This is a genomic window from Actinacidiphila sp. bgisy144, from assembly GCF_057708105.1.
This window is the reverse complement of record NZ_JBYIRM010000007.1, coordinates 226465-281403: the sequence shown is the minus strand read 5'-3', so window position 1 is coordinate 281403 and position 54939 is coordinate 226465. Positions and strand designations below refer to the sequence as shown.

The following is a 54939-nucleotide window of genomic DNA, read 5'->3' as shown; positions in this document are numbered from 1 at the left end:
GGCCGCGCCGAGCGGCAGCGCGACCCCGGCGGGCGGCGCGACGGATGTGAGCGATGACACACCGGGCGCGGGGCGGCCCGCCCCGACCGTCCAGGGCTCCCCGACCGCGGCCCCGACCGCCACGGACCCGGGCCGGCCGACCGGGACCGCCCCGCCCAGCACCTCCGCGGCCCCCACCGGCCCGGCCGACCCGACGGCCGGCGGCGGCGACTCCACCGGCACCGGCGGAGGCGGCGGCGCGGCGGGCGGGACCGGCTCCACCGCGGGCGCCGGGGGCACGGGTACGGGCGGTGCGGACGCCGGCTCCGGGACCGTCCAGCGCCGGTCCGCACGTACGCTGCGCAGGTGATTCGCGAAAGCGGCGCCGGATGCGTATGCTGGTAGATCGTTTGATCCCACCTGCCTGGCGCCTGATTGATACGCGCCCCGTGGCGCGTTCCTAATCTCCTGTGGCTGACCGCATTGAGGCGGTTGTAAGCAACCTGCGGAGCTGGCGCGTGCCGTAAGTCTCCGAGAGGGTTTGCTTCAGCATGTCCAATGACAGTGCCGACCGTTCCGCCATGCCTGAGAACGACGTCCTCGACGCCGTGACCTCGGCCGACAGCGCGGACACCACCGACACCACCGACCCCCGCCCCGATGACCTGACCGACGCGGCCGCGTCCGCCGCCGAATCCGGCGAGCCGACCGAGGCGGCTGAGCCGTCTGAGCCGTCCGAGCCGACGGTGACCTTCGCCGACCTGGGCCTGCCCGAGGCGATCGTCCGCAAGCTCACCAACAACCAGGTCGTGACCCCCTTCCCGATCCAGGCCGCCACCATCCCGGACGCGCTGGCCGGCCGGGACATCCTCGGGCGCGGCCGCACCGGCTCCGGCAAGACCCTCTCCTTCGGGCTGCCGCTGCTCACCCTGCTCTCCGGCGGCCACACCGAGCGCAAGCGCCCCCGCGGTGTGATCCTCACCCCGACCCGCGAGCTGGCGATGCAGGTCGCCGACGCCCTCCAGCCGTACGGCGACGTCCTCGGCCTGAAGATGAAGGTCGTCTGCGGCGGCACCTCCATGCAGAACCAGATCTACGCCCTGGAGCGCGGCGTGGACGTGCTGGTCGCCACCCCGGGCCGGCTGCGCGACCTGATCAACCGCGGCGCCGCCTCGCTCGACCAGGTGCAGATCGCGGTCCTGGACGAGGCCGACCAGATGGCCGACATGGGCTTCCTGCCCGAGGTCACCGAGATCCTCGACCTGGTCCCGGTCGGCGGCCAGCGGCTGCTGTTCTCCGCCACGCTGGAGAACGAGATCGACACCCTCGTGCGCCGCTACCTGGTCGACCCGGTCACCCACGAAGTGGACGCCGCCCAGGGCGCGGTGACCACCATGAGCCACCACGTGCTCGTGGTGAAGCCGAAGGACAAGGCGCCGGTCACCGCCGCCATCGCCGCCCGCAAGGGCCGCACCATCATCTTCGTCCGCACCCAGATGGGCGCCGACCGCGTCGCCGAGCAGCTGATCGAGGCCGGGGTGCGCGCCGACGCGCTGCACGGCGGCATGACGCAGGGCGCGCGCACCCGCACCCTGGAGGACTTCAAGGGCGGGCACGTCAACGTGCTGGTCGCCACCGACGTCGCCGCCCGCGGCATCCACGTCGACGGCATCGACCTGGTGCTCAACGTCGACCCGGCCGGCGACCACAAGGACTACCTGCACCGCTCGGGCCGCACCGCGCGCGCCGGCCAGTCCGGCACGGTCGTCTCGCTGGCCCTGCCGCACCAGCGCAAGCAGATCTTCCGGCTGATGGAGGACGCCGGGGTCGACGCCTCGCGCCATGTCATCGGCGGTGCGGGCGTGTTCGACGAGGACGTGGCCCGGATCACCGGCGCCCGCTCCCTCACCGACGTGCAGGCCGACGCGGTGCAGAACGCGGCCGCCCAGGCCGAGCGCGAAGTCGCCGAGCTGACCAAGCAGTTGGAGCGGGTGCAGCGGCGGGCGAACGAACTGCGCGAGGAGGCCGACCGGTTGACCGCGCGGTCCGCCCGCGAGCGCGGCGAGGACCCGGAGGAGGCGGTGGCGGCGAAGGCCGCGGAACTGGCGGCGGAGGCCGCGGCGGCCGCAGCCGCGGCTGCGGCCGTGCCCGAGCAGCGCGAGGAGCGCTCCTCGTACCAGCGGCGCGACGACCGCGGGAACTTCGAGCGGCGCGACAGCCGTCCGTCGTCGTACCGGGGCGAGCGCGGTGACCGCCGTGACGACCGCCGTGAGTCCCGTCCCTCGTACAGCCGCGACGACCGCCGTCCGTCGTACGAGCGGCGCGACGACCGGCCGTTCAACCGCAATGACCGCGACCGCCGCGACTCCCGCCCGTCCTACGGTGACCGGGACCGCCGCGACACGCGCCCCTCGTACAGCCGTGACGAGCGCCGCGACTCGCGTCCCTCCTACGGTGACCGGGACCGCCGTGACTCCCGTCCCTCGTACAGCCGCGACGACCGCCGTCCGTCGTACGAGCGGCGCGACGACCGGCCGTTCAACCGCAACGACCGCGACCGCCGCGACTCCCGTCCCTCCTACGGTGACCGGGACCGCCGCGACTCCCGCCCCTCCTACAGCCGCGACAACGCGCCGTCCTCCTCCTACGGCGACCGCAAGCCCCGCTGGAAGCGCAACGGCTGACCCCGGCTTCCGCTAGGGCGTTTCCCCCGGGCCCGGGCCCTGCGTACCACCGCAGGCGCCCGGGCCCGTCGCTGTCCGCGTCCCACCGCCGATACGTGCGCGCCCGCCGGGCCCGGCCCCGTTATGCTGTCGGTGCGGGCCGCTAGCTCAATTGGCAGAGCAGTGGACTTTTAATCCATTGGTTGTGGGTTCGAGTCCCACGCGGCCTACCGCTCAGGTCAGCGGCCACAGTGCCGCTGACCTGGGGCAAGACCTTCTTTTCGATCTTGAAAACCTTCGCGCCGGAGTACTTCCCGGTTGCCGGTGAGCCCGCAGTGAGCCCGGCGGTTCCGTCAGCCGCGTTCTTCCGCGCCCTCGGAACGAGGATGGCAGCCTTCTCCGCGATCTCTCGGTCCAGGTCAGGCAAGAGACTTGTGTACGTGTCAGAGGTCAGTGCGATGGTGGAATGGCGCAGAACCTCCTTGATCGTGTGGAGATCTCCTCCAGCCGCGTGAACCAGAGTCGCCGCGACGTGGCGCAAGTCACGAAGGTTGATCGGGGGGAGGGCGGCGCTTTCCGCGATGCCTCGGAACGCGTCGGAGACGGTCTGCGGGTGCAGCCAAGAGCCGTCTTCCTGGGTGAACACCTTGCCGGTGTCCGTCCAGGCGTCGCCCCACTCCAACCGCTCCTTGTTCTGTCGGGCGCGATGTGCTCGCAGAACGGAGACGGTCACGCTGTCCAGGTGTATGGCTGCTGCGCTGTCGTCCGTCTTCGGCTCGGACTCGTACGGTGCCCAGCCGTCCTGCACAATCTCCTTGGCCGGCGTCAGCTCTGCGGTGTCCAGGTTGACGTATGCCCAGTCCTGGCCGACCCCTTCGCCGCGGCGCAGCCCGCGGAATGCGATCAGATGGAAGAGCGCGTACAGGCGGTGCCCCTCGGCTTGGTCCAGGAACCGCCCCAACTGCGGGGGCGTCCACACCATGACTGCGGAGGGCTTTTCCCCGGTCTTCTGCCAGCGGTCTACGTGCTCATCAGTCCACAGCACCGCCTTCGGACGTTTCCCGGAGTCCAACTCGACGTACTCGGCGGCGTTGAAGGTGATGAGCTGCTGCGCGATGGCCGCATTCAGGGCTGCTCGGAGCGTGGAGCGTATGCGCTGGCGGCTCGCTGCGGCCGTGATTTTCCGGTAGGGCTTCATCTTGGCGAGCTTCGCGCGTTCGGCGGCGAGGCGGGTGCGTTCGGCGACCGGTGGCCGGCCCGGATGGGACCACCGGCAACGCGCTTCCTGTTCACGGCGGGCCGCGTTCTCCGCCGTGATCACTTCGTTGTCGTCCTTGATGCCGTCGAACGCGGCTTGGACGTGGCCGACAGTGAGGCGGTCCACGCGGATGTGCCCGAGGCGGGGTTTCAGGTGCACCTTGATGTGGGACCGGTAGCCGTTCGTCGTTGTGGTGCGCGTCTTCTTCGAGTCCACCCACGAGTCCAGGAAATCGCCCAGCGTGACGTCCGAACGCAGGTCGATCCCACCGTTCAGCTTCCGGCGGATCTCCTCGGCCGATGGTATGGGTAGTTTCTCGGCGGCTACTTGCTCCAGCAGATCAGCCACGGCCCGGCGCCGCTCGGCGTCCTCCTTCTCCGGGATCGCCAGCAGTCCGCGGACCTTGTCCAAGTCCGCCTGGGCATCGGTGGCGGACTCGTATCCGCCACGCCGGAAGATGCGCCTGGTGCCGTCCCCACGAGGCGGTAGCTCCTGGCGCAGGTTCCACACGCCGTGTCGCTTCTGCTTGAACTTCGGGCAGGACTGCCCGTACTGCTTTCCCGTCTCCGGGTTCCGGCAGGCACACCGCCGGAACGTGGAGCCCTTCATCTGTCCCCCCATTTCTTGATGGCGCCGCCATGCGGTCGTCCTGGTGCGACGAAGGTCCTGGCCTCCTCACGCCATGGCAGAACCTCGGTCAGGTCCTTCGGATTCGTCGACGAAGGCCAACTCGCCAGGAAGGGCAGGCGGCACGAGGCCACTCCCACGCATTCGGTCGCGGAAGGCGCGTAGGTCCGCGCAGTCCTCGAAGGCGTTCTCCTCGTAGCCAGCCGCCCGTTCCAGGAGGGCGGCCCGGCGAGCGCGATCCAGGGTGGTGCTTGCCGCACGTCTCCGTTGCTTCGCCAGCGTGGTCGAGGCCGTTGCGGCAGCCACCAGCTCGCCGTGGGTGCGGAAGGTGTCGAGGAGGTTCTGGGCGGTGCCCTCGGGAGCCGGTTGGCTGGTGGGTGCCTCGCCGGTGAACCAGGCGAGCGCGTCCCAGGTGGAGACCTGCCGTCCAGGCAGGACCTCCACGGCGGCGGACGTACCGAGGGGGAACAACAGGGTGACGGGAGGGACAGCGAGGACATCGGCGAGCACGAGGAAGTCGGCGATGGCGAGGCTCGACTTCCTGCCGGTCTCAAGGTTCTTCAGGGAGTGCTCGGTGATCTCCGCCAGCCCCCGCTCGGCGCAGCCCCGCGCGACGTCTCCCATGGTGAGGCCGGCCGCCTTGCGGGCTTCGCGCAGTCCATGTGCGATCCGAGCGGTGAGCGCCGCAGGCCATTGAGTTGGTGTCATGGCAACACTTTATTGTCCGATAATGCGCATCCGCAACTCCGTGATACACATATTCCCGCACTGGGACGCCTTCAGACGCAAGGAGTGCACCATGATGACACCAGAAGCCTCCCGCCAGGTGCGGGGACTGAAGAGCGATGAACTGCTTGCCCTTCCGGCGGTCATAGACCTGGAGACAGCGAACCGGGCGCTGCTGATCGGCCGCTCGACGGGTTACGGACTTGCGAAGCAGGGCGCGTACCCGGTCAAGGTGCTGCGCTTCGGCAACGCCTACAGGGTCGTGACCTCCGACCTCCTGAAGCTGCTTGGTTTGGCGCACCGACCGCTCGTGGAAGTGGATTCTGCTCGGTGAGCGCCTACCGGTTGTTTCGTGCGGTTCGGGCAAGTTCGGTATGTGCCTGGTCGAGCGCATGGAGGAGTCCGGTCAACTGGGCCGGGGGGATGGCACGGCGGTCGAGGGCGGAAGACTCGGCCTTGACCTTCGGCCAGTTGCTGCGCCGCCGAGTGGCAGCGGGGCGCCTCGCGACCGAGAGGCGGCTGAAGCCGTCAGTCGTCAGCGTTGAACCCGCGCTTGCGCTCCAGCACCACGACCGGGCAGTTCAGCGCCTCGGCGATCTTGATCAGATTGGCAGGTGTGGTGTTGCGCCGGCCTGACTCGATGTCTCCCATGAGCTGCTCGGAGATGCCGACCCGGGTGGCCAGGGCCCGCTTGGTCAGTCCCTCCCTTTCGCGGGCCCACGTGACGGCCTTTGGTTCCTGGCAGAGCCTTCTGGGCCGAGCCCGGGCTCGTGACGGCATCTCTGCTCCCAAGCTGTTCGATCGCGGAACACACATCGGCGGTTTGGCGTACGGCACTGCATCAGGGGGTGGGCTGGCTGGCGATGGCCAGGCCGAGGACGAGTCCGATGCTCAGGGCAAGGGCGGCGATCAGTGCGATGCCGGTCCAGCCGGCGATGAGGGCGAGCTTCCAGTGGCGGATCACGGCAGCTCGGCCTTGTTCTCGTTGTCGGCGGGGGACGTGGGGAGGTGGGCGGTCCAGTCCTCGCGGGCGGTGGTCAGGGCGGGGAGGACGGTGGTTTCGAAGTAGTCGGCCTGGGTGCGGATCTGGGTGGCGAAGCGGGCGAGGTCGGTAGGGGCGAGGCCCTCGAAGTCCCACTCCTCGACGATGGTGAGACTGGCGGTGGGGACCCGCTGGTGGGGGTTCTCGGCGTAGGGGTGGCAGGCGATCTGGGAGGCGAACATCAGGTTGGTGGACTCGCGGTAGCGGGTGCCGTTGATCTCGATGTCGAGGGTGGCGGGCGGCAGGACCGGGTCGACGGGCAGCATGGCGTAGTGAGCGTGTTCGCGTAGGTGGCCCACGGCCTGGTCCAGCGTGATGCCGGTCCGGCTGGGGTTGTCCATGGACCAGTCGGGCTGGTGGCCGGTGAGGGTGATGCCCTCGGTGGTGCTGATCGTCCAGGTGCGCGGTGCGTGCTGCGGCGGTTGCGGCGTCATGGTCGATTCGCGTTCGGGGGGTGGCGTGGTGGGTTTGGGGAGCAGGGTCGTGGGGCTCATGGGCGACAGCTCCTTGGAGCGGGGTGTTGGTTGGTCAGCGAGTGGTGGTGCGGAGGGTGCGGAGGTGTTCGATGGTCTGGGCGGGGGTGAGGGCGAGGTCGCGGAGGTGGTCGTACTGGCGGTGGAGTTCGTCGATGTCGTCGGGGTCGTCGGTGATGTGGTCGATGAGGGTTCCGTGCGTGTAGGCGAGAGGGCCGCGGGCACGGAAGGACAGCAGCTGCACCGGACCGCGCAGGTCATGGGGGCCGGCGTGCAGCGGGAGGAGTTGGAGGGTGACGTTGGGGTCGTGGGCGGTGGTGATCAGGTGGTCGAGTTGGCCGTCCCAGGTCGCCTGGCTGTGGGCGCCGCGGCGGAGGACGAGCTCGTCGAGGACGGCGCGGTAGCGGACCGGATGAGGTGTGCTCTCGGTGAGACGAGCCTGCCGTTCGCGGAGCGCGTCGAGCTGCGCAGCCAGGACCTCCGGTGATTGCGGGCTGGTGGTGGCGAGTTGCTCTTCGGCATAGGCGGGGGTCTGGAGGAGAGCGGGGATGGTGGTGAGGGCGTATTCCTGGATGCTGGTGGCGGCGGCTTCCAGGGCGGTGATGCTTGCGTCTGCCCGGCGTTTGGCTTCGCGTTTGGCCAGGCGCCACAGTCCGGCGAGGAGGTTTCCGGTGTCGTAGAAGCGGTCGAGGGCTTCGGCGACGGCGAGGGTGCCGATACGGCCGCCGGTCTCCAGGCGGTGGAGGTAGGACTGTTCGTAGTGGCACTGGTCAGCCAAGCCCTGGAGGGACAGGCCGGACTTCTCGCGGAGGAACGCCAAGTGGAGGGCGTACAGGACCCGTGCGCTCACCTCGTCGGCAGCGAACGAAGCGCTCACGCAGGCGAGTTGAGGGGCACCGGTGTTCTCGGAGTCCGCAGCCGGCGTGGTGTCGTCTCTGCTCACGGGCGGGCCCCCGTGCCGGAAGTGTGGTGGGCGGTCCACTCGGCTCGGATGTCGTTGAGCTGGGGGATGACGACGTCGTCGAGTCGGTCGGCCACCGCGCGTAGCCCTGCGATCAGCTCGGCCAGGCCCGTCGGGTCGAGGTCGGTGATCCAGTACCCGTCGGCGACGCACACCGTGGCCACCGGGATGGCCAACTCGGGGGTCGGGGCGTAGGGCGCGCAGGTGATGCTGCTGCCCAGGATCTCCACCTCCTCCGGCGCGTCCGTCACGTTGCCGGGCGAGTACGCGCGCAGGACCTGCCCCGGGAACTCGGTGGAGTGGCAGACGTCGGCCAGCCGCGCCGCCAACTCCTCCGGGAGCACGCCCTGTTCGCTGGGGTCCTCGGTGGCCCAGGGCGGCAGGTAGCCGGTGGTCTGCTCGCCGGTGGTCGTGGTGATCGTCCACTGCCGCACCGGGCGGCCGGTGCCGTCCGTCTCGGTGGCGAGTAACGGGGGCGGCGGGGTCGAGGGGACCGCGGGATTCATCGTGCGGGGTTCCTGTTCGTGGTGGGGCGGTGGAATCGGGTGGCGGCGTCGAGCAGGCGTCCGTCGGGCGGCCGGGCACTGTCGGCGAGGAGCGGACCGAAGGCCGCGATGAGAGCGGACGGCAGGACCGGGTCGGCCAGGTCCCAGCTGTGGGCGCCAGGGTGCCCGGCGAACTCGCTGCACGCCTCGTCGCCGTCGGCGGTGGTGACGGGGCAGTCGGGGAGCAGGATGGCCAGGTAGGGGGCCGTGTGGTCGCGCCAGGCGGCCCAGATGGTGCCGGCGTCCGGGCCGCGCAGGTTCAGCACCACGCCGTGGTGGACTGGCCCGCGGTGGGCCTGGAGCGTGCAGGTCAGCAGCTTGCCGGCGTCGTCGGAGCTGTACACCAGGCCGTCCCAGGCCGGGGGCACGCTGTTGGCCAAGCCCAGCGCCGCGGTGACGAGGCGGGGCGGTACGAAGGTGCGCCGGCCGCAGGTGAAGCCGCGAGGGTGACGGCTGGACATCCGGATCGACTCCTTCGTCGGAACGCTGCGTACAGGGGTGGTGTGCGGCCCGCTCCGGCCACGGGCGGGGTGCCATGAGTCCGTCACGCCCCGCGGGGAGTTGGGGGCGTGGATGCCTGCTTGACTCGGCGTGGCCGGAGCGGGGAAGAGCCCGCTCCGGCGGCAGGGGCGCCCGCTGCCGCACGCACGGGGACGGGGGTGCGTTCGGCGGCGTGGGTGACGCCTGCGGGCATACCGCTGGAGCGGAGATCGAGGTGGCTACGGCGGCTTGGGCGCCCGTGTGAGACCGGCATGTGGCGGATACGACGGCACCAAGGCGTGCTGGTGGCGCAGAGCTTTGTGTTCTGCCAGGCTGGCCGACGCCGCGACTGCCCTCACCGGACTCACTGGACTCGTCGGAATGCGAGGCTGGTACGTCGTCCGGTCGGCTCCGAGACGAGCGGCAACCGCCCTCTCGCACTGATCGGAAAGCCCTTGGACATGGACACGCGAGGGTTCCCCAGAACCCGGTAGAGCAAGCGGTTTCCGGCGAAGGCGGTGCGACCGTGCAGCCAACGGTGGTTGTCGATCAGGTAGGCATTCCCGCGGGCGAGGTCGAAGCCCTGGCTGTTTCGCGCGATGGAGTCGACGAGCGCGGGCACGAAGCGCTGGGCGAGAGGGTGCCACCGCACCAGGTCGTCGAGCCGCAGGCGCAGAGCGACCCGATCCGGCTGGTGATGCTGGAAGACGGGACCGAGAACGCCGCTCTGACCGCCGAAGAGCCCGGCTCGCTCATCCGAGAGCGCCTCGACAGCCGTTGGCTCGCGTTCCAGGAGGTCGTCGTAGATGGCTTGCCCGTCGACGAGCATGCACTCGCCCCCGGCCGCTGCCGGCGTGGCACACACCAGCATCATCAAGCGCGGCGGCATTGAGATCCCGGACCCCTCGGTGTGTGCGGCCAAGGCGACGTTGGACAGTCCGGCGAATCCGGATAGTCCGGAGTGGCGGCCGGTGTCTCGGACGACAGTGAGTCCGTCGGGCTCGCTGTCGCGGTGCGGAACGATGTGCAAGAGCGCGGACGCAGCATCGACGACCGCTTCGCGGGACTGCAACCCGTTCATGGTCACGAGACCGGTGCCTCGAAGCTGCGCCGTGATCTCCGTCGGCGCGTCAGCGCCTCGTATGTCGACGTAGTGCGCGGCGAACAGGCTAGGTAGAAGAGCTTCGTTGGCCATTTCCGAACTCCTTTGCCGTGACAGCTCGATGAGTTCACTGTCGGCACGTGTTCCGGATGCGGTAAAGCGACAGATTGTCGACGCCGGCTCACCGGTTGGCGCGGTTCTTTTGAGTGAGCCGCGTGCTACGGTCCGAAGCTCCGCGGCTACGGGAGGAGAATGGTGTCGTCGTACAAGCCGCCGGTGTGGCCGGTGTCGGTGAAGGCAGTGGTCCTCGACGACCACGGACGTGTCCTGCTGCTGCACAACGAGCGTGACGAGTGGGAACTGCCTGGCGGACGGTTGGAGATCGTCGACCAGAAGACCGGGGAGGCGGCCGATCCGACGCCCGAGGCGGCGGTCGCACGCGAGGTCGTGGAGGAGACCGGCTGGCAGGTCGAGGTGGGGCCGTTGATCGAGGGCGGCGTGTGGATCTACGAGCCGCTGCCGGGGCGTCGGGTGCTGATCGTCACGTACGGCGCGGTGGCGCTTGATACGAAGGTTGCACCTGTCGCCAGCCACGAACACAAGCAAGTCGGACTGTTCACGAGGGATGAGGTGGACGGCCTCGACATGCCCGCGGGCTACAAGGCGTCCATCCGGGCCTGGTACGACCGGCGGTAAGCCGTGACAGCCCACGACTCCGGACTTCGTCCGGCGGCTCGCCAGTGGCACTGGGCCACCACGGCCGCGCAAGTCATCCTCGAAAAAAGAGATTTGGGAGCGATCCTTCGCTTCTACCGAGCTGCGAACAACCTCAACCAGACTCAGCTCGGCGCGCTGCTCGGGTACGACAAGACGTATGTCAGCTTGTTGGAGACCGGTCGGCGCCACCTGACCGATATCGGCTCGATCGAGCGAGTGTGTCAGCGGTTGGGACTGCCACCCCACGTGCTGGGCATCACCACTTCCGCGGACACCGATCACCGGCTTGTACTTCAGCTCGGCGAGTCGACCGTGCGGCTGGCGGAGATCGCGCGCCAGTCCGGGCAGGCCACCGCTGCGGTGGCCGAACTGTGGCCGTTCGTGGCCCGACTGGAAGCCCGCGTTGCCGACGGACACGCGGAGCGCGCGCTTCTGCACCTGCTGGCGCGGGCCCGAGTCGGTCTCGGAGTCGCACTGGGCAACGTGCTTCCGGAAGAACGGCTGAGCACCGCGGCGCACTGGACAGCGAAATCGCTGGAGATCACCCGGTTCATCGACGACCCGCGCACAGCGTCCTTCGCACTGCGCATGCACGGAAACGAGCTGCGCAAGACGGGACTTCACGGCGCAGCGGTTGAACGCCTGCTGCAAGCGGCGGCGTTGGCGCCGGATGCGGACACACGAGCTGCCGTTCTCCCACTGCTTGCTCGCGCCGCGGGAGCTCTGGGCAACACTGCCCTGTTCGACCGCGTGATGAAGGAGGCCGACTTCACGCTGGGACAGGTGGCCCCTACCAGCCTCTTCAACCCGTACTCCCTGCACGAGGTACGGCTCCGGGGTCTGGTGGCGACCGGCCGAAGCGCGGATGCGATACGGCTCGCGGACGACGTTCCGAGGCCGGCGACCGCTGTGGCGCCGCAGTGGAAGGTGATCGAGATGATCACGACGGCCCATGTCCGCTTGACCGCGGCGGATATCCGAGGCGCCTCGACGACACTGGCCGCGGCAGTCAATGAGGCCATAGTTCAGCGACTGCCGCACCAGCTCCAGCGCGTTGCGAGGATGGCCGAGCGGCGGCTGCCGGACATTCACGCCACGACTCAACAGGCGCTCGACCAGATGAAGCGCGAGATGGCCGCGTAGCGCCGCGGGCGAACGGGATGCATTCCGTCCCGGACAGATCACGATGTCGCACCTGCCTTGGGGGCGAGCGTGCACCACACCGAGTCGCCCGACTCGCCCACGCCCCAACTGTCCGAAAGCGAGGAGACGATCAGCAGCCCACGGCCGGACTCGTCTTCGGCGCTGGTCGGCAGTACCTGGGGAAGGCAGCGGGCCTTCTGACGGACCTCAAGGTGGATGGTGCCGGCGGCGCCATGGGCGAGGCAGACGCTGGTGCAGCCGCCACCGTGGCGCAGCGCATTCGTGACCAGCTCACTGATCACCAGGGCGAGGTCTTCAGCAACGGCCTGAAGGCCCCACTGGTCGAGTGCGGCGCACGCGAGGCGGCGCATCAAACCGACCTGTCGCGCTCCGAGCTCGCCGGCGGCGGTCACGTTGCGAGGCGCGGTCCAGCCGAGCGTCACCGTGAGCACATCAGACGTGCTCGCAGGACTGCTCGCTGCGTCGCGAAGAGCGGCGCGGCAAGTGCCTTTGCGCTGGGCGGTTCTGGACATGGCGGTGCCCTTCGCGGTGCGGACAGGGGAAGCCGGGGCGGAAGCGTTGAGCGGCTGAGCCGTTCGTCGGAAGCTCCGGCCCAAACAGCGTGATGCATGCGAGAGTTGTTGTGCAACTTGCCGTGCAATTCAGATGCGGATTGGTATATGCAGTTGCGCGAGCTCGTGAAATCCGGAAAGAGCTCGGGGAATACCACCCGCCGCCCGGGTACGGTGAGACCGGACTCGGTGGCGACCGGACCGGACTCGGGTGCGTTGGCACCCGACTCGAAGGAGGACGACACAACGTGGCAGCGCCGAAGGGACCCACGAGTCGCCGAGTGCATCTCGGCAAGGTGCTGGAGAAGATGAGGGAGGACCGCGGCCTCAGCACGGCCGAGGTCGCCTCTGCGCTCGGGTTCTCGAAGGAGAAGCTGTGGCGCGTCGAGAGTGGTCGGACCAGCCTGCCGAACCCGAAGGATCTGACGTCCCTGCTGGAGTACTACCAGCAGGACGACGAGACGATCGACAGCCTGCTGACGATCCATCGCGAGTCGCTGCAAGCGGGTTGGTGGGTGCCCTACAACCCCCATTTCCAGAAGGGGATGCGCGACTACGTCGGCATGGAGACCGACGCGGTCAGCATCAACGCGTGGCAGCCCAACCTCGTTTTCGGGCTGCTCCAGACGGAGGAGTACGCCCGCGCCCTGCTTGAGAGCGCTAAGGCGGCGGACGAGATCACGACGGAGTTCATCGACTCCAACGTCGACCTACGCATGTTCCGGAAGAGGATCATTACCGAGACAGAGCCCAGGCCCCTGTGGGTCATCATGGCTGAGGACGCGTTGCGGGCCACCATCGGTGGGCCGGAGGTGATGTGGCGCCAGTACGAGGAGATCGCGCGGCTCAGCCGCCTTGACCACGTCACCGTTCAGGTTTTGCCCGCGACATCTGCTGGGTACCGCGCGAGCCAGAACTTCATCATCCTTGACTTGGACGAGCCGTTGGGCCGCATGGTCCAGGCCGACCATGTCAACGGCCAAGCCTGGGTGACCGACAAGAAGCCCGACGTGGGACGGTTCTCCCGAAGGTTCGAAGCATTGCGGGCATCGGCGCTCGCACCCCACGAGACGCCGCAGTTCCTGGAAGCACTACAGCGAAGGACAGGACCATCAACACTCCAGTGAAGTCCACTGACATAGCTCCCGAGACCGCCTGGTACAAGTCCTCCTACAGTGGTGCGGAGGGCAACGCGTGTGTGGAGATCGCTGCTCTTGCGCAAGCCGTCGGAGTCCGCGACTCCAAGGACAAGCAGGGGCCGGCGCTGCTCGTGACGCCGGATGCCTGGTCGTCGTTCATCGACCTGGTCCGGTCCGGCGCCGCCGACTTCGACATCGCGTAGAAACAACACAGGCGGGCCGCGGGACTCCTGCGGCCCGCCGACAGTACGCAAGGCTGCCCGGTGCGGCCTTGATGCAGGCTGGTGTGTCGGTGCGGAATGGGCTGTCCAAGGCTTGAATCTCTCTACGGTGGTCGGTGACAGCACGTCGGCGTGTGGCGCGGGGGGGGATGAAGGCCGAGGCGGTCGCGCTCGAGTCCCGCCGCGACACCGGGCAATGGAGTCGCACCGGTTGGCTGGTCAGTGCCTGCCCGGTCCGGCTGGGACACTGACTCTGACGTGCTCGTTGTGCCGCGTGTAAGCGTGGAGACGCGTACGAGCCAGGGCCGTGCGGCTTGGCGGTGCTCAGTTCTCGTCGAGCAGGTCGGAGCCGGCGGGGTCGTCGGGGATTCCCTCCAGCCGACGGGCCTGGTCGATCACTGCGGCCACCATCTGCAGACTGCCGACGCTCAGGCCGTTGGCGCGCAGGGCGACTCTGCGGACGTCCGCGTCCCGCATCGCCGTGACCACGTCGATCTCGGCCAGCGTCCGTGCCGCCACCTCTTCCTCGAAGAAGTAGCTGGGAGGCACGCCGAAGAAGGCGGCCAGCGCGCGGATCGTGGCCATCTTCGGGTTCTCGTTCTTCCCGGTCCGAAGCTGTTGGATGGCGCTCGCGGTGAGGGAGAACCCCGTCGACTCCCGTACGCCCTCGGCGACCTCCGCGTACGTGTACGGGCCGCGCCCCGCGGGATGCACCTCCCGGAACAGGCGGTCGAGCAGGTCCGCCACGCTGCGGGGCTGCTGCTGCTCGGTCATCGTTGCTCCTCCGGTGGCGGCCCCGAAAGCCATCCACTCTGCTTGCGCTCGCGCCGCATTCTGTCTCCGCTGGCGACATCGTACTTGACGAGCAGACGCAAATGCGATGTACGGTTCTCTCGACATCCGACCAATCCAGTGTTGCATGCCTGGTGGGATGGTGTGTGGAGACGCTGGACGTGTGGCGAAGGCTCGCCCTATGGTTCTGGTCCCCGCGCAAGCGGATCAAGGACCGGCGGCACGCCGGACGGGAGGGGGAGATGCGTACGGGAGAACCGTGACCGGGGTGCAAACGCGACCGGCGCCCGGGAGCTACCAACTCCCAGACGCCGGGCCGGCATCCCGAAGGACACCGATTCACATCGCGCGAGCAGCAGCGCAATCTCTTCGCACGAGAACCGCTGCCCGCGCTCCTACGAACAACGGAGTATCGCATGCACACCGCCGACGGCGGAAGTTCGGCCTGCCCGGATGTAGCCCGGCAGCAGCGTCTCGCAGCCCAGCTCATCGACATGATTCCCGGCGCGGCCACCCTGCGCGTCAGCCTCAGTGATCCGACGCAGACCTGGCCCCACCCGCATGCCGTCGCCAAGGACGCGGACGGGGCACGGGTCGAGCTGAGCCGGACGGCTGCGAAGAGCGCGGCGCGCTGGGTCCTGCGGGTCTGGCCGGAAGCCGACTGGACCCGCCCCCACACCCTGGACCTCGCCACCGCCACCCTCACCCGTAGCGACCTGGTCGCCGCAGGCCGGGGTCGCTGACGTGCCGCGCATCCGATCGATCAAGCCCGAGACCTGGACGTCCGAGACGCTTGCCGAGGTCAGCATCCCCGCCATGATGACCTTCCTGGCGATGACCAACATGGCCGACGACTGGGGGCGGCACCGCGACAACGCGGCCATCATCTTCGGCATCATCTGGCCGCTGCGCGCCGAGCACGGCGCGGTCCAGGTCGAGGACGACCTCACCCAGCTCGAGAAGGCCGGGGCGATCTGCCGGTACACCGGCTGCGACGGGCGGCGCTACTTCCACTACCCGACCTGGTTCAAGCACCAGAAGATCGACACCCCGTCCCAGTCCCGCCTCCCGGCATGCCCGAAGTGCGAACCGCAGCGGTGCGGGGTCTGCAAGGGACCCTGCACCGAGCGCCCCGAGGACTCCCCGAAGGCTCCCGGAGACCTCCCGGAAGGCTCCCCGAATCTTCCGGGAACCCCCCAACCGCCCACGCAGCCCACGCCGACCCCTCCCGCACCCGCCCAGGACGCCCCCACGCCCGCACAGGAACCCGCCGGCACCGCCGACAGCACCCGCCACGAGACCGCTGATGAAACCGCAGGTCAGAAGGGATTCGCCGAACGCTCCCGGAAGGCTCCCGGAAAGGTCGGGGAACCCTCGGGGTCTGGATCTAGGATCTTGGATCCTGGATCTTTCTTCCCTACGGGGCGCGATGCGCCCGACGCGGGCAGCGTCTCGGCGAAGGAACTGGTCGGCGAGTACGTCGCCTCGTGCGACCAGCGCCCGCCCGGCGACGTGATCGGCCACCTCGGCGGCATCGCCAAGAAGCTCCTCGCCGAGGGCATCGCGGTGGAGCACGTACGAGCCGGGCTGCGGCGCTTCGGCGAAATCCAGGGCCACCCCTCCCGGCTGCCGAGCCTGGTCAACGACGCGATGAACGCCCCCGGCGGGACGGGGGCCGGTTTGGCCCGTCCGGGATTCCGGCCTAACGTGCCCGCTCACAGCGCGTGGACCAACCCGGTCGATGCCGCCACCGCCTACTCCGAGGAGCTGTGATGGGCACCCGAACCCGCGAACCGCAGACCCTCGCCGGTGCCGGAACCCTGGACCGGATGGCCAGGATCCTGGCAGCCCGGAACATCGACCCCGCACTCGCCGTCGCCGACGCTGCGGCGGACGAGCCGGAGCCGTACTCGCCGCTGGACGCCCTGCGCGCGGGGATGCTGCCGCGCTACCGGGACGCGGTGGCCGACCACCCGCAGGTCCTGGCCTGGTGCCGGGAGGTTGCCGCGCAGGCGGTCGCGCCGGGCATCGGGGCGCGGCGGCAGGTGGCCACGGGTCCGTCGCTGCTGATGGCCGGGGTGGTCGGCGCGGGCAAGACCCACCAGGCGTATGGCGCGGTCCGGGCTCTGGTCGGGGCGGGGGTGGGGGTGCGGTGGCGGGCGACGACGGCGGCCGACCTGTACGCCGAACTGCGCCCGAGGGCGGGGGTGGACAGCGAGCGGGAGCTGGCGGCCGTGGCCCGGGTGCCGCTGCTGATCCTGGACGACCTCGGCGCGGCGAAGGCCAGCGAGTGGACCGAGGAGATCACGTACCGGCTGGTCAACCGCCGGTACAACCACATGCTGCCGACGCTGATCACCACCAACCTCCGCATCGGCGACCTGCGCGCGCACGTCGGCGACCGCGTCGCCAGCAGGCTCACCCAGATGACCACCCGGGTCGAGTTCGACCTGGTCGACCGCAGACGCGCCCGCGCCTCCTGACCCCGCATCAGGCGGCTGCCGCCGGGCCCGCCCCCAGCGCGCTGCCCACAACCTTCCCGACCAGGCACCTCCGCCGACGCCCACCGTGCGCGGAGAGCGATCGGAGCACACCGCGCATGCCCAGCACGACGACGACCCCTGCCCACCACCGCTCGCTGGGGGACCAGACCTGGCAGGACCAGGCGGTCTGCCAGCCCACCGAGTACCACTCGGTCGACCCCGAACTCTTCTTCCCCGACCCCGAGGAGATGGACAAGATCCGCGCCGCCAAGGCACTGTGCAACCAGTGCCCCGTCCGCCAGACCTGCCTGGACGCCGCCCTGGAGAACGCCGACACCCACGGCATCCGGGGCGGCCTCACCGAACACGAGCGCGCACCGATGCACACCCGGCTCCCGCACCGGCTGGACTACTCCCGCGTGAACGCCGCCGTCGCCGGACGCGACATCCACCTCACCGCCGCCGAACGGCAGGCCGTCATCCACGCCGCCTACCGCCACGGCCTGCCCGCCCACCGCCTCGCCTGGATCCTGAAGATCGACGAGGAAACCGCGCAGAAGCGCTACCGCGAGACTCGCCACGCCCTTCGCCACCGCGACCTCGACGCCGCCACGCCCACCAGCCCACCACCCGAGCACGGCAGCCAGACCCCGGACCAGGGCGACTTCGGGACGGCCGCGTGAACCCCGCCAGCGCGCCGACGACGGCGCTCGTCACCGGCTGGGACCGCCTCGCCGTGATCGTCCTCGGCGGCGCCGGGTGCGCCCTGTCCGCCAGCGCCCTCATGCAGATGGCCATCGCCATCCACATCCGCCCCAACCTCTGCTGGCTCTTCCCCCTGGTCGTCGACGGCTTCATCGCCTACGGCATCCGCGCCCTGCTGGTCCTGCGCACCGCCCCGCTGCGCGCCCGCCTGTACGTCTGGACGCTGGTCGGCACCGCGACCGGGGTCAGCGTGTGGGCCAACGCCCTGCACGCCGTCCGCCTCAACGACCAGGCGCCTTCTGCCGGCGGGTTGCAGCTCGGCGACACCGTGGTCGCTTACCTGTCCACCGTCGCACCGCTGGCCCTGGCCGGAGCGGTCCACCTGTACATCCTCATCGCCCGAGGCCCGGGCAACCGCAGCGAACGCATCGGCCGGGCTGACCGAGCCGGTCACGATCAGGCCGGTCAGCGGTCACCGCACCCCGCTCAGGTCAGTGCCGGTCAGCCGGTCAGCGCGCCGACCGACCCGTCCCGGGTGACCGCCAACCCGCCCACCGCGACCGCCCGGTCACTGACCCGAGCGGGTGACCGAGCGGACGACGGCCGCCCGGTCACCGGTCACCAGGACACCGGCGTTCGGGGGAAGCAGGGCACTGACCTGGGCGGTCAGCCGGACAGCGGCCCGGCGGTCAGTGGCCGACCGGACGCCACCGCGCCGGTCACCGCCCGCCCGGTCAGCCACCCGCCGGTCACTGACTGGCCGGTCACTCGTGCGCCGGTCAGTGACCGCGAGCCCCGCAGAGCCGGTGACCGGCGGCCTGACCCGGACACCGAGGAACTGCTGGAGATCGCCCGGTCAGCGGTCAAAGCGCAGGACAAGCTCACCCGGCAAGTCGTCGCGCAGGCCATCCGGGGCCAGCGGATACCGCTGTCCAGCAACACCCTGACCGCACTGATGGCCCAGCTCCGCGAACAGCGCGACGAGCCGGTCACCACCTCCCGCGACTGACCGGCCATCCGAGGTCGGGTGGCCAGGCCGGACAACCCGGCCGGTCACCCGCCCCCGGAGCGCCACCTTCCGACTCCCTCCGACCGACTGGAGAGCACCATCATGCGCACCAACCCCGCCACCCCGGCCGAGGTGGACACCTGGCTGGCCGTCCTGGTCAGCCAAGGCCACCTCCACTGCGCCGAAGCAGGCCCGGACACCACCTGGATCGTGCAGAAGGGCCGTCACAGTCGCCCGTGGACGCTGCACCACCCGGTCCTGGCGATGGACTTCATCGAGGACATCCTGCGCGAGGTCCACCAGCAGGAAGCGGAGCCGGGCCGGTGACCGCCAACGACACGTCGCCCACCACCCCGCAACAGGAGCGTGAGGTCACCACGGCCCTCGGGGCAGCAAGTTGTGGGGTAAGGAGTCCTTACCCCGCTCCCGCCCCCGAGGGGGCGGGAGCTTCCCGTTCGGCAGCAGGCCCGGGGGTGCCTGCTGCCGAACGGGAAGACGGCCCAGGGGTGCCGTCGGGGGAGGAACAACCGCCGCCGCCAGCGCCGCCGAGCGCTGCCGTCCGCGTAGCACCACGCCGCCGACTGCGCCAGAGCAGCCTTCGCCCGCACCGCATCTGCCCCCGATTCAGCGATGACGAGTGGATTGCCGTGCAACAGGCGGCCAGCGCCGCGGACCTCGCCCCCGGCGGCTACGCCGCAGCCGCCACCCTCGCCGCCGCATCCAGCCTCAACCCCACCGCAGCGGTCGCGGACTACCGGCGCGGGGTGCAGGAGCTGATGGAGTCCAACCGGCAACTCGCCGCCGTCGGCAACAACTTGAACCAGGTCGCCCACTTCCTCAACGCCGGTGGGCAGCCCGCCACCGATCTGCGACGGCTCCTGCACCGCATCGACACCGCACTGGCCGGACTCGACGACGCCGTCGCGTGGCTGGTCCGCCGGTGATCCCCAAGATCCGGTACGGCACCCGCAGCACGTACGGGCTGGTCCGCTACCTGTTCGGCGCTGGCAAACGTGACGAGCACACCGATCAGCACCTGGTCGCGTCCTGGAACGACTACGCCCCCGACCCGGGTCGCAACCCGCAGCACACCATCGCCCAGCTCGCCGGCCAGCTCGACCAGCCCGTCAAAGCGCTCGGGGACCGGGCGCCGGAGAAGACGTTCTGGCACTGCTCGGTGCGCGCCGACCCCGGCGACCGGCACCTCGACGATAACGACTGGGCGGACATCGCCCGCCGCATCGTGCGCGCCGTCGGCATCGCCCCCGAAGGCGACACCGCCGCGTGCCGCTGGGTCGCGGTCCGCCACGCGCAGGACCACATCCACATCGCAGCCACCCTCGTACGGCAGGACGGCCGCCGAGCCGACCTGAAGTTCGACAAGCGCAAGGCCCAGGCCGAAGCCCGGCAGATAGAAAAGGACTACGGCCTGCGCCAGCTCAACCCTGGCGACGGCACCGCCGCCAAAGCCCCCACCAGCCAAGAACGCTTCAAAGCCGAACGCACCGGCCGTGCCGAGACCCCGCGCGAGACGCTCCGCGAAGCCGTCCGCCAAGCCCTGGCCGGAGCCGCCGACGAATCCGAATTCTTCACCCGCCTGAAGGACAAGGGCCTACGGGTCAAACCCACCCTGGGCTCATCGGGCGACGTCCTCGGCTACGCCGTGGCCCTGCCCGGCGACCGCAACGCCAAGGGCGAACCCATCTGGTTCGCAGGCTCCACCCTGGCCGCCGACCTCTCCCTGCCCCGCATCCGACTCCGCCTGACCGGCGCTGCCCCCGACCAGGACGCCCCGCCGCGAACCGGCGCTGCGCGGACCAACCGGTCGGCGCCCGCCCGGGGACGCCGAGCCGCGTCCGGAGCCGCCGAGCGCGCCGCCCTCCTTCTGGACAGCGACGACGACGGCGAGGCCGCAGCCCAGCTCGTCGGGATCGGCGAACTCCTCGACGCCGTCGCCCAGACCTCCCCGGCCGCCAGCCGCGCCGAGCTGGCCGCCGCCGCCCGCTCCTTCGAACGCGCCACCCGCAGCCACATCCGCGCCGAACAAGCCGACACCCGCGCGATGCGCTCCGCCGCCCGCGGCATCATCCAAGCCGGCGGCGCACTGGGCCGGGGCGAGGACGGCGGCGCCACCGCGATGCTCCTGTCCACCCTGGCCCTGGCCGCCATCGCCGCCGCCCGCTGGCACTCCGCCCGCGGACACGCCCAGCAAGCAGCAGCCTCCCGCCAGACCGCCCAGCACCTGCGCGCCGCCTACCAACAGGCCGCCGCTTCACCCATGCAGGCCCTGCATGCCCACGGCCGAGCCCTGCCCGAAGGCCAGCGCCGCGGCTATGAGATCACCATCCGCGCGGCACTGCCCCACGATCTCCCCCGCACCGATAGCGAGGCCCAGCACGACGCGCTGGCCGCCACCCTTGCCCAGGCAGAACAGGCCGGCCACGACCCCGAGGCCCTACTCCAACAGGCCGTCGACATGCGTGAACTCGACTCCGCCGAGAACGTGAACGACGTCCTGGTCTGGCGCCTGCGCCGTCTCGCCGACCTCCCCGCCCACCCTGGCCCCATCTCCCCACTCCCGAAGGCCGGCACCGGTCGCACTGCGCCTCCGGCTCGCCGACCTGGTGTCCACCGTGCGCCGCCCTCGGAGCCCCGCCCGGATACTCCGGACCCCCGCAACCGTCCGCCACGCCGCTGACACTCCGGTCCGAAAGGCCCGCATCCGGCCCTGCCGGACCGGCTGAAACCCCCTGGACAACCGGCCCCCACCTGCTGTTACGGATGAACAGACAGGCCCAGAAACGGAGATGACGCTCGCGCTCAGAACGAACAACCACCCCTCAGACGCACGCACTGCTCCTGCCGCCACCCCGGCCGGCGGTGACCCGCTGCTTCAACTGCAGTACGAGCCTGAGCCTCACAGCGGCCCTCGCGCCATCCACTACATCCGCCACCCCCAGGAACTGACCCTGCGTGGCATCCCCGTGATGTGCGCATTCTGCCGGGACCGCCGGGACTGGCTGGTGATGAACGAGGGCCGCAACGTCTTCATCCAGTGCCGCTGCAACAACCGGTGTCACGAACCGGAGATCACCCGCGCTGACTTCCTGGCCCTGACCCGCCTCCCGGACACCACCACCTACGCCAGCATGAAGGAGAGCGTGGCCGCCATGGGTTGGGAGCTTCGTGGGCTGTGAACGCTCCGCGAATCTGCCCTGGGCCTGGCGGGTGTGGGGCGACCCACCGCACGTTGTTGCTACCCCTCGCAAGGGCGATGAGGACCGGCGTTCGACGCGTTCGGGAAGGCCGCGCTGAAGAAGTTGCTACCCCTTGCAGGGGCGATGAGGACGGCCGAGCAGTACGCGCAGGTGCAGGCCGAGTACCGGTTGTTACCCCTCGCAGGGGTGATGAGGACGTCCGTCCCCGAGCGCACGTTCCTCGCGTTCGCGCTGTTGCTACCCTTCGCAGGGGCGATGAGGACCTTGAGCTGGAGCTCATCCCCACCCGCCCCGCCCCGTAGTTGCTACCCCTCGCAGGGGCGATGAGGACACGCAGCACCGAGAACCACCCGCCCGGCAGCCGAGCTGTTGCTACCCCTCGCAGGGGCGATGAGGACCCGTTGCGAATCAGCAGTCTGACCCGCTCGGCTACGCGTTGTTACCCCTCGCAGGGGCGATGAGGACCGCGGTGATCTCCGTAGTGCCGATCGGCAAGGTCGGGTTGCTACCCCTCGCAGGGGCGATGAGGACCCGCGTCCCGCACCAGCCGGTAGCCGGTGGACGTGGGCGTTGCTACCCCTCGCAGGGGCGATGAGGACCGTGCTCGGCCAGCGGGCGAGCAGTACCCGGGGCGTGTTGCTACCCCTCGCAGGGGCGATGAGGACGCCTGATGGTGCCGGTGGCGTCGGTCGTGTACGGGTGTTGCTACCCCTCGCAGGGGCGATGAGGACCGCCGAAGCTGCCCGCCTCATCGCGGAGGGCTACAGGTTGCTACCCCTCGCAGGGGCGATGAGGACTCCAGGGCGGTGCCGTGCTCCCCGCGAAAGCGGGGGTGTTGCTACCCCTCGCAGGGGCGATGAGGACTCTCGGCGAACCGGCGCGGCCGCCGTTGGACGCCGCGTTGCTACCCCTCGCAGGGGCGATGAGGACTCGCGGCGGTGTCGTGGACGGTGTGGTTTTTGGTGGGTCGTTGCTACCCCTCGCAGGGGCGATGAGGACTCCCCACGGTAAAGCTGCAGGTCGGGTGGTGGTGAGGGTGCCGTTGTGGGTGGGGTTTTGCAGCGGACCTCCGGTTGTGCGGGTGGACCCGGTGTGGCGCTGAAATCGTATGGGCGGGTCATGCGGGCTTGCTGTCAGATGACTTCTCCGGGTTGGTAGGTCTGGTGGTGGTCGTGGTGGATGGAGCGTAGTCCGAGTTGAGGGTCGTATTCGGCGTCGATGGTGTGGATGCGGAGGCGTTTGTTGTAGCGGGTTGAGTGGGTGGCCCAGTGGGGGAGGGGGATGAGGTATTGGTCGGCGTGGAGGCGGCCCTCTTTGCGGTTGTTGGCGGTGGTGAGGGCGGTTTCGTAGTGGGGGACGTCGGTGAGGCGGATTGCCTCTGTTCCTTCGAATTGGGTGTCGAACTCTTCGGCGAGGCGGGAGCGGTCGGCGAAGGGAGCGTTGAAGGTGAGGAAGGCGTTGGTGAATCGGGTGCGGTGGTCTTCGACTTCGGTGCGCCAGCGGGTGCCCCAGGGGCTTTGGTAGATCTCGTTGAGCCAGTGGGTGACGGTTTGCTCGTCGATGGGTTGGCCGTTGTGTCGGGTGAGGATGTTCCAGGCGAGTTGGGTGGGTTCGGCGTCGTAGACGCCGTCGGCCCAGAGTTTGTCGCCGGTGCCTCGGCGGGTGGTGTAGGCGGCTTGGTGGACGATGACGGGGGCGGGGGCTTTGGTGGCGAGGCGGTTGACGCGGCCGAAGCGTTGGAAGAGGGCTTCGAGGTTGGCTGCGGAGGTGTGGCAGATGTCGAGGTCGAGGTCGAGGGAGACTTCCAGGGCTTGGGTGCCGACGAGGAGTCCGGGGCGTCGTGGCCGGTCTGCTCCGAAGCGGGCGGTCAGGGCGGCTTCGATGGTGTCGCGGTCCATGCGGCGGTAGCGGGAGTGCAGCAGGAGCGCGGAGCCTTCTCCGTGGAGTGCGGTGCAGTGGGGTTGGAGTTCTTCGAAGAGGGCGATGGCGTCGCGGATGTTGTTGGCGACGGCGAGGACGGAGTGCCCGGCGGTGAGTTCGCTGCGGATCTCGTCCACGGTGGCGTCGTCGGTGAGGTGGGCTTCGCGGAGGTGGAGGCGGTGGCGTACGGGGGCGGGGGCGTCGGGCGGCGGTTCGATGAGGGTGGTGTGGTCGTCGAGGGTGTCGTGGACGAGGTCGGCGAGGACTTGGGGGAGGGTGGCGGACATGACGGCGATGCGTCCGCCGGTGTCGTGCCAGAACCGCATCGTGGCGAGGATCATGCCGAGGCGCTGGGTGTCGTAGGCGTGGAGTTCGTCGAGGACGAAGACGGAGTTGGCGCTGTCGGTGAGGATTCCTGCGTGGGTGGGGCCGGCGAGGAATCCGCGGAGAAGTTGGTAGGGGGTGCCGATGCGGAGGAGTTCGCGGAAGTTCTTGGTTGCTTGGGCGCGTGAGTGGGCTTTGGCGGCGGCGTCGGTGGGCTGGGACAGGTCGAGGCCGGGCTCGTCCTGGTCGTTGGTGGGGCAGCCGTCTTCGAGTGAGCGGGCCAGGTGGTAGGAGGCGGCTTTTGAGTGGGCGACGCCGATGCGGCCGCGGGCGTCGAGTTCGGTTTGGACCCGTCCGGTCATGGCGTTGATGCTGGCGAGGTACGGCAGCAGGTAGAACACGCGGGGGTTGCCGCGGCCGTAAGCGGCCAGTTCCGTCGTCTGGCGGACCGCCCAGAGGAGGACGGCCTCGGTCTTGCCGCTTCCGGTCCATGAGCGCAGCAGCATGTGGCCGCTGGTGCGGGCGGCGTCCTGCTGTTGGGGGCGGAGCTGGTGGCCGGTTGCCGCGAGCCGGTTGGCCAGTGCGTGGGGGTATGCGGGGGTGAGCGGGTGGGCGGTGTCGAGTGGTGAGTCCGCCGAGGAGAGGTGGTCGGCCATGGTGACGGCGCCGAGCAGCAGGGTGGTGGCGCGTCCGTGGGGCCCGTCGTCGAGAAGGGCGTCCTCCCATTGGTCCATCACGCGGGTGAAGGCGGTGAAGGCGGAGTCGGTGATGTCGGGCATCCGCAGGGTGGGGAGGTCTGCGCGGACGGGGAGGTGGTGTTGCCGGGCGGTGGTGTGCAGCCAGCGCAGGAGGTCGGCGAGGTGGTGCTCGTCGGCGGGGGTGTAGCGGGTGAGGAAGTCGGCGGCGGTGTCGGCGTCGTGCTGGGCCAGCAGGGATCTGGTGCTGCCGGTGAAGGGGCGGTGGTGGCCGGCGACGACCGCTGCGATCCAGGTGCGGGTCGGCGCGGGCAGGTGGTGGAGGAGGTGCTCGACGAATCCGAGGGAGAGTACTTCGTGGCGCTGTCCCCAGTTCTGGGGCTTGTCGGGGGTGTTGCCGACCATGCGCTGGAAGCCGTAGGGGATCTTCCCGGTGTCGTGGAGCAGGGCTGCCAGAGCCGCGCAGGTCCAGAAGTCCTCGGGGGTGTCGGGGATGGTGCCGATCCGGGCGCGGATCTGGTGCAGGGCGCTGAGGGTGTGGAGCAGGTGGCTGGTGAGGAGTTCGCCGGGTTGCCCGGGCTGGGCGGGGCTCTTGGCGCGCAGCGGCTGCTGCACCGTACTCTCCTTGTCGGTCAGTCAGGCAGCGAGGAACCGGTCGGGGTGGGTGGCCGGTAGCAGGGCGACGGCCTGGCCCTCGGCGGTCCTGGTTCCGGTGTCGATCTGTGCGGTCGAACCGTCGGGGGCGTAGCGGTAGCCGCCCCAGTGGGTGCGGTCGCGGGTGTGTGCGATGGCGGTGGTCAGGCGCATCCGGGTGCCGGTGGCGCCGGGCAGGTCGTCGGGGACGATCGCGTGGCCCTGGACGCCGGGACCGGGTTGCAGGTCCACCGGGCGGACCCGCACGGACACGAGGTCCTGGCTGCGTCCGAGTCGCAGCGGCCACACGGGTGCTCGCAGCGCGCGCCGCCACAGGTCGAGGTCCGTGTCGAGCCAGATGGTGAGCGTGGTGTGTGCGAGGAAGTCGCGGTCCTTGATGGTGGTGTTGGTTTCGGTGCCGGGGCCGGCGATCGGGTGGTAGGTCTCCAGGTCGGCGCCGTGGCCGGCGGCGTGGAAGGCCATGGCGAATCGGGTGGCCGGTGGCACGCGGTCCCATCCTCCGGCCGCTGCGGCGAGCAGGCCGCCGACGGTGGAGGGCGGCGGGCAGGGCAAGCCGACCTGCAGGCCGTCGTAGAGGGGGTTGCGGAAGCTGACGATCGGGGCGGAGACGGTTACCTGGAGTGCTGGGGGCATGGTTTTCCTCGCGCACGTGTGGTCGGTCGGGCGTCCCCTTGCCAGGGGCGATCATGACGCGGGTGCGGAACGTCAGGTGAGCGGGGCGTCGTCGAACCACGCGTCGTGGTCGCCGTCCTCGATCTCGGTGGCGAGGGTGTTGAGGACGGTCCGCGGGTGCCCGATGACGACCTTCTTCTCGTCGACGAGCGCCTTGAGGTCGGTGGTGGCGCGGTCGCGCTGGTCACCGAGGAACCCCGGAGCCCACCCGATACGGACCGGGCCGTCCAGCACGTCGGCCCACGCCTCGATCTCCTCGGTGAGGATGTCGGTGTCGAAGTGGGTGGCGTGCTGCCGGTTGCGGATCACCCGCGTGAAGGGGTTGGTGCCGCCCTTGACCGGCGCGAGGATGATCAGTCCCGGGGTGCGGTCGCCGTAGTGCGCCGACTGCTTCGCGCCGCCCTTGACCACGGCCATGGCGCGCAGGAGGACTGCCACTCGGCGGCGCCGTTCGGCCAGGGGCAGGCGTACGCACTCCACGCCGCGCATCGTGACCCTGACGCTGCCGGACTCGAGCAGCGAGGCCGCGGTCGTAGCGGGCAGGGCGGACTTGCTGGTCTTGCCGCCGAGTTCGAAGGTGCCGACCCGGGGCAGGTCGAGCAGCAGGTCCCCGGCGAGGTCGGCGGTGTACATCTGGTGCTCGTGGATGACCGGGTGGGCTCCCGGTTCGAAGTCGCGGCTCATGGTGCCGAAGTCCATCTGCGGCGTGTTGGGCACCACCGCGACCAGCGTGCCGGTCGCGAGCACGGTGTCACGCATGAACGTCTTCGACTCGCCCCTCTTCGCGCCCTCCTCGTCGGCCTTGACCGCGATCATGTAGCCGAACAGGTCGTCGTCGAGATACAGGTCCGGTCGGCCCTTGGTGTACGCTTGCTGCTTCTTGCCCTCGCCGCTGCGGATCACCGGGGACGTCGGCTCATCCTCGGGCAGGCTCTCGCGCAGCCACCGGCGGGCGGCCTGCGCGGACACGTACGGGTAGACGTCCTTGCCTGACGTGAACTGCTTGACCATGCCGCGGTTGTCCTCGCCGCGGCCGTTGTTCGGCGCGCCGGCCTTGATGCCCAGGATGGTCTGCCCCACCAGAAACGTCATCGTTCTTCCTCAGTTCTCGTCGTTGTCGGAGTCGGAGTCGGAGTCAGCGGAGTCGGACAGCTCGTCCTGCAACTCGCGCATCTCCTCGGTGGACCCCTTCGGCTGCCATCCGTTGTTCGCGAGCGCCTCCAGCACCGCGAACGTCAGCAGCCTGCGCCAGGACCAGGAGCGCTCGTCCTCGAAGAGCAGCCGGTAGTCCCGCACCGGCAGGAGCACCGGCTCGGTCCCTTCCGGGCGGGGGAGCAGCTGCCATTCCACGGCTCGGGACCGGAACCAGCCGTACAGGTTCCCGCCGCGGCTGTTCGCGCGGATGAAGTCACGGAAAGGACCGGGGCGGCTGTCCTGCCCCAGGAGCGCGGCGAGCCGGCCCGCCAGCAGCGTGATGCGTTCGACGTCTTTCTCGTCCATGGTCAGTACCTCGATGCAGTAGGAGTGCACGATCGCGTGGAGCGACGCCACCTCGGGCGGCACCGCACCCTGTGAGGCGGCCGCCCGCGTCAGCAGATTGGCGACAGCAGCGCTGAGCACGTGCGCGGGCCGCGCGAACGCGCGCTTGGCCAAGTACGCCTCGCCCGGGACCTGCTTGGTCGCCTGAGTCGCAGCCAGCGCCGCGTACCCGCCTCGGCGGTCGGCATCCCGCACCGTCGACCGCAGCCATTCGGCGATCGGCTGGCTCATCTCCTGCGTGACGAGCACCTGCTCCTTGTTGGAGTTCGACAGCACGAGCAACTCCACCGGTGCGGTGATACGGCGGCTCTGTCGGCCGTACTCGCGTACCGCGGTCAGCACCGCCAGCTCACGTGCGTACGGGCTCTTCTTCGCGCCCTTCACAGGCGCAGCGATCGCCGCGCGCTCCAGTGTCTGCTGCACCGCGGAACGCGTCACCCGGGCCAGGAATTCGTCATCCCACGAGTGGATGGCCGCAGCCCGGCCGCCGGACAGCGCCGCCCCGTACGGGAACGCCCACAGGCACGACACGCACGGGAAGCACAGCGCGGTGCCCTGGTGCCCGGGCGCGGTGGTGTTGCGGTAGGCCACGCTCGCGCCGAGCGGGATGTCGACCTTCCCGAACCAGTCGCACGCCTCACGCCCGCAGTACGCACAGGGGACGCCGAGCCGGCGAAGCGCTGCCTGCGGCGTGCGCCAAGCGCTGATCTGCTCCCGCCGCTCCCGGGGACTCTGCCGTCCCCGAGCCGTCGGATTGATCTTGGAGTTGGGCCACAGCAGGTAACTCGCGCTGAGCCAGAACCCGCCCGGATCGGCGGCCTTGGCCAACTCCGACGTCCGGAGCAGATCCCTCGTCATCCGGTCGGTGACGGCCGCGAACGCCGCCGGCGTGATCATCTCCGGAGAGGAGGACTTGGCAAGAGCGGCCAACGCGAACGCCCCGATGCGCTGCAGCGGGCTCGACGTCAGGACGACGGACACGCCATGCCCTTCCGGGTCCGAAGCTCGTTCCGGCGGGCCGCTGTTGCCCTGACCGTCACTGTCAGGCATCGATCCACCCCATGCCCGCGGCGTTCGCCTGCCCGATCCCCCAGTCCGCGATGGCCGACAGCGTCTGCGGCGGCCCTGACACGGTGACTTCGACGCACGCTCCCGGCTTCTTGCCGCCGCCCCCGGCAGCTCCCGCGACCGCGAACGACCGCTTGGGCCCGGTCCAGCCGACACGCTCCAGTGTCACCTCCGCGTCCAGGCCGAGCGTCTCGGCCTTTCGGCGCAGGTTGTTCTGCACGTAGACGTCCCACTCCGGTTCGCCCGGAAGCCGCCACACCGTGCCCTCCGGCCGCTGTCCCTGCGCGTCGCGCTCCAAGGTGGCCTTGGTCACCACGGGAGTCGACGTGCGGAACACCGCGCGACCCGAGTTGAACGACGGGGTCTCCACCGGCACCACGCGGTCCACGATGAACGCCGTAGCACCCCACGCCAGCACCGGCGTCTCCCGCAGGCCGGCGGCCCAGCCCTCGACGACCGCGGCCAGCGGGCTGCCCAACTCGACCACTCCCGGCCCGTCCGCCGCGTACACCCCCCGACGGCGCCGGGCCGCCCGGAACGTCGGCGCACCGTATCCGAACGGTGCCATCCGGTACGGCCCCCACCCTTTCGCGTGCAGAGCCGCACCCAACGCAGGCGCTCCCCGCTTCAGCAGCTCGTACGCGAGCGCACGCCCTGGAGCCAGCACGTCCCGCCACGGCAACTCCCGTGCACCCGTGTGGAACTCCACCCGTAACCGCATCCCCATCCCCTTTGATCGGAACAGCCTTCAAACCGCAGCTCAGGGCGGTGACAGCTCCCGCTGTCAGTGCCCCCTGTCACAGTGAGCCGCGTGGTGGGAGCCGTCGGAGCGGCACCCGAATGGAGCAGAAAGTAGTCTATTGACTACTAAGAAGCAAATCTCATGAGTTCTTCCAGTTAGACACGAAAGATCCTTAATGTCGCTCCAGTCGAACGTATGTGGGGCGAACTCCCGCGGCCTCGGCGGGGTTTCGGCGCTCGCGAGGCGCGCAACGCTCCTGACTGAGCGGGAGCTTCATTGCGGTATGGTCGGTCCACCCCTTCCATGGGGAAGGCCCGGCGAACGGGCGCCCACCAAGGACACGTGACACGCCCGTGACCGGTGGAACTCGGCCCCTATGGGGATCGCGAATCCTGCGCCCGCGGAGGCATCGTCCTGCCATGCGCATCCGCGAACGTGGCGTCAACACCCGAGCCAGGAGACCCCTTTGACCATGATCCGCGAAGCGTCGAAGCGCCCAGCGCCGTGCGTAGCCGTCCTCAGTCGAGGACAAGGCGCCTCGACGCGTCTCCCGTTGCCCCAGCCCGCGGAACGGCCCGACGCATGATCGGCTACGACGACGTCGGCGGCGTCCACATCAAGTACCTCTACCACTGCCAACGCCAACTGTGGCTGTACCTACGGGGCATCCGCCCCGAACACCTCAACGCCGCAGTCCAGCTCGGCGAAGCCGTCCACGACACCTCCTACACCCGCAACACCCCGGTCGACCTGGGCGCCGCCCAACTCGACTTCCTCGACGGCAACCACTGGGTCCACGAGGTGAAGTCCTCCTCGCGCCCCACCCCCGCCGACGAGGCACAAGGACGCCACTACTGCCACCGCCTGCACCGCGTCGGCATCGACGTAAAAGGCGCGGTCCTGCACTACCCCAAGACCCGCCGCACCCGGAAGTTCCCCTACGACGAGCCCGCCGCACGCCAGGCCGACACCGACATCGAAGCGGTCCTGACCATCGCCCGCACCGCCGACTCCCCCGACCGCCTCGCGCGTTCGGCCTGCCGGGGATGCAGCTTCACCGACTACTGCTGGACGGAATGAGATGCCCGCAGCCGCCCGCACCTACTGGCTCACCAGCCCGTGCCGCATCCGCCGCAAAGACGAATCCCTGATCATCGAACGGGACAACGCCGCCGGCGTCCACATCCCCGTCACCGACGTCCGCGACATCGTCGCCTGCGCCGAGACCGACATCAACACCGCGGTCGTCTCCCTCCTCAACCGGCACCGCATCAACGTCCACCTCCTCAGCTACTACGGCGACTACGCCGGCTCCCTGCTCACCTCCGACACGAGCACCTCCGGCGAGACCGTCCTCGCCCAAGCCCGCACAGCAGCCGACCCCCAAGCCGGCATGGCCATCGCCCGCAACATCGTGGACGCCTGCGCCTTCAACGTCCGCCGCGTCGTCGACCGCAAACTCCTCGCCCGCCCCTACACCGTCCTGCAGGACTCCCTCAAGACCAGCACCACCCAAGCCCAACTCATGGGCGCCGAAGGCACCTTCCGCCGCTCCGCCTGGGAAGTCATCGACACCAAACTCCCCGACTGGCTCCAACTGAACGGGCGAAGCCGCCGCCCACCGAAGAACGCCGGCAACGCCTTCATCAGCTACGTCAACGGCATCACCTACGCCCGCGTCCTGACCGCCGTACGCCTCACTCCCCTCCACAGCGGCATCGCCTTCCTCCACGGCACCATGGAACGCCAACGCCACTCCCTGGTCCTCGACCTGTCGGAGATGTTCAAACCCCTCATGGCCGAACGCCTCCTGCTGCGCATGGCCGCCCGCAACCAGCTCAAGGAACACCACTTCGACCGCGACACCAACCAGGCGATGCTCAGCGACACCGGGCGCAAACTCGTCGTCCAGACCGTCCGCGACGAGTTCGCCGTCACCGTCGCCCACCGCACCCTCGCCCGCAACGTCGCCTACGACGAACTCCTCTACCTCGACGCCCTCGCCCTCACCCGGCACTGCCTCGAAGGCACCCCCTACAAGCCCTTCCGGATCTGGTGGTAGCCGGTCGTGTACGTCGTTGTCGTCTACGACACGCTCGCCGAACGCAACCCCAAGATCCTCCGCACCTGCCGCAAATACCTCCACCACGTCCAACGCAGCGTCTTCGAAGGCCACCTCAGCGACGCCCAACTCCGCCGCTTCCACAACGCCGTCGAATCCGTCCTCGACCTCACCTACGACAACGTCCTCGTCTACACCTTCCCCCCAGGAGCCGTCCCCGAGCGCCTCGAGTGGGGCGCAACCGAACCCGCCCCGACCGACGTCCTCTGAACCACCCCGACCCCCACCGAATTTCAGCGCCACACCGGGCCCATGCGCACGACCGGAGGTCCGCTGCAAAACCCCACTCCCAACGGCCCCCTTCCCACCACCCGACCTGCAGCTTTACCGTGGGGCCCTCATCGCCCCTGCGAGGGGTAGCAACCCGAGGCCGAGCGCCGGATGCGCGACTACGCCGACCGCGCCCTCATCGCCCCTGCGAGGGGTAGCAACAAGGCGCGGCAGGTGATCCGCCCGGCGGTGGTGACCGCCCTCATCGCCCCTGCGAGGGGTAGCAACCATCCCACTGGCCCTGCTCCTCGGCCGAGAAGTTGCGAGCCCTCATCGCCCCTGCGAGGGGTAGCAACATCCACATGACCGTCTTCATGGGAACATCGAGCATGCCCTCATCGCCCCTGCGAGGGGTAGCAACGTTGCACGCGGGGACGGCGGCGCGGCCTGGTACACGCGCCCTCATCGCCCCTGCGAGGGGTAGCAACGTCATCATCCGTGTGGACGGCCGGAAGATGCCCGCCCGCCCTCATCGCCCCTGCGAGGGGTAGCAACTCGCCGTAGGCGCGGACCAGGCGGTGGGCGCGGGTGCCCTCATCGCCCCTGCGAGGGGTAGCAACCCCTACTCGCCCTGGCGGCCTACCGGGCAACCCACCTGCCCTCATCGCCCCTGCGAGGGGTAGCAACGCGGCAACGGCGGTGGGGGCGCGGCCGGGCGGCGGCCCTCATCGCCCCTGCGAGGGGTAGCAACATGCCGCGCCAAGCCGCCTGCACGATCGCCCGGAAGCCCTCATCGCCCCTGCGAGGGGTAGCAACCCGCCCTGCGGCGCGCCGCCGCCGAAGCCGGACTGCGCCCTCATCGCCCCTGCGAGGGGTAGCAACATCACGACACCGCCGGATGAAGGGCGTTGCCCTTCACGCCCTCATCGCCCCTGCGAGGGGTAGCAACGGCGTGCCCAGGGGCGGCCGCAGGCCGCGCGCAGGCCCTCATCGCCCTGCGAGGGGTAGCAACGTGTAGTCCAGGATGTCGACGCCCTGGCCCCACTGGTGCCCTCATCGCCCCTGCGAGGGGTAGCAACATCACGACCGGCGTACGGGCGCTGTTGGCCCACACCTGCCCTCATCGCCCCTGCGAGGGGTAGCAACGCGAGGACCGGGGCGAGCCACGGGGAGCCGAGCAGCGGCCCTCATCGCCCCTGCGAGGGGTAGCAACGCGTCCGGCGCCGACCCGACCGCCCGCCTGACCATCGAGCCCTCATTGCCCCTGCGAGGGGTAGCAACATGTCCATCGGCAGCTGGCGCTGCACGAAGTCTCTCGCCCTCATTGCCCCTGTGAGGGGTAGCAACAGGTTCCCCAGAAATGCGGAGCGGCCGGGCTCCTACAGCCCTCATTGCCCCTGCGGGGGGTAGCAAATGGTGCCGCTGGGGACGTGGACGTGGTAGAAGACCCCGCCCTCATTGCCCCTGCGAGGGGTAGCAACACGTACAGGACGGTGATCAGGGCGAGGCTGGCCAGCGCCCTCATTGCCCCTGAGGGGTAGCAACAGGGTCGTGGCGCGCTGGTCGGCGAGTGACGCCCCCGTCCTCATTGCCCCTGCGAGGGGTAGCAACGCGTCCGACTACACCTTGACCCGGCCGGTCGGAGAGCAGGTCCTCATCGCCCCTGCTAGGGGTAGCAACGCGACGAGCCGTACACGACGCCGGACGACCCGGAGCCCTCATCGGCCTGCGAGGGGTAGCAACAGTACGCCGAGCGCCCGGATGGCGGCCTGCTCCGGGGCCCTCATTGCCCCTGCGAGGGGTAGCAACAGGCGTTCCGCGACGTACAGCGGCGGAATCACGAGCCCTCATTGCCCCTGCTGACGTCTGGGTCGCGGGTGCCGGTGTGCACGTGTCTTCGACTGCTGCACTCCTGGCTGCGATCCGGCTCGAAGTCGTCCTCGGCCCGCTGGCCTCGAACGCTGCCAGGATGCTGCACTGGTCAATCTGGCGCAGACGCCACCAGGCAACAGCCCGACGCTGCCACTACTACCCGACGATCCGCCGACACACCTGCTGGATGGATCTCAAAATCGCCTGGAACGCTAGCAAAGTTCGCCGCTCGCGTCACGGTCGGTACCTGATCCAATCGGGAAGGCGGACGGATGCTTCTCCCGCCTTCCCGATGAGTGCAGTCACTCCGACCAGCCCGGCCCGTTGCCGTGCCAAGCTCAGCGGCGCCCGCAGCGCCCGCAGCGCCCGCAGCACCCGCGGCGCCCGCGGCACCCCGGTGAGCCCGGTGTGAGCCCGGACGCCTGCGGAACAGGGAAAACGGTCTGCCCCGAAGTGGACCAGTCATGCTGTCTACCTGCACGAACAGGGTTCTTGTGGACTACGGGTCATCCTTCGGTCCGGAATCCGGGCGACTTCTAATCCATTGGTTGTGGGTTCGAGTCCCACGCGGCCTACCGGAAGGGCCCTGGTCGGAGTGATTCCGGCCAGGGCCTCTTTTCGTCGGGTTCACACCGTTTCGGCGTGCTCCGGCCGGGACAGCGACCGGTCGGCGACGACGCCGAGCCGCTCTTCGAACACCTTGCCCGCGTCCGGGGTGAGCGTGGCCAGCGCGACCATGCTGCTCAGGATGACGTCGCACAGTTCGTGCTGGACGTCCTCCCAGGTGTGCGAGTTGCCCTTCCGGGGGTTGGCCGCCGCGGCCCCCATCGCGGCCTGGGCGACTTCGCCGACCTCCTCCGACAGCTTGAGCAGCCGCAGCAGCCGTGCCGTCTCCGGCGTGGCGTTGTCGTTCTCGTCGAGCCACCGCACGAGGCGGTCGATCGTCGTCCATGTCTCGTGGTTCACTGCGGGGTTGCTCCTTGCGTCGGGGGTGATCCGGGGTGCCGGGGGACCTTATCGAGCCCGCCGAACGCGGCCGGGCAGGCGACCGAGGCCGAGCAGGCTCTGGCGTCGGCGCATGAAGCACTCGCGAGTGCGAACGGCTCACCCCAACCGGACTGGGTCGCATGGGTCGATCACACGGAACTCCAGATCATGACCGGCCGGTGCTGGACCGAACTGCGGAGGCCGTTGAGGGCCGTTCCCGTCCTGGAGAGCGCGCTCGCCTCGTATGACGACAGCCACGCCCGCGACAAGGCGCTCTACACGTCGTGGCTCGCGGACTCGTACCTGACCGCTGGAGAGGTCGAGCAGGCCGCCGCCGCAACGGGACGCGCGCTGGACCTGGCTGACGGCGTCGCGTCCGTCCGCCCGCGCGCCCGGTTGGCGCCGCTACTCACCAAACTTGCGGTTCATCGGCAATCACCGGTGGTGGCCGTCGTGTTGGAACAGGCAGCGGGCTGACGCCTACTGGCTCTCGTTCGGCGCGGTGCTCGCCTCCACCCACCGGCGGTACGGAGGCGAACCCGCGGTGATCGGTACGGCGACGACCTCCGGCTTGTCCCAGGGATGGTGCGCCACCAGGTGCTCTTCGAGAGCGGCGTACCGCTCGGCGGTGGTCTTGAGCAGCAGTTGCCACTCCTCCCCGGTCCCGAACTCCCCGAGGTGCCAGAACACCGACGTCACCGGCCCGACCACCTGTGCCCCGGCCGCGAGCCGCGCCCGTACGACCGACTCCGCCAACTGAACTGCCTGCTCCCGCGTCTCGGTGGCGGTGGACACCTGCACGAAGTCAGTCACGCCGCTAGCCTAACCATCGGGTCGTACCCACGTGTCCGCGTTCAGGGCGGTGGCCGAGCGGTGGTGTCCCAGGCCGGGGCTGTTTTGCTGGTCGAGACGGCTCGCAAGGTGGGGCTTGACCAGGCGATATCGGCGGCGCTGACGCCGTGGCGACGTGCGAGGGCGGTGCACGATCCGGGCAAGATCCTGCTGGACGTGGCCCTGGCAGTCGCTCTGGGCGGAGACGGCCTTGCCGATGTCGCAATGCTGCGGGCAGAGCCGGTGATCGTGGACCTGGACGGAGTACTCGTGCTGGCCCACTCCGAGAAGCAGGACGCCACCGCGACCTGGAAGAAGACCTTCGGACACCACCCGCTGATGGGATTCGTCGATCACGGCAGCGGCGGCAGTGGGGAACCGGTGGCCGGACTGCTGCGGCCGGGAAACGCAGGCAGCAACACCGCCGCTGACCACATCACCACGACCCAACTGGCGTTGGCACAGCTGCCGAAGCAGTACCGGCGTGGACGCCGGACACTGACCGTACCGACTCCGCCGGCGGTACTCATGAGTTCGTCGCCTGGCTCGCCCAGCGGGGTCGGTGGCTGTCGTACTCGGTCGGCATGACCATCACCTGGCGGCCAGTCGTGGTGATATCCCCACGACTGCCGGGCAACCCCGGCTCAAAGCGCCACGGTTGCCGAGGGCGGTGGGCATCGCTGCTCGTTCTCACCTTGCCCCAACGGAGCCCTCCGCTCGCCGGAAGGTGAGAAAAGCCGACGTAGCCCCCTCCTTGTCGTGCGTGAATGTTGACTGATCGAGTCGCCATCCCACCGTCTCGATCACCTCGATGTACTCCGCGAGGCCATCGAGCGAGCCTGAGTAGTCCAGCGAGCCGCCGTTGATCCGGTACACGAAAACGACGCGGCCTTCGTCCATGGCCTTCTGCGCATCGTCGCGTATGGACTGGATCTTGGCCTGCTTCATGGATGCCACGACCTCTGTGAAACGCCTTGCGGCTCCTCTGGCGAAACCCTTGACGTTCTTGGTGAAGTCCATGCCATCTCCCCTGTCGTGCGCAGTGGCTCACTGCATCAGCCACAGGGCTGGACCGCCGCCACGGCGGGTCCCCCCCACGACGAGAAGGGTACGCAGCGGTGCGTCCCCCCGGGAGGTGACCAGCGGACCCGTGCCCGGCGAACCTTGGGGTGGCGTGCCGGGCCCGGGCGAACAAAGACCCGCGGGTGACGGGGTGGGCAGCGCGGTGAGGTCTACGTGAGGGGCCAGGCGTGCCCGGTCGGGTCGTCGAGCCACAGGGTGTGGCCGCCCTCGGCGGTCACGGTGAGTCCGTAGCGGTCGATGCCGGGGCGTCCGGCCTCGACCCACGTGTGCAGGTGCGGCGCGCGCTCCGCCCAGAGATCGCGCGGCCCCCCGTGGACGAGGTCGGCCTCGCGGGGGTCGCGCATGGTGATGCGGGCCCACGACTCCATGTCCGGGGTGTACAGGCAGCGCACGGTGCGCCCGTCCGCGTCGACGAGGTCGATCTGGGCGACGTCCGGGTGGATGAGAGAGGCGAGGAGCTGCGGCAGGTCGGCGTCGAGGCCGGCGGGGACGGTGATCGTCTGGTGCTCTCCCTGCGCGGCCGCCAGGGTGCCCGCGATGTGGCGGGCCGCGGCCGCGGTCGCGTCCGGCGTGGAGCGGGCCGCCATGAACGCGGTGAGGTGCGGCAGGAAGCGGCCGGATGCGCTGTGGTCCTCGCCGACCGTCAGGCGCGCGATGCCGTACCCGACGGCGACGACCATCAGGCCGCCCGGCCGGACCTGGGTCCGCCATGCGTCCGGCACGCGGCCGACGCCGCACGTCGCCACGAGCCGGTCGTAGGGCGCTCGGTCGGGGTGGCCCGCCACGCCGTCGCCCGCCACGAGCGTCGGGGCGTACCCCGCGGGTTGGCGCGGTGCTGGAGCTGGTGGCAGTGCCGGTCTCGTCGGCCTGGGTGATGAGTGAGGTGTCCTGGTACACCGCGGCGATCCAGGAGGGGTCCGCCGGCGTGTAGCGGACCTTCCCGCCGCGGGCCCGCAGGGTGAACTCGGGCACGAACACCTCGCGCGGCACTTCGGCGAACGCATCGCGCCAGCCCGGCGTGCCCAGGGCGCCGTCCGCGACGAGGCGTTCGGTCATGAGGCGGCGCAGCTCGTCGGCGGCGGGCGGGTTCCTCCAGGAGGTCGGCCAGGGCGTTGGTGATGGGGGTGCGCAGTGCCGGGACGTACGCCCACTGGCCGTTCGGGTTGAGGTCGACCAGTGTCCAGGCCCCGTTCGGACCAACGAGGAACTCCATTGCGGCATAACCGAGTTCGAACGCGTCGAGCAGGGCCGGCCGACCACGGGCATCCTGACCTCGTGAGCCGTGGTGATCCGCCTCTACGACTGGTGCGTTCTCAGGGCCACGGACGCGTCGACCTCGTTCGCGCGGACCCGTGACGTCGACACCGCCACAGCCGGGGCCGATGGCGTCCGCAGAGTTCGAGGATGCGCCTTGCTCTGACGACAGCGCTCGGGTGCGGAACGCACGGAAGGCTCTCGTCCGGCCGAAGCCAGGTGGGCAGCCTGCTGCCGTCCGACCTGCGGTCGGGCGGCTCCTCAGGCCGGGCCGCGGCGGAGGCCGTCGAGGACGGTTTCGAAGAGGGGGTGCAGGTAGTCGGGTGACTCGTTGACCTTGGCGATGGCGACGATCAGGTCGAAGACCTGCTCCAGGGTGAGGTCGTCGCGGATCTGCCCGGCTTCCTGGGCGGCGGCCAGCAGGGGGCGGCCCGCTTCGACGGCTCGGGCGCGGTGGCTGGTGAGGCCGTCCCGGTCGGTGTGCTCCAGCAGCTCGGAAGTGATCAGCCGCTTGTGCGGGATGAACGCGATCAGCCGGCGCAGCCAGGTGATGAGTGCTGCCGCGGGGGTCTGGCCGGGCTCGGTCGTGGCCGCGGCACAGACCTGGTCGACCTCGTCCGCGTAGAGCGCCTCCAGGAGCTCCTGCCGGCCGGCGAAGTTGCGGTACAGCGTGGCCATGCCGACCCCGGCGCGACGGGCGATCTCCGCCATGGAGATGTCGGGAACGGGCTCGGCGAACGCCTCCCGGGCCGCGTCGAGGATCTTGTCGCGGTTGCGCTCCGCGGCCGCGCGCCGCTTGGGGAACGCCGTCGTGCCCGCCTCCATGTGCTCCTCCTCCAGGCCTGGTCCTCGGGTCGGGGTACGCCGACCCCGGGGTGTGCCGGTCCGGGCACGCCGACCCGGGATACGCCGCTACGCCCGCCCCAAGGCTCGCACCCCCTTGGTGGACAGCCTATCCGTTATCGCTCTACGATTGACGGACAGCCTATCCGGAAACACCGAGGAGCACCGTCATGCCCCACCGATCCCCCCTCGCCCCGGGCGCCGGCACCTCCGCGCCCCCGGCCGCGGACCCTTCGCACGGGGTGGCCAAGCCCGGTGTCGCGCTCGCGGCCGTCGCGGTCGTGGCGTGCGTGGCGCAGTTCATGGTGGTGCTGGACTCCTCCATCGTGAACGTGGCCCTGCCGGCCATGAAGGCGGGCCTCGGCCTGTCGGCCCCGACCCAGCAGTGGGTGGTGAACGGCTACCTGGTCGCCTTCGGCGGTCTGCTGCTGTTCGCCGCCCGCGCCAGCGACCTGTTCGGACGCCGCCGCGTCTTCCAGACCGGTCTGGTCGTCTTCTCGGCGGCCTCGCTGGCAGGCGGGCTGGCGCAGGACGGCTGGATGCTGCTGGCGGCCCGGGTGGTGCAGGGCGCGGGGGCCGCGGCGCTGGCGCCCTCCAGCCTCAGCCTGATCACCGCGAGCCACACCGAACCGTCCGAGCGCACCCGCGCCATGACCTGGTGGGGCGTGGCCGCCTCCAGCGCCGGCGCCGCCGGCATCGTGGTCGGCGGCTTGCTGGCGTCGGTGAGCTGGCGATGGGTGATGCTGGTGAACGTACCCATCGGGGCCGGCCTGCTCGTCGCGAGCCTGACCTGCCTGGCGCCGACCGCGACCGCACAGCGCCGCTCGCGCATCGACCTCGCGGGCGCGCTCACCGTGACCCTGTCGGCCGCGACCTTCGTCTACGGCGTCGCGGCGGCGCCCGACGCGGGCTGGGGAGCCGCCCGGGTGATCGGCTCGCTCGTGGCCGGGGCGGTGCTGCTCGCGGCGTTCGTGGCCGTCGAGCGTCGCAGCAGCGAACCGCTCGTCCCGCTGGGGATCTTCTCCGTCGCCAACGTGCGCATGGGCAACGTCCTCACGCTGTGCATGGGCGCCGTCATCACCGCGCCGCTGTTCTTCCTCTCGCTGTACCTCCAGCAGGTCCTGGGACACAGCGCCGTGCGCACCGGACTGTCCCTGCTGCCCATGGTCGCGGTCATCAGCGCCGGGGTGCTGCTGTCCCAGAAGCTGATCCCCGTCGTCGGCGCCCGCCGCCTGGTGGTGCTCGGCGGGGTCGTCGCCGCCGTGGGTCTGGTCTGGCTGGGGCGGCTGCCGGTCCGCTCGGAGTACGTCGCCGGCGTGCTGCTGCCCACCGTCGTGGTGGGTGCGGGCACCAGCCTGACGATGATGCCCGCCATCGTCGCGTCGACCAGCGGCATCGACCCCCGCGACGCCGGCGTCGCCTCCGGGCTGCTCAACATGTGCCGCCAGCTCGGCGCGGCGCTGGGCCTCGCCGTCCTGGCCACCATCGCCGCCGGCGTCACCAGCCACAGCACCAGCGGCGGCAACGCGGCCGTCGTGGACGGCTACCGCGTCGCGTTCTACGCGCTCGCCGTCCTCGCCCTGGGCACTGCCGCCCTGGCGCTGCGGCTGCGGCCCGCGCCGGACACCGCGGCCGCGGCGAACGAGGCCGACACCGCCTGAGCCGGACCGGTTCCGCCACCGCCGCGGAGCACCATCCCGCGACCCCGGCCCCTCCTCTTCCCCACACCCGCCCGCCAGAAGGAAGCACCCCGTGCCTGTCAACGCGCCCTGCGGCCCCGTCAGGGGAATCGCGCACGCGACCCACACCGCCTACCTCGGCATCCCCTACGCGCGCGCCCCGTACCCCGACCGCGCCTTCGACGTCCCCCAGCCGCGGGGGAGGTTCACCACCTGCTTCGAGGCGACCCGCCACGGACCCAGCCCCGCCCACCCGCATGTCGCCCAGGAACTCTTCCCCGACCCCGTGATCGCGGGCGACGAAGCCCTCAACCTCAACGTCCACGCCCCCGCCCGCGGCGACGGCCCCTTCCCGGTGATCGTGTGGCTGTACGGGGGCGGCTTCTTCACCGGCAGCAACGCCGGCCCCTGGTACGACGGGGCCTCCTTCGCCCGCGACGGCGTGGTCTTCGTCGTCCCCAACTACCGTGTCGCCGCCGAGGGGTTCATGATCCTCGACGACCAGGTCGCCAACCGCGCCGTGCTCGACATCACCGCCGCGCTGACCTGGGTGCGCGACAACATCGCCTCCTTCGGCGGCGACCCCGCCAACGTCACCCTGGCCGGGCAGTCCGCCGGCGCGACGGCCGCGCTCGCCCTGACCGGCGCCCCGGCCGCCCGCGGCCTGTTCCGCCGCCTGCTCGTGATGAGCGCCGGCACGCCTCTGCTCACGCCGCTGGAGCGCATGCGGCAGCTCTCCGCCGACTTCGCCGCGCAACTCGGCACCCCGCGGACCCGGCAGGCCCTCTCGGCCGCACCCACCGCCCGCCGGATGGAACTCGAACGGGCCTGGCTGCCCGGAGAAGTCCAGGCGCCCGCCGACAGCGTCGACGAGCGCGCCCGCCGGGCCGGCCGGGACGCACTGCGCTGGCAGCCCACCCTCGACGGCGAAGTCATCACCGCCGCACCCGAGGACGCACTCTCCCAACCCGGCGGCGTGGAGGCCCTGTTGATCGGCACCACCACCCAGGAGTGGAACTTCCTGCTCGGCGACCTCACCACCGCTCCCAGCATTGACGCCTGCGTGCAGGGCATGGCCAACCTCGGCCTCACCGCCGACGACCTCGACACCTACCTCGGCCGGCTCGGCAGCCGCAACCCCGGGCACGCGCTCGCGCAGGCGCTGAGCGACCGCACCTTCCGGCGCCCCGCCCGCCACATCGCCGACACCGCCGCCCGGGCCGGCATCCCCACCTACGCCTACCAGTCCGCCTGGCCCGCCCCCGTCTTCGGCGCCGCCCACTGCGCCGACCTCCCCTTCGCCTTCGACCACCTCGACGCACCCCAGGCCCCCGAACTCCTGGGCCCGGCCGCCCCCCAGCACCTCGCGACGCGCATGCACACCGCGCTCGTCCGCTTCGCGCACGACGGCGACCCGGGCTGGAGCGCCTACACCCTCGACGAGCGCCGCACCCTGGTCTTCGACCACGACCCCTACGAGTACGCCGACGCCCTCGCCGAAACCCCCAACCGCCTCGGGAGACCCGCCATCAGGGCAACCCGCTGACCGCGCGCCTCGGCCGGCCACTGCCTCGGCCGGCCACCGCCTCGTCCGGCACCCGCCGCTGTCCGCAGCCGTACGAAGCCGGACCCGCGGCGGGCTCATCTGGCCGGAATCAGGCGGGTGTTTCACATGGCCGTCACAGGCTGCCTTCCTAACGTCACGCAAATGACCAACCGACAGCACGATGAACCCGACAACGCCGTCGTCTCCCGTGCCCTGACCCGCCGCCGCGCGCTCACCCTCGCCGGTGCCGGCGCCGTGGCGCTCACGGGCCTCGGCGCCGCGGCACACGCCTCCGACCGGACCACCGCCGCGGGATCGGCGACGGTCGGAGCCGTGCGGGCGGACGCCCTGGCCGCCACCACGTGCATGCAGTTGACCAGCGAGCAGATCGAGGGACCGTACTACCTCGACTACGAACTCTTCCGAAGGAACGTCGTCGAGGACCGCACCGGTATCCCGCTGCTGCTCGTCCTGCGCGCGGTGGACGCCACGACCTGCCGCCCGCTGCGCAACTCCGCCGTCGAGATCTGGCACTGCGACGCCTCCGGCGTCTACTCCGGCTACACCCAGACCGGCAACGGCGGCGGCGGTACCCCGCCCACCGGCACTCCGCCCACCGGGACCCCGCCCACCGGCGGCCCGCCGTCCGGAGGCGGCGGCGGAGGCCACGCCACCCCGACGGACGACCTCACCTGGCTGCGCGGCATCCAGATGACCGACCACGAGGGCTTCGTGACCTTCCGTACCGTCTTCCCGGGCTGGTACACCGGCCGTGCCGTCCACGTGCACACCAAGGTGCACACCGGCGGCACGCACACCTCCGCGGGGTACACCGGCGGCCGCACCTGCCACACCGGGCAGTTCTACTTCGCCGAGACCGCCGTCGAGGCCACCACCGGCGTGACGCCGTACTCGGCTAACACCGTGACCCGCACCACGCTCGACGAGGACGGCATCTACCCCGGTACCGGGACCCAGGGCGGGCTGCTCAAGCTCGTCTACGACCACCGGCACATCCAGCGCGGTGTGGCCGGCCACATCACGATGGCCGTGGACCCCGCCGCCACCAACGACGGCGAAGACGCGCCCGGAGGCGGCGCCGCCCCCACCTCCACCCCGACCGCCGGCGCCTGATCCGGTCGACCGCCGCCCGGACCCTCGCCCCTTCACACGGGCCCGGGCGGCGGTCACCGGCGCCGTGGCCGGGGCGCGCGGCTACCGCCCGCGGTGTGCGTCTTGTCAGGTACGGACCAACGGGGCTACGGTGCGAGGGCGGCGTTACTACTCCGGTCCCCCCACGGCCTTCGAGCAACGGAGTTCCGATGTCACCTGTGCGTGTGCGGCTCGGCCGCCTCCTCGGCGCGGTGGTCGCCGGGTTCCTGTCCCTGGTGCTGGTGCAGCCGTCCGCGCACGCGAGTTCGTGGGGGGCGCCGCAGACCGTGGACTCGTGGAACGTGATCAGCGGCCGGTGGACCGCCAACAACGAGTTGGAGACGTACTCGCCGGACTGCGTGTGGTACGACGGCGGGACGCTGATGATCAAGACGTACCAGTCCGGCGGGACGTACTACTCGGGGCGCGTGGAGTCCAAGGCGCTGTACGGGTACGGGACATACCGCTTCACCGCGAGCATGCCGAACGGGCAGGGGCTGCTGCCCGCGGTGTGGGCGGCGTACCTGAACCCGTGGCTGCCGGAGATGGACGGCGCGGAGATCGTGGGGTCCGACCCGGACACCGTCTACCAGACCTTCCACGACACGAACAACGCGCAGACGCAGTGGAGTGCGCACAACTCCGCGGGTTGGACGAACAGTTACCACACGTACTCGTTCAGCTGGTGGCCCGACCACATCGACTTCGACGTGGACGACGTCTACCAGGGCACCAAGTGGTACACCACCGGTTCGGGCGTCGGGATGCACTTCATCATCGACACCGCGGTCGGCGGGGACTGGCCGGGCAACCCGGACGCCTCCACCTGGGCCACCGCGGACGGCGCCCGCTACCTGAAGGTGTCCTCGGTCACCTACACCCCGTACTACCCGTGACCGCCCGCGGTCGCGGCCGGGAGATTTGACCAAGTCCATACTGAACGGGCCGCGGGGCGGGGTGGGAGGCCGTGGGTACGTTCGGGGGTATGACGCTGCCGAAGGCGAACCCTTTGCGCAAGTACCGGGACGTGGCCCCCGAGGGTGACGTCCCGACCACGAGGACGACCGGGATCGACCCGAACTTCTGGTATCCGCTGGCGCGTTCACGGGACCTGAAGCCGGGAAGGACGCTCGCGGCGCGGTTCGCGGGGGCGGAACTGGTGCTGGTGCGGCCCAAGAAGGGCGCCCCGTACGCGTTGGAGGACCGCTGCGCCCACCGCCAGGTGCCGCTGAGCATGGGGGTGGTCAAGGACGAGCAGCTGCTGTGCGGCTACCACTGCTGGGCGTACGACCGGACCGGCGCGTGCGTCAACATCCCCTACCTGGACCGGAAGCGGACCCTGCCGAACGGGGTGCGCGCGTACGCCTGCCGGGAGGCGCACGGCTTCCTGTTCGTCTTCCCCGGCGACCAGGAACTCGCCGACGTCACCCCGGTGCCCGAACTGCCCTACCACCGCGACAGCAGGTACAAGACCCGGGTGCTGGACCGGGACATCGCCTGCCACTACTCCTTCATGCACGAGAACCTGATGGACATGAACCACCAGTTCCTGCACCGCAGTCTGATGGGCCGGATACGGGCCCGGCTGCTGGACGTGCGGGAGGGCGAGGACTGGCTGGAGGCGGACTACTCCTTCTCGCGCACCGAGGGCAAGCAGTCGCTGGGCGAGCGGCTGATCATCGGCAGCGGCAGCACCGACAAGTACGCGGACCTGATGACGATCCGCACCGGCTACCCGTACCAGACGCTGCGCTACTGGACCGACGGCAAGCGCGAGGAGCCGCCGGCGCTCGACCTGTGGAACGCGTACGTGCCCACCGACCAGGCGCAACACCATAACCACACCTACGGGTTGATCATGGTGCAGAAGCTGCCGGTGCCGGGGGTGATCCATCTGCTGTGGCCGGTGATCACGCTGTTCACCGAGGGGATCTTCGGGCAGGACCGGGTGATCGTGGAGGCCGAGCAGCGCGCGTACGAGACGCAGGGCGCCGACCTCAACAACGAGGTGTTCCCGGTCATCCAGTCGCTCAAGGCGCTGCTGGCCCGCCGCGGGGTGCCGATCGAGCCGTAGGACCGCGGGAGGCGGGCAGCGCGATGCCGTCGGCCCGCCCGCGCACCGACCGGTGTGCGGGCGGGCCGGAACGGCTCAACGGCAGGCGATGGCGAAGGAGTTGTCGCCGGAGGCCGCCGCGGGACTGGTGGAGACGGTGATCCCGACGTACGGGCGGTCGCGGTCCGGCGCGATGTCCGAGACCTTCCCGCTGTAGGTGAAGCTCCTGCCGCCCTTGGGGAACTGGGCGGTCTGCGGCGAGACCAGCTGGACCGAGCCCTGGGGGTTCGGGGTGGAGCTGCGCCACCACACGGCCCGCAGGGTGCCCGAGCTGCCGTCGTAGCGGACCCGGACCGTGGCGCTCGCGGTACGGCCGTCGGAGGTGCACTGGGCGCCGGTGACGGCGACGGACGTGACGTGTGCCGAGCCCGCCGGGTCGTGCGGCTGCGGCGCGGTGGTGCGGCGGATCGTGGGCGGCGTGGTGGTCGCGGCCGGCGCGGACGTGGCGGTGGCGGGCGCGGTGGTCGGGGCGGGTACGGCCGACGTCGCGCTCGGGGACGGGGTGGTGGCGGTGGGCGAGGCGGTGGTGGCCTCCGGCGACGGTGAGGTCGCGGAGGCGGTGGCAGCCGGGGACGCGGCGGTGGTCAGGGCGGCCGACGGCGAGGGGTCCGCGGCGGCCGCGGTGCCGTGCTTCCCGCCCGTCGCCACGGCGGTGACAGTGATCGCGCCCGCGACGATGACGGCCGCGGCCGCGAGCAGCAGGCCCTTGCGGCGCCGCCGCCGGTCGGGCTCCTCCCCGGCACCGGCACCGGGAGCGGCGCCCTCGGTGTAGTCCGCGGTGACGAGCGGCACGAGCGCGACACCGGAGCGCGCCGGCTCGCCGGGCACAGGTGCGGGCGCGGGCAGCGGTACGGGCACGGGTGCGGCCTCGTCGGCCGGTACGGCGGGCGCTCCCGGCGCCACCGCGAACGTGTTGACCAGAGCCGCGAGTTCGGCGCGCCCGCGCTCCTCCCACGCGGCGCCGTACGCCGCCACGGCCACCGCTTCCAGCTCCACCGCGAAGTCGATCGCGCTGCGCGGCCGTTCGGTCGGCTCGGCCGCCAACCCTGCGGCCAGCAACGGCTGTACGGGCTCGGCGGCCTTCCCCTCGGGCAGGCAGGCGTGGCAGGTGGCGGTGGCCGCGAGCAGGTCCGCGGGGATGTCGGCGGTGCTGGACGTGCCGCCGAGGTCGACGAGCGCCGGGGTGCCCTCGGCCGTCACCAGCAGGTTCGCCGGAGGGCAGGCCGAGCCGCCCGAGATGCCCGCCTCATGGGCGGCGGAGAGCCCGAGCAGCGCGCCCTTCAGCACGGTCAGCGCCGCCTCGGGCGAGGTCGCGCCCTTCGCGTCGAGCAGCGCGGCCAGGGTGACGCCCTCGACCGGTTCCCGTACGGCGGCGGCGTGCGCGCCGTCCTCGACGTAGGCGAGGAGCCGTACGGTGTACGGCGATTCGAGGGTGGCGAGCCGTTCGGCCTCGGCGCGCAGCCGGGCGCGGAACCGGGCGTCCCCGGCGAGTTCGGGGGCGAGGTAGGTGATGGCGACCTGGGAGCCGTCGGCGTCGCGCGTCGCCCGGACGACCTGGCCGGTGGGGACGGCGGCGGGGCCGGAGGTGTGGGTGTACCCGGGGACCTGCCAGGCGGGCGCGGGCGGCTCGGCGGGGGCGGCGGTGCCGGGAGCGGCGGGGGTGGTGACAGCCTTGCCCGGGGCGGACTTCGCCGCGGGGCGGGCGGGCGCCTTCTTCGCGGTGCCGGACGGGTTCGTGGCCGTGGCCGCGGGCTTGGGCGCGGTCGTCGGCGGAGTCTTCGGCGTCTTCGGCGCGGCCTTGGACGTCGTCCTTGGGCCTGCGCTCTGGGCGGGGGCCGCCTTCTTCGCGGCGGTCGCCTTGCGTGCCGGGGTGGACGCGGCCGCCGCGGTCTTCTTCGCCGGTACGGCGGCGCGGGTTCGGGCCGCCTTGCGCGCCGACGTCCCCGCGGGTGCGCCGGCCGGGGCGGCGCCCTCAGCCGTTTCCCCGGAGTCGGAGCCGTCCGCCGCGCCCTCGGCGGGAGCAGCGTCCTTCGGTGCGGGCCGTGCCGCCGGGGCCTTGCGGACCGCCTTGGCCGCGGGCCTCCCCGACGGCTGCTGCGGGGACTCCGGCGCGGACTTCGGCGCGGGTTCCTGCTCGGGCTTCCGCGCGGGTTCCTGCTCGGGCTTCCGCGCGGGCTGCTGCTCCTGCTGCTCCGCGGCCCCGCCGCCCTCGCCGGGTATGCCCGCACCCGCGTCCTTGCCCGTGCCCTGGTGGTCGCTCACCTGAATCCGCCCCTCGCGCTGCCCCTTGTGGCGGAACTGCCGCTCGCAGCTCCCCGACGCCCTGTTCCGTACTCGGATTCCACCGGCGGCCGGGCCGATCTGCCGGGGCCCACGGCGTCCGGCAGCCGCCCGGAGACCGGAGAGGAGGGGCCGTGAGGGTCAAGAGGGTACTGCCACCGGCAAGTTGCCGGGGACCGGGCCGACCGCACAGGGCGGGAGAAGAGCGGCCCGGCCCCGTGGGACACGGAGGGCGGGAGCGGTGCGCGGACGCGAACGCGGCCGGGATCAGGCGTTCTTGATGCCCACGCCGCCGTAGAAGCCGATCTCGCGCTCGTCGGCGGTGGGCTCGGAGTCCGGCCGCCAGAACGGCACTTGCGCGACGCCGGGCTCGATCAGGTCGAAGCCGTCGAAGAACCGCGCGATCTCGGCGCGGTTGCGCAGGTTCATGCTCGCGGTGGCGTTGGTGTACGCGGTCGCGGTCTCGCGGCGGTCGTTGAAGTCGCTGGTGGCGTGCGAGAGCACCAGGTAGCTGCCGGCCGGGAGCGCGTCGCGCAGCGTGGCCACGATCCGCTCGGGTTCCTCGGCGTTGGTGACGAAGTGCAGGATCGCCACGAGGAGCAGGGCGACCGGCTGGTCGAAGTCGATGACCCGGTGGACGTCGGGGTGGTTCAGGATCGCCTGCGGGTCGCGCAGGTCGGCGAGGACCACACTGGTCGTACCGGCCTCGCTCATCAGCGTGTTGGCGTGGGTGTTCACGATCGGGTCGTTGTCCACGTACGCGATGCGCACGTCGGGCGCGACCTCCCGGGCGATCTCGTGGACGTTCGGGGAGGTGGGCAGCCCGGTGCCGATGTCGAGGATCTGCCGGACGCCGGCGCCGACCACGTGCCGCACCGCGCGTTGCAGGAACGCCCGGTTGGCCTGGACGCCGATCCGTGCCTCGGGCGCGACGCCGATGAGCTGCTCGCCCGCCTCGCGGTCCACCTGGTAGTTGTCCTTGCCGCCCAGCAGGTAGTCGTAGATCCGCGCGGGATGCGGCCTGCTGGTGTCGATCTCGTCGGCGCGGAAGCCGTTCTGCGTCACGCTGCGCTCCTCTCTCCGTGACGGGTGCCCGCCCCTCCCGCGAACGCCCGTGCGCGAAGCGTCTCACGTCAACGTCCCTGCGTACGAGGGGGGTTGCTGTTGTGGGAAGCACCGCCACGGGGTGTGCGCGGGCCGCCGCGCTGTGTCGTACGAGCGGGGTCGGCCGGGTCAGTCGATCGCGCCGCCCGCGCCGTCCGAACGCCACGGCAGCGCGGGCACGGTGGCCTCGGGCTTCTCGAACCAGCCCTCGGGCTGCGGCGGTCGCGGTATCTCGCCGCCCCGCCGCAGTGTGCGGCCGTCGCGGACGTGCCGGCCGACGAGCGCGCCGCCGAAGACCACGAAGCCCACGCCGACCAGCCAGGTGACCACCGTCAGCACGTTGCCGACCGGGCCGTAGGTGACCGCGTTGGACTCGAGCATGGGGGCGAAGAACAGGTGCGAGAAGATCCGCAGCCCGGCCAGGCCCAGCATGGTCAGGACCGCGCCGGGCAGGGCGGTGCGCACCCGGACTGAGCCGTAGAGCAGGAAGTTCTGGCCCCAGGCGAAGAAGAGCACGCCCAGGGCGAAGGTGAGCAGGATGCGTACCGCGCTCGGCACGGGGCCGCTGCCCAGCACCGCCGCGCTCTGCGACTCGCAGAACAGGTAGGCGGTGAGCACCGCCAGCCACACCGCGCGGCGCCAGTCGCGGTGCCACGGGCCGGCCGGCAGGTCCCAGATCTTGCGGTAGCCGGTCTCGACGCTCGCCACGAAGGACAGCCCGAAGTACGCCGCCGTGGCCAGGCTCCAGGCGCCGGTGGTGCTCAGCACGTGGTTGGGCGTGGCGAACATGCTGCGCATGCTGCGGGCGCCGTTGCCGTCCAGGCCCATGCCGTCGATCACCCACTGCGCGAAGCCGGGCCGGTGCTCCCACGGGGTCGCGGCGGCGACCACCACGAGCAGCGGCATCAGCGTGACGAAGCCGAGTGCGGCAAAGCCCATCGAGCGGTGCATCAACTCGATGTGCGACGCCTGCTTCGACAGGCGTCCGATCGCGGATCGCTTCCAGACGTCCGTCAGTCCAGCCATGCGTCACCTTCCCGCAGCGTTAGGGCTTGTGGATACCTGGCGGAGTACCCCGTGCGCAACTCCGGCCCCGGGCAAGCCCGGTGGCAGGTCGGGCGCGGCGCCCGGCAGCGGGTGCGCGGGGGTTGGGGCGGCCGCGGGCGCGGGGCCGGTCGCCGCGCGCTCAGCCCTTGCAGACGGTGAGCTTCAGCGCCGCGTCGATCGCCGCGCCCTGCGCGTCGGTCAGTTGGTGGCCGGTGCTGCTGAACCGCTGGGCGGCGAGGTGGTCGGCGGTCTGCGAGTCACCGTTGATCACGGTGCACTGGAGGCGGCCCTCCTCGATCACCTGGTTCGGGTCGGCGGCGAGCGACGGGTCTATCGCCTTGAGCGCGGCGAGGTACGTCTGCCGGTTCGCGCCGCTCGGGGCCGGCGGCCGGGTCGCCGTGGCGCCGGTGGTCGGGGCGGCGGTCACCGACGCCGTCGCCGGGGTGGTCGGCTCCGACGCGCTCTTGTCGCCGCTGCCGGAGGAGCACGCGGTCGCGCAGAACGTGGCGAGTGCGGCGGCGGCCACGGCCGCGGCGGCGATTCGGGTACGCATGCGGCCACCTTGCCCCACCCAGCGCCCGGCTGCCGACCTCTGTGACCGTGCTGTGACAGCACCGCAGCACGCCCCCGCCGCCGGCGGTCCGGGCCCGCCGGATACCCCCCGCCCGGCCCTGGACGGGGCACGACTGCGCCATGCCAAAGAAAGCGTTGACATTCCGGATTGCCAAAGTATTCTTTGGGGTATGACGATCAGTGATCCGAAGGCGATGCGGGCGCTGGCGCATCCGTTGCGGCTGGATCTGATGGAAGTGCTCTCGACGGTGGAGTCGGCGACGGCGGCCTGGTGCGGGCGGGCGCTGGGCGTGCCGCAGGCCAACTGCTCGTTCCACCTGCGCCAGCTCGGCAAGTACGGCTTCGTGGAAGAGGCGGAGCACGGGGGCGACCGGCGGGAGCGGCGGTGGCGGCTTGTGGACGCGAGCAGGGAGATGCGGTTCGACGTGGCCGGGGCGGACACGGCCGCGGCCGAGGCGATCGGCCGCAGGCTCGAGCGGAGCGTCGTGGAGCGCGAGATGGCGGCCATCCTCGGGTACGCGGAGCGCCGCGGCTCGGAGAGCCCGGAGTGGCGGGGCAAGGCCGGCATGGTGAGTGCGCTGGCGGTCGTCTCCGCGGAGGACATGCCCGAGATCGAGCGGCAGTGGCAGGAACTGCTGCGGCCGTACCTCGTGACGCCCGAGCAGGGCGCCGGCTCGGACGCGTGGGTGCGGGACGCGGTCGGGGGCGGGTCGCCGCCGCGGCGGCTCGTGCGGTACTTCATGGCGGCCACACCGGTCGCCGCGGAGGGCTGGGGCACGGACGGCGCGGCCGTGTCCGCCCAGCCGAGCGGGTCCGCGCGCCCGGCGTCCGGACCGGGCGCGGGCGAGGCGTACCCGGCAGGGCGGGAACGCACGACCGGAAGAGGCGGGGATGGCAGTGACGCGTGACGGGGAAGTCGACTTCGAGACCGAAGCTCCGGTGGACGGCTCGCTGGACGTCGTCTGGAGGCATGGCGTGCGCGCCCGATGGCAGCAGGAGCCGCCCGTCCAGACGCACTGGTACGACCCGCACACCGTGCTGCTCCGCCAGAGCAAGACGGTGAACTACGAAGCGCCTTTCCTCTTCCTCCTCTTCGGCAACGAGCGGGCCCTGCTGCTGGACTCCGGCGCCACCGGGGACCCGGCGGCGTGTCCGCTGCGCGCCACCGTGGACGGGCTGGTGGACCAGTGGCTGGCCGCACACCCGCGTGAGGGGTACGGCCTGGTGGTGGCGCACACGCACGCGCACGGCGACCACGTGGCGGGGGACCCGCAGTTCACCGACCGGCCCGGGACCGCGGTGGTGCCGAAGGAGGCGGACGCGGCGCGGGACTTCTTCGGCCTCGGCTCGGACGCGGCGGCCCCGGGGAGCGCCCCGGTCTCCTTCGACCTCGGCGGCCGGGTGCTCGACGTGCTGGCCACGCCCGGCCATCACGACTCGTCCCTGACCTTCTACGACCGCTGGACCGGCATCCTGTTCACCGGCGACACCGTGCTCCCGGGCCGGCTCTATGTCGCCGACTTCCCGGCCTTCCTCACGACGATGCGGAAATTGGCCGAGTTCGCCGGAACCCACCCGGTCACCCATGTGCTGGGTTGCCACATCGAGATGGCGCGGCGGCCAGGCCGGGACCACCCGCTCGGAGCGACCTTCCAGCCGGGCGAACGGGCCCTCCAGATGACCCCCGCCCAGCTCGTGGCGATACGCGACGCGGCCGTCTCCGTCGCCGACCGGCCCGGCGTGTACCGCTTCGACGACTTCGTGATCTACCACGAACCCGGAAAGCGGGAGACCCGCAGGCTGCTCGCCCGGGCCCGGTGGCGCAAGGCGCTGGCGGCCCCGCTGCGCGGCTGACGCGGTGTGCGGAAGGTGCGGGGGCGTGGCGCGGTGAGAGGCGCTGCCGGGCCGCATGGGCGCGGCACAGCGGAGAGTTGCGGGGGCGTTACCGGGTCTTGACTGAGCGGATGCCGTCCCGGGGCTCCCGGAGAGCGGGACCGCGGGGTTAACGTATGCCCTCACGTCCCGATCTGGGGGAAACATGCGCATCTGTGCCACCTTCCGCACCACTGGTGTCAGCGCTGGGCTCGTGGCGGTGGCCGCGGTGTGCGGGCTGCTGGCCGGGTGCTCGTCGGGCGGGGCGGACGGCGGCGGCGCCCGGAGCGCGGCCACGGCCTCGGAGCAGGCGGTGGCGGTGGGCCTGACGTCGGCGGAGCAGGTGGCCTCGACGCTGGAGCGGAGCGTGTCCACGATGACGACGACGGTCGTGTACACCGCGGCCACGGACCCGGACCACCTGCTCGGCACCTCGCGCGGCTACCTGTCGAAGGTGGCGTTCGCCGACTCCCGGGTGCAGCCCGCCGACGTGGAGGGCACCAAGGTGGACGCGGTCGTCCGCGGCGGCAGCATCGAGACGTTCGCGACCGCGGCGCAGGCGCACGCGCGGGCCCGGTCGATCGAGAGCGGCGCCCAGGGCACGGCGAGCGCGGGGGAGTACCACTACTACGTCGGCGCCTCCCTGATCCGGGTCTCCCAGGTCCTCACGCCCGCGCAGGCGAACGACTACGAACTCGCCGCGAGCAGCCTCGGCTGACGCGACCGCCCGGCGGCGGGCGGACGCCTCAGTACACGTCGCGGACGTACCGCTTCTCCGCCGCGAGCCGCTTGACGTACGCGTCGGCCGCGTCGCGGTCCAGGGCGCCGTGCACGGCGGCGACGTCGCGCAGCGCGCGGTCGACGTCCTTGGCCATGCGGGCCGCGTCGCCGCAGACATAGAGGTGGGCGCCGTCCTGGAGCCAGCGCCACAGGCGGGAGCCGTGCTCGCGCATCCGGTCCTGGACGTAGACCTTCGCGCGCTGGTCGCGGGAGAAGGCGGTGTCGAGGCGGGCGAGGGTGCCGCCGTCGAGGTGGGCGGTCAACTCCGCCTCGTAGTAGAAGTCCGTCGCGCGGTTCCGCTCGCCGAAGAACAGCCAGTTCGGGCCGCGGTCGCCGCGGGCGCGGCGCTCGTCGAGGAAGCCGACGAAGGGCGCGACGCCGGTGCCGGGGCCGATCATCACCATCGGGGCGGCCGGGTCAGCGGGCGGCCGGAAGTTCGGGGCGCGGCGCAACGCGACGGGCACCTCGGCGCGTTCGGCGGCGTCGGCGAGGAAGGGCGAGCACACGCCCTGCCGGGCCCGGCCGCGCGGGCTGTCGTAGCGGACCACCGCCACGGTCAGCGCGACCTCGTGCGGGTCGGTGAGCGGGCTGGAGGAGATCGAGTACTGGCGCGGCTGGAGCCGGTGGAGGACGCCGGCCCACTCCTGGGCGGTCGCGGACACCGTGTACTCGGCGAGCACGTCGACCGCCTGGCGGCCCCAACTCCACTGGGCGAGCCGGTCGTTGCCGTCGGCGCGGAGCATGTCGCGCAGCCGGCGGTCACCGGTGCGCTCGGCGACGAAGCGGAGCAGGGCCGGGGTGATGCGGGTGATGTCGAAGTGGCGGTGCAGCGCCTCGCCGAAGGGCAGTGAGACGGTCCCCCCGCCGGCCACGTCCACGGCGGTGGCGCCGTCCAGCCCCGTCACGGCGAGCCATTCCGCCACGAGGTCGGGGGAGTTGACGGGGGTGACGCTGAGCGCGTCCCCGGCTTCGTAGCCGAGCGGCACCTCGCACGCGCGGGTGTCGAACGTGAAGCGCCGCACCTCCTTGGTCGCGCCCGGGCCGCTGAGCAGGCGGTTGCCGGTCAGCAGCGCGGTCACGGGCCGCGCGGCGCGGGCGGGGGCGGTGCGGGCCGCGCCGGGCGCCCCGGAGACGCCGGGCGGGGCCGCGGGCGGCCGTGCGGAGGCGGGCGGTGCGGCGGGCGCGGGTGCGGGCGGGAATACGGGCGCGGGCGGTGCGGCGGGCGTCTGCCCCAGGGTCGTGAGCATTCCCTCCAGCCACGCCCCGGCCGTGTCCTCGTAGTCGGGCTCGCAGTCGGTGCGGGGTGCCAGCCGTACGGCGCCGAGTTCGCCCAGCCGGTGGTCCAACCGCCGCCCGTGGCCGCAGAAGTCGTCGTAGGAGGAGTCGCCGAAGGCCAGTACGGCGTAGCGGCGGCCCTCCAGGCGGGGCGCGTCGGAGGCGGTGAGCGCGTCCCAGAAGCCGGCGCCGTTGTCGGGCGCGTCGCCGTCGCCGTAGGTGCTGGTGATGAGCAGCAGGTCGGCGGTGTCCGGCAGGGTGCGGGGGTCGGTGGTGTCCATGCCGGCCAGGGCGGGACGGTGGCCCGCGCCCGCCAGGCGCTCCACGACACCGGCCGCGAAGTCCTCGGCGGTGCCGGTCTGCGAGGCCCACAGCACCACGACATCGCGTACGGGGGGCGGCACGGGCCGGTCGGGCGGCGCCGTCTCCGCGGGGCCCTGCCCGGACTGCTGGTCCGGCCGGTACGGGGGGTGCGGTTGCGGTGCCTCCGGCGCGCGCGAGTACATGCCCGCGAGGACGCCGTTGACCCAGCGCGCGTGGGCGGGCCGGAACGGCGCGTCCGGGGGCAGCACCGGCACCCCGGGAGCACCGGACTCCAGCCCCGACAGGAACCCGACGAGGTACTGCCGTTCGTCCGCGCCGAGCACGGGCGGCGGATCGGTGAGGCCGAACAGGCCGACGGCACCGGCGAGTCCGGCGGGTGCCGCAACAGCAGGCGCCGCGACGGCGGGTACGGCGGCGGGTGCGTCCAGCGCCGGGGCCGGGGCCTCCGCGAGAGCCGGGGCCTCCCCGGCAGCACCGGCAGCCCCGAGATCCCCGCCTTCCGCAACGCCCCCGCCTTCCGCGG

General features: G+C 71.1%; 53 protein-coding genes, 1 tRNA gene, 2 pseudogenes and 3 CRISPR repeat arrays (2 of these 59 cut by a window edge). Of the genes and pseudogenes, 30 read left to right on the top strand and 26 right to left on the bottom strand.

The window, feature by feature from the left end; all coding sequences use genetic code 11:
- The 3 genes from AC3EVP_RS11545 to AC3EVP_RS11535 all read left to right on the top strand — a co-directional run.
- A protein-coding gene (locus tag AC3EVP_RS11545; RefSeq protein ID WP_435128812.1) for a hypothetical protein crosses the window boundary here: on the top strand, nt 1-349 show its 3' end. 353 nt of this gene lie to the left of the window's left edge; the window shows 349 of its 702 coding nt (coding positions 354-702); its start codon lies beyond the left edge, outside the window; its stop codon occupies nt 347-349.
- 211 nt (nt 350-560) lie between these two features.
- Nucleotides 561-2663, top strand: a complete 2103-nt coding sequence (locus AC3EVP_RS11540; protein WP_435128809.1) for a DEAD/DEAH box helicase — start codon at nt 561-563, stop codon at nt 2661-2663.
- A gap of 136 nt (nt 2664-2799) precedes the next feature.
- Nucleotides 2800-2872 (top strand) — tRNA-Lys (locus AC3EVP_RS11535).
- A gap of 257 nt (nt 2873-3129) precedes the next feature.
- Here AC3EVP_RS11535 and AC3EVP_RS11530 read toward each other — a convergent pair.
- Nucleotides 3130-4509: pseudogene (locus AC3EVP_RS11530) on the bottom strand (site-specific integrase); the annotation flags it as partial.
- 66 nt (nt 4510-4575) lie between these two features.
- Complete coding sequence (locus tag AC3EVP_RS11525) at nt 4576-5235, bottom strand: helix-turn-helix domain-containing protein (RefSeq protein ID WP_435128806.1); 660 nt, start codon at nt 5233-5235, stop codon at nt 4576-4578.
- Nucleotides 5236-5326: 91 nt separating this feature from the next.
- On the opposite strand from AC3EVP_RS11525, the gene AC3EVP_RS11520 reads away from it, so the two are divergent.
- Complete coding sequence (locus tag AC3EVP_RS11520) at nt 5327-5587, top strand: hypothetical protein (protein WP_335970374.1); 261 nt, start codon at nt 5327-5329, stop codon at nt 5585-5587.
- Nucleotides 5588-5781: 194 nt separating this feature from the next.
- On the opposite strand, the gene AC3EVP_RS11515 is transcribed toward AC3EVP_RS11520, so the two are convergent.
- The 7 genes from AC3EVP_RS11515 to AC3EVP_RS11485 all read right to left on the bottom strand — a co-directional run bounded on the left by AC3EVP_RS11515 (nt 5782) and on the right by AC3EVP_RS11485 (nt 9949).
- Nucleotides 5782-6033 carry a helix-turn-helix domain-containing protein gene (locus AC3EVP_RS11515; protein WP_435128802.1) on the bottom strand — a complete coding sequence of 84 codons (252 nt, stop codon included), beginning with the start codon at nt 6031-6033 and terminating at the stop codon, nt 5782-5784.
- A gap of 61 nt (nt 6034-6094) precedes the next feature.
- A complete protein-coding gene (locus tag AC3EVP_RS11510; protein ID WP_435128799.1) occupies nt 6095-6217 on the bottom strand; it encodes a hypothetical protein in 123 nt (40 codons plus the stop codon).
- Entirely contained in the window at nt 6214-6789 is a 576-nt protein-coding gene (locus tag AC3EVP_RS11505; RefSeq protein ID WP_435128796.1) for a DUF6907 domain-containing protein, read from the bottom strand. Before AC3EVP_RS11505 ends, AC3EVP_RS11510 begins: the two co-directional genes overlap by 4 nt.
- A 34-nt stretch (nt 6790-6823) precedes the next feature.
- Nucleotides 6824-7645 (bottom strand): helix-turn-helix domain-containing protein, encoded by an 822-nt coding sequence (locus tag AC3EVP_RS11500; protein WP_435128793.1) that lies wholly within the window; start codon nt 7643-7645, stop codon nt 6824-6826.
- A 62-nt stretch (nt 7646-7707) separates the two neighbouring features.
- Nucleotides 7708-8235, bottom strand: a complete 528-nt coding sequence (locus AC3EVP_RS11495; protein WP_435128790.1) for a DUF6907 domain-containing protein — start codon at nt 8233-8235, stop codon at nt 7708-7710.
- The gene (locus tag AC3EVP_RS11490; RefSeq protein ID WP_435128787.1) at nt 8232-8735 is read right to left on the bottom strand and encodes a hypothetical protein; all 504 of its coding nucleotides are present in this window, start codon (nt 8733-8735) and stop codon (nt 8232-8234) included. Before AC3EVP_RS11490 ends, AC3EVP_RS11495 begins: the two co-directional genes overlap by 4 nt.
- A 383-nt stretch (nt 8736-9118) precedes the next feature.
- The gene (locus AC3EVP_RS11485; protein ID WP_435128784.1) at nt 9119-9949 is read right to left on the bottom strand and encodes a TauD/TfdA family dioxygenase; all 831 of its coding nucleotides are present in this window, start codon (nt 9947-9949) and stop codon (nt 9119-9121) included.
- A gap of 159 nt (nt 9950-10108) precedes the next feature.
- On the opposite strand from AC3EVP_RS11485, the gene AC3EVP_RS11480 reads away from it, so the two are divergent.
- Together AC3EVP_RS11480 and AC3EVP_RS11475 are read left to right on the top strand one after the other, a co-directional pair.
- Nucleotides 10109-10552, top strand: coding sequence for an NUDIX hydrolase (locus AC3EVP_RS11480; RefSeq protein ID WP_435128781.1), 444 nt, complete (start codon nt 10109-10111; stop codon nt 10550-10552).
- A gap of 3 nt (nt 10553-10555) precedes the next feature.
- Nucleotides 10556-11716 carry a helix-turn-helix domain-containing protein gene (locus AC3EVP_RS11475; RefSeq protein WP_435128778.1) on the top strand — a complete coding sequence of 387 codons (1161 nt, stop codon included), beginning with the start codon at nt 10556-10558 and terminating at the stop codon, nt 11714-11716.
- A 38-nt stretch (nt 11717-11754) separates the two neighbouring features.
- Here the strand turns inward: AC3EVP_RS11475 and AC3EVP_RS11470 are convergent, their stop codons facing one another.
- Entirely contained in the window at nt 11755-12249 is a 495-nt protein-coding gene (locus AC3EVP_RS11470) for an ATP-binding protein (RefSeq protein WP_435128775.1), read from the bottom strand.
- 287 nt (nt 12250-12536) lie between these two features.
- Between AC3EVP_RS11470 and AC3EVP_RS11465 the strand changes: the two genes are divergently transcribed.
- Complete coding sequence (locus AC3EVP_RS11465) at nt 12537-13415, top strand: helix-turn-helix domain-containing protein (RefSeq protein WP_335970393.1); 879 nt, start codon at nt 12537-12539, stop codon at nt 13413-13415.
- Nucleotides 13412-13630 (top strand): DUF397 domain-containing protein, encoded by a 219-nt coding sequence (locus AC3EVP_RS11460; RefSeq protein WP_335970394.1) that lies wholly within the window; start codon nt 13412-13414, stop codon nt 13628-13630. Before AC3EVP_RS11465 ends, AC3EVP_RS11460 begins: the two co-directional genes overlap by 4 nt.
- A gap of 342 nt (nt 13631-13972) precedes the next feature.
- On the opposite strand, the gene AC3EVP_RS11455 is transcribed toward AC3EVP_RS11460, so the two are convergent.
- Complete coding sequence (locus AC3EVP_RS11455) at nt 13973-14422, bottom strand: Secondary metabolite protein (RefSeq protein WP_435128771.1); 450 nt, start codon at nt 14420-14422, stop codon at nt 13973-13975.
- A gap of 434 nt (nt 14423-14856) precedes the next feature.
- Between AC3EVP_RS11455 and AC3EVP_RS11450 the strand changes: the two genes are divergently transcribed.
- From AC3EVP_RS11450 to AC3EVP_RS11410, 9 genes are all read left to right on the top strand, one after another.
- The gene (locus tag AC3EVP_RS11450) at nt 14857-15183 is read left to right on the top strand and encodes a transcriptional regulator (RefSeq protein WP_435128768.1); all 327 of its coding nucleotides are present in this window, start codon (nt 14857-14859) and stop codon (nt 15181-15183) included.
- Between the two features lies 1 nt (nt 15184).
- The gene (locus AC3EVP_RS11445; RefSeq protein ID WP_435128765.1) at nt 15185-16213 is read left to right on the top strand and encodes a hypothetical protein; all 1029 of its coding nucleotides are present in this window, start codon (nt 15185-15187) and stop codon (nt 16211-16213) included.
- Complete coding sequence (locus AC3EVP_RS11440) at nt 16213-16923, top strand: ATP-binding protein (RefSeq protein ID WP_435128762.1); 711 nt, start codon at nt 16213-16215, stop codon at nt 16921-16923. Before AC3EVP_RS11445 ends, AC3EVP_RS11440 begins: the two co-directional genes overlap by 1 nt.
- Nucleotides 16924-17039: 116 nt before the next feature.
- The gene (locus tag AC3EVP_RS11435; protein WP_435128759.1) at nt 17040-17606 is read left to right on the top strand and encodes a WhiB family transcriptional regulator; all 567 of its coding nucleotides are present in this window, start codon (nt 17040-17042) and stop codon (nt 17604-17606) included.
- On the top strand, nt 17603-18637 hold the full coding sequence (locus AC3EVP_RS11430) for a DUF2637 domain-containing protein (RefSeq protein WP_435128756.1): 1035 nt from the start codon (nt 17603-17605) through the stop codon (nt 18635-18637). The genes AC3EVP_RS11435 and AC3EVP_RS11430 overlap by 4 nt, the downstream gene beginning before the upstream one ends.
- Nucleotides 18638-18739: 102 nt before the next feature.
- On the top strand, nt 18740-18964 hold the full coding sequence (locus AC3EVP_RS11425) for a hypothetical protein (RefSeq protein ID WP_435128753.1): 225 nt from the start codon (nt 18740-18742) through the stop codon (nt 18962-18964).
- 320 nt (nt 18965-19284) lie between these two features.
- The gene (gene mobC, locus AC3EVP_RS11420; RefSeq protein WP_435128750.1) at nt 19285-19581 is read left to right on the top strand and encodes a plasmid mobilization relaxosome protein MobC; all 297 of its coding nucleotides are present in this window, start codon (nt 19285-19287) and stop codon (nt 19579-19581) included.
- Nucleotides 19578-21335, top strand: coding sequence for a relaxase/mobilization nuclease domain-containing protein (locus tag AC3EVP_RS11415; RefSeq protein ID WP_435128747.1), 1758 nt, complete (start codon nt 19578-19580; stop codon nt 21333-21335). The genes mobC and AC3EVP_RS11415 overlap by 4 nt, the downstream gene beginning before the upstream one ends.
- 109 nt (nt 21336-21444) lie before the next feature.
- Nucleotides 21445-21834, top strand: coding sequence for a hypothetical protein (locus AC3EVP_RS11410; RefSeq protein ID WP_435128744.1), 390 nt, complete (start codon nt 21445-21447; stop codon nt 21832-21834).
- A 55-nt stretch (nt 21835-21889) separates the two neighbouring features.
- Nucleotides 21890-22854: direct repeats of the CRISPR family, unit length 30 nt; unit sequence GTTGCTACCCCTCGCAGGGGCGATGAGGAC.
- Between the two features lie 134 nt (nt 22855-22988).
- On the opposite strand, the gene cas3 is transcribed toward AC3EVP_RS11410, so the two are convergent.
- The 5 genes from cas3 to AC3EVP_RS11385 all read right to left on the bottom strand — a co-directional run bounded on the left by cas3 (nt 22989) and on the right by AC3EVP_RS11385 (nt 29295).
- Nucleotides 22989-25409 carry a CRISPR-associated helicase Cas3' gene (gene cas3 / locus AC3EVP_RS11405; protein ID WP_435128741.1) on the bottom strand — a complete coding sequence of 807 codons (2421 nt, stop codon included), beginning with the start codon at nt 25407-25409 and terminating at the stop codon, nt 22989-22991.
- A 21-nt stretch (nt 25410-25430) separates the two neighbouring features.
- On the bottom strand, nt 25431-26081 hold the full coding sequence (cas5, locus tag AC3EVP_RS11400) for a CRISPR-associated protein Cas5 (RefSeq protein WP_435128738.1): 651 nt from the start codon (nt 26079-26081) through the stop codon (nt 25431-25433).
- Nucleotides 26082-26153: 72 nt separating this feature from the next.
- Nucleotides 26154-27212, bottom strand: a complete 1059-nt coding sequence (gene cas7i / locus AC3EVP_RS11395; RefSeq protein WP_435128736.1) for a type I-B CRISPR-associated protein Cas7/Cst2/DevR — start codon at nt 27210-27212, stop codon at nt 26154-26156.
- Nucleotides 27213-27221: 9 nt separating this feature from the next.
- Nucleotides 27222-28709, bottom strand: coding sequence for a hypothetical protein (locus AC3EVP_RS11390; protein WP_435128735.1), 1488 nt, complete (start codon nt 28707-28709; stop codon nt 27222-27224).
- Complete coding sequence (locus AC3EVP_RS11385; RefSeq protein WP_435128732.1) at nt 28702-29295, bottom strand: CRISPR-associated endoribonuclease Cas6; 594 nt, start codon at nt 29293-29295, stop codon at nt 28702-28704. The genes AC3EVP_RS11390 and AC3EVP_RS11385 overlap by 8 nt, the downstream gene beginning before the upstream one ends.
- Before the next feature lie 756 nt (nt 29296-30051).
- Between AC3EVP_RS11385 and AC3EVP_RS11380 the strand changes: the two genes are divergently transcribed.
- From AC3EVP_RS11380 to cas2, 3 genes are read left to right on the top strand one after another with little or no spacing between them, the layout of a single operon-like run.
- Complete coding sequence (locus tag AC3EVP_RS11380) at nt 30052-30549, top strand: CRISPR-associated protein Cas4 (RefSeq protein ID WP_435128729.1); 498 nt, start codon at nt 30052-30054, stop codon at nt 30547-30549.
- Between the two features lies 1 nt (nt 30550).
- Nucleotides 30551-31531 carry a type I-B CRISPR-associated endonuclease Cas1b gene (gene cas1b, locus AC3EVP_RS11375; protein ID WP_335970425.1) on the top strand — a complete coding sequence of 327 codons (981 nt, stop codon included), beginning with the start codon at nt 30551-30553 and terminating at the stop codon, nt 31529-31531.
- A gap of 6 nt (nt 31532-31537) precedes the next feature.
- Nucleotides 31538-31801: a CRISPR-associated endonuclease Cas2 gene (cas2, locus tag AC3EVP_RS11370; RefSeq protein ID WP_335970427.1), complete on the top strand. Its 264-nt coding sequence runs from the start codon at nt 31538-31540 to the stop codon at nt 31799-31801.
- A gap of 124 nt (nt 31802-31925) precedes the next feature.
- Nucleotides 31926-32750: a CRISPR direct-repeat array (repeat unit 30 nt; unit sequence GCCCTCATCGCCCCTGCGAGGGGTAGCAAC).
- Nucleotides 32751-32849: 99 nt separating this feature from the next.
- A CRISPR array of direct repeats spans nt 32850-33282; the repeat unit is 30 nt; unit sequence GCCCTCATCGCCCCTGCGAGGGGTAGCAAC.
- A 1018-nt stretch (nt 33283-34300) separates the two neighbouring features.
- Here cas2 and AC3EVP_RS11365 read toward each other — a convergent pair.
- Complete coding sequence (locus AC3EVP_RS11365; RefSeq protein ID WP_435128724.1) at nt 34301-34639, bottom strand: MazG-like family protein; 339 nt, start codon at nt 34637-34639, stop codon at nt 34301-34303.
- Between AC3EVP_RS11365 and AC3EVP_RS11360 the strand changes: the two genes are divergently transcribed.
- The gene (locus tag AC3EVP_RS11360; RefSeq protein WP_488179797.1) at nt 34631-35137 is read left to right on the top strand and encodes an NsdA family TPR-like regulatory protein; all 507 of its coding nucleotides are present in this window, start codon (nt 34631-34633) and stop codon (nt 35135-35137) included. The genes AC3EVP_RS11365 and AC3EVP_RS11360 overlap by 9 nt on opposite strands.
- 3 nt (nt 35138-35140) lie before the next feature.
- On the opposite strand, the gene cutA is transcribed toward AC3EVP_RS11360, so the two are convergent.
- Nucleotides 35141-35473, bottom strand: coding sequence for a divalent-cation tolerance protein CutA (gene cutA, locus AC3EVP_RS11355; protein ID WP_435128718.1), 333 nt, complete (start codon nt 35471-35473; stop codon nt 35141-35143).
- 15 nt (nt 35474-35488) lie between these two features.
- On the opposite strand from cutA, the pseudogene AC3EVP_RS11350 reads away from it, so the two are divergent.
- Nucleotides 35489-36087: pseudogene (locus AC3EVP_RS11350) on the top strand (transposase); the annotation flags it as partial.
- 94 nt (nt 36088-36181) lie between these two features.
- Here AC3EVP_RS11350 and AC3EVP_RS11345 read toward each other — a convergent pair.
- The 3 genes from AC3EVP_RS11345 to AC3EVP_RS11335 form a co-directional block, all read right to left on the bottom strand.
- Nucleotides 36182-36511 carry a hypothetical protein gene (locus tag AC3EVP_RS11345; protein ID WP_435128715.1) on the bottom strand — a complete coding sequence of 110 codons (330 nt, stop codon included), beginning with the start codon at nt 36509-36511 and terminating at the stop codon, nt 36182-36184.
- A 212-nt stretch (nt 36512-36723) separates the two neighbouring features.
- Nucleotides 36724-37374: a methyltransferase domain-containing protein gene (locus AC3EVP_RS11340; RefSeq protein ID WP_435128712.1), complete on the bottom strand. Its 651-nt coding sequence runs from the start codon at nt 37372-37374 to the stop codon at nt 36724-36726.
- 715 nt (nt 37375-38089) lie between these two features.
- Entirely contained in the window at nt 38090-38653 is a 564-nt protein-coding gene (locus AC3EVP_RS11335; RefSeq protein WP_435128709.1) for a TetR/AcrR family transcriptional regulator, read from the bottom strand.
- A gap of 188 nt (nt 38654-38841) precedes the next feature.
- Between AC3EVP_RS11335 and AC3EVP_RS11330 the strand changes: the two genes are divergently transcribed.
- The 5 genes from AC3EVP_RS11330 to AC3EVP_RS11310 all read left to right on the top strand — a co-directional run bounded on the left by AC3EVP_RS11330 (nt 38842) and on the right by AC3EVP_RS11310 (nt 45122).
- A complete protein-coding gene (locus tag AC3EVP_RS11330) occupies nt 38842-40332 on the top strand; it encodes an MFS transporter (protein WP_435128706.1) in 1491 nt (496 codons plus the stop codon).
- 91 nt (nt 40333-40423) lie between these two features.
- Nucleotides 40424-41896: a carboxylesterase family protein gene (locus AC3EVP_RS11325; protein WP_435128703.1), complete on the top strand. Its 1473-nt coding sequence runs from the start codon at nt 40424-40426 to the stop codon at nt 41894-41896.
- 162 nt (nt 41897-42058) lie between these two features.
- Entirely contained in the window at nt 42059-43030 is a 972-nt protein-coding gene (locus tag AC3EVP_RS11320; RefSeq protein WP_435128700.1) for an intradiol ring-cleavage dioxygenase, read from the top strand.
- Between the two features lie 188 nt (nt 43031-43218).
- Entirely contained in the window at nt 43219-43944 is a 726-nt protein-coding gene (locus tag AC3EVP_RS11315; RefSeq protein WP_435128697.1) for a glycoside hydrolase family 16 protein, read from the top strand.
- An 89-nt stretch (nt 43945-44033) separates the two neighbouring features.
- Nucleotides 44034-45122, top strand: a complete 1089-nt coding sequence (locus tag AC3EVP_RS11310; RefSeq protein ID WP_435128694.1) for a Rieske 2Fe-2S domain-containing protein — start codon at nt 44034-44036, stop codon at nt 45120-45122.
- A 75-nt stretch (nt 45123-45197) separates the two neighbouring features.
- On the opposite strand, the gene AC3EVP_RS11305 is transcribed toward AC3EVP_RS11310, so the two are convergent.
- The 4 genes from AC3EVP_RS11305 to AC3EVP_RS11290 all read right to left on the bottom strand — a co-directional run bounded on the left by AC3EVP_RS11305 (nt 45198) and on the right by AC3EVP_RS11290 (nt 50145).
- A complete protein-coding gene (locus tag AC3EVP_RS11305; protein WP_435128691.1) occupies nt 45198-47423 on the bottom strand; it encodes a protein kinase domain-containing protein in 2226 nt (741 codons plus the stop codon).
- Between the two features lie 285 nt (nt 47424-47708).
- Nucleotides 47709-48506: an SAM-dependent methyltransferase gene (locus AC3EVP_RS11300; RefSeq protein WP_335970448.1), complete on the bottom strand. Its 798-nt coding sequence runs from the start codon at nt 48504-48506 to the stop codon at nt 47709-47711.
- Between the two features lie 168 nt (nt 48507-48674).
- Nucleotides 48675-49571: a YhjD/YihY/BrkB family envelope integrity protein gene (locus AC3EVP_RS11295; RefSeq protein ID WP_335970450.1), complete on the bottom strand. Its 897-nt coding sequence runs from the start codon at nt 49569-49571 to the stop codon at nt 48675-48677.
- Nucleotides 49572-49731: 160 nt separating this feature from the next.
- Nucleotides 49732-50145, bottom strand: coding sequence for a hypothetical protein (locus tag AC3EVP_RS11290; protein ID WP_335970451.1), 414 nt, complete (start codon nt 50143-50145; stop codon nt 49732-49734).
- A 190-nt stretch (nt 50146-50335) separates the two neighbouring features.
- Between AC3EVP_RS11290 and AC3EVP_RS11285 the strand changes: the two genes are divergently transcribed.
- From AC3EVP_RS11285 to AC3EVP_RS11275, 3 genes are all read left to right on the top strand, one after another.
- Nucleotides 50336-51073: an ArsR/SmtB family transcription factor gene (locus AC3EVP_RS11285; RefSeq protein WP_435128686.1), complete on the top strand. Its 738-nt coding sequence runs from the start codon at nt 50336-50338 to the stop codon at nt 51071-51073.
- Nucleotides 51057-52019: an MBL fold metallo-hydrolase gene (locus AC3EVP_RS11280; protein WP_435128683.1), complete on the top strand. Its 963-nt coding sequence runs from the start codon at nt 51057-51059 to the stop codon at nt 52017-52019. Before AC3EVP_RS11285 ends, AC3EVP_RS11280 begins: the two co-directional genes overlap by 17 nt.
- 184 nt (nt 52020-52203) lie before the next feature.
- On the top strand, nt 52204-52755 hold the full coding sequence (locus tag AC3EVP_RS11275) for a hypothetical protein (RefSeq protein ID WP_435128680.1): 552 nt from the start codon (nt 52204-52206) through the stop codon (nt 52753-52755).
- A 28-nt stretch (nt 52756-52783) separates the two neighbouring features.
- On the opposite strand, the gene AC3EVP_RS11270 is transcribed toward AC3EVP_RS11275, so the two are convergent.
- Nucleotides 52784-54939: the 3' portion of a bifunctional nitrate reductase/sulfite reductase flavoprotein subunit alpha gene (locus AC3EVP_RS11270; protein WP_435128898.1), read on the bottom strand. The gene runs 2089 nt beyond the window's last position; only the last 2156 of its 4245 coding nucleotides appear in the window; its start codon lies off the right edge, out of view; its stop codon occupies nt 52784-52786.

Excerpts from the sequence above, each read along its gene's own strand:
- AC3EVP_RS11540 (WP_435128809.1), top strand. The coding sequence starts at position 561 with ATGCCTGAGAACGACGTCCTCGACGCCGTGACCTCGGCCGACAGCGCG.
- AC3EVP_RS11525 (WP_435128806.1), bottom strand. The coding sequence starts at position 5,235 with ATGACACCAACTCAATGGCCTGCGGCGCTCACCGCTCGGATCGCACAT.
- AC3EVP_RS11520 (WP_335970374.1), top strand. The coding sequence starts at position 5,327 with ATGATGACACCAGAAGCCTCCCGCCAGGTGCGGGGACTGAAGAGCGAT.
- AC3EVP_RS11515 (WP_435128802.1), bottom strand. The coding sequence starts at position 6,033 with ATGCCGTCACGAGCCCGGGCTCGGCCCAGAAGGCTCTGCCAGGAACCA.
- AC3EVP_RS11505 (WP_435128796.1), bottom strand. The coding sequence starts at position 6,789 with ATGAGCCCCACGACCCTGCTCCCCAAACCCACCACGCCACCCCCCGAA.
- AC3EVP_RS11495 (WP_435128790.1), bottom strand. The coding sequence starts at position 8,235 with ATGAATCCCGCGGTCCCCTCGACCCCGCCGCCCCCGTTACTCGCCACC.
- AC3EVP_RS11490 (WP_435128787.1), bottom strand. The coding sequence starts at position 8,735 with ATGTCCAGCCGTCACCCTCGCGGCTTCACCTGCGGCCGGCGCACCTTC.
- AC3EVP_RS11485 (WP_435128784.1), bottom strand. The coding sequence starts at position 9,949 with ATGGCCAACGAAGCTCTTCTACCTAGCCTGTTCGCCGCGCACTACGTC.
- AC3EVP_RS11480 (WP_435128781.1), top strand. The coding sequence starts at position 10,109 with ATGGTGTCGTCGTACAAGCCGCCGGTGTGGCCGGTGTCGGTGAAGGCA.
- AC3EVP_RS11470 (WP_435128775.1), bottom strand. The coding sequence starts at position 12,249 with ATGTCCAGAACCGCCCAGCGCAAAGGCACTTGCCGCGCCGCTCTTCGC.
- AC3EVP_RS11455 (WP_435128771.1), bottom strand. The coding sequence starts at position 14,422 with ATGACCGAGCAGCAGCAGCCCCGCAGCGTGGCGGACCTGCTCGACCGC.
- AC3EVP_RS11450 (WP_435128768.1), top strand. The coding sequence starts at position 14,857 with ATGCACACCGCCGACGGCGGAAGTTCGGCCTGCCCGGATGTAGCCCGG.
- AC3EVP_RS11440 (WP_435128762.1), top strand. The coding sequence starts at position 16,213 with ATGGGCACCCGAACCCGCGAACCGCAGACCCTCGCCGGTGCCGGAACC.
- AC3EVP_RS11435 (WP_435128759.1), top strand. The coding sequence starts at position 17,040 with ATGCCCAGCACGACGACGACCCCTGCCCACCACCGCTCGCTGGGGGAC.
- AC3EVP_RS11425 (WP_435128753.1), top strand. The coding sequence starts at position 18,740 with ATGCGCACCAACCCCGCCACCCCGGCCGAGGTGGACACCTGGCTGGCC.
- AC3EVP_RS11410 (WP_435128744.1), top strand. The coding sequence starts at position 21,445 with ATGACGCTCGCGCTCAGAACGAACAACCACCCCTCAGACGCACGCACT.
- cas5 (WP_435128738.1), bottom strand. The coding sequence starts at position 26,081 with ATGCCCCCAGCACTCCAGGTAACCGTCTCCGCCCCGATCGTCAGCTTC.
- cas7i (WP_435128736.1), bottom strand. The coding sequence starts at position 27,212 with ATGACGTTTCTGGTGGGGCAGACCATCCTGGGCATCAAGGCCGGCGCG.
- AC3EVP_RS11390 (WP_435128735.1), bottom strand. The coding sequence starts at position 28,709 with ATGCCTGACAGTGACGGTCAGGGCAACAGCGGCCCGCCGGAACGAGCT.
- AC3EVP_RS11385 (WP_435128732.1), bottom strand. The coding sequence starts at position 29,295 with ATGGCACCGTTCGGATACGGTGCGCCGACGTTCCGGGCGGCCCGGCGC.
- AC3EVP_RS11380 (WP_435128729.1), top strand. The coding sequence starts at position 30,052 with ATGATCGGCTACGACGACGTCGGCGGCGTCCACATCAAGTACCTCTAC.
- cas1b (WP_335970425.1), top strand. The coding sequence starts at position 30,551 with ATGCCCGCAGCCGCCCGCACCTACTGGCTCACCAGCCCGTGCCGCATC.
- AC3EVP_RS11345 (WP_435128715.1), bottom strand. The coding sequence starts at position 36,511 with ATGGACTTCACCAAGAACGTCAAGGGTTTCGCCAGAGGAGCCGCAAGG.
- AC3EVP_RS11335 (WP_435128709.1), bottom strand. The coding sequence starts at position 38,653 with ATGGAGGCGGGCACGACGGCGTTCCCCAAGCGGCGCGCGGCCGCGGAG.
- AC3EVP_RS11330 (WP_435128706.1), top strand. The coding sequence starts at position 38,842 with ATGCCCCACCGATCCCCCCTCGCCCCGGGCGCCGGCACCTCCGCGCCC.
- AC3EVP_RS11320 (WP_435128700.1), top strand. The coding sequence starts at position 42,059 with ATGACCAACCGACAGCACGATGAACCCGACAACGCCGTCGTCTCCCGT.
- AC3EVP_RS11315 (WP_435128697.1), top strand. The coding sequence starts at position 43,219 with ATGTCACCTGTGCGTGTGCGGCTCGGCCGCCTCCTCGGCGCGGTGGTC.
- AC3EVP_RS11310 (WP_435128694.1), top strand. The coding sequence starts at position 44,034 with ATGACGCTGCCGAAGGCGAACCCTTTGCGCAAGTACCGGGACGTGGCC.
- AC3EVP_RS11295 (WP_335970450.1), bottom strand. The coding sequence starts at position 49,571 with ATGGCTGGACTGACGGACGTCTGGAAGCGATCCGCGATCGGACGCCTG.
- AC3EVP_RS11290 (WP_335970451.1), bottom strand. The coding sequence starts at position 50,145 with ATGCGTACCCGAATCGCCGCCGCGGCCGTGGCCGCCGCCGCACTCGCC.
- AC3EVP_RS11285 (WP_435128686.1), top strand. The coding sequence starts at position 50,336 with ATGACGATCAGTGATCCGAAGGCGATGCGGGCGCTGGCGCATCCGTTG.
- AC3EVP_RS11280 (WP_435128683.1), top strand. The coding sequence starts at position 51,057 with ATGGCAGTGACGCGTGACGGGGAAGTCGACTTCGAGACCGAAGCTCCG.
- AC3EVP_RS11275 (WP_435128680.1), top strand. The coding sequence starts at position 52,204 with ATGCGCATCTGTGCCACCTTCCGCACCACTGGTGTCAGCGCTGGGCTC.